Raw genomic sequence first — 54,857 nt, forward strand, 5'->3', positions numbered from 1 at the left:
AGTGCTTCGACATCCACCGTGTGATCGACACCATTAACCAGCTCAGCACGCGTGCGCGTGAGGCGGGTGTGCCGGTAGTGCTGATTCAGCATGAGGAAAAGGACAGCCCGCTGGCCCATGGGGCCGAAGGCTGGCAACTCGCCGAAGGCCTGCTGACGACAACGCAAGACCTGCGCGTACGCAAAACCACCCCTGATTCGTTCTACCAGACTGACTTGGGCAAACTGCTGGCCAGCGAAGACTTCGAGCGCCTGATCATCTGCGGGCTGCAGACCGACTACTGCGTCAACGCCACCGTGCGCAGGGCGCACGAACTGGGCTACGACGTGGTGCTCGTCGCGGACGCTCACTCCACCGTCGACAACGGCAACATGAGCGCCGAAGACATCATCGCCGAACACAACAAGGATCTGGCGCACCTGACCGGCGCGACGGCCCGGGTCGACGTCAAACCCGCAGCCGAGATCACTTTCTAAAACCAGCGCATACCCCTGTGGGAGCGAGCTTGCTCGCGAAAGCGGTGGGCCTGTGACGCATGTGTTGGCTGACCCGACGCCTTCGCGAGCAAGCCCGCTCCCACAATGATTGAGGGTGTTCACCAATTCCCACGCCCAGCACAAATCCCCTGTGGGAGCGGGCTTGCTCGCGAAAGCGGTGAGTCTGTGACGCATGTGTTGGCTGACCCGACGCCTTCGCGGGCAAGCCCGCTCCCACAATGATTGATGGTGTTCACAGATTCCCTTGCCCAGCACAAATCCCCTGTGGAGCGGGCTTGCTCGCGAAAGCGGTGGGCCTGTGAAGCATGTGTGGGCTGACCCGACGCCTTCGCGAGCAAGCCTGCTCCCACAATGATTGGTGGTGTTCACAGATTCCCTTGCCCAGCACAAACCCCCTGTGGGAGCGGGCTTGCTCGCGAAAGCGGTGAGCCTGTGACGCATGTGTGGGCTGACCCGACGCCTTCGCGAGCAAGCCCGCTCCCACAATGATTGATGGTGTTCGCGGGCGATGCGGATGCGCGCGGCGATGTAGGCGCGCAGCCCGATCATGGGATCGTCGCTTTCGCGCAACGCCGCTGAGGCTTCCAGCAGCGGTTCGACAAACTCCAGCAGAACCTTGGAATAGAGGTTTTCCTTGGTCTGGAAGTAGTAATACAGGTTGGCCTTGGGCACGCCGGCGCGGGCGGCGATGTCGCGGGTCTGGGTGGCGTCGAAGCCGTTGGCGGCAAATTCTTCGCTGGCGGCGGCGAGGATCAGTTGCTCGTTGCGTACGCGGATGGCGCTCATGGGAACACGGTGTGAATAGAAGGCATGGGCAGATACGGGCAATTTCGGTTTCGCAATATACAAAACTATATAGCGACGAAGCCAGCAACTGTTCCACTTGCGACAGGGCTGAGCGGATATTTTTGTGTAAATTTTCTGATTCAGTCTTTCCTCACGCGAGCGCTCTCTCTAGAATCCGCCCCGCCTCCGCAATGGAGGCTCATTGCTATCATTTGGCTCGGTTCACATAGGGAAGACAACATGCAATTCGGGAAAATCCTGGCGCTGGGCCTGGTGCTTGCGCTCGGTGGCTGTGCCAGTTTCACCAAAGACGAAGTGGCGCCGGTCAAACTGCCATCGATGGCCAGCTACGCCAACAAACCCAATGTCTATGTGGACTTCGACTTCTATCAGGGCGAGCCGAAAAGCGCTTCGGCCGTAGAAGTGCCGCAGGCACGTGACCAGCTCAAGCCTGAGCTGCAAAAGATTCTGACCGATTCGGGCCTGTTCGGCCGTGTCACCCTGGACGAGTTCCAGAAGCAACCGGGCGACTACAGCCTGCGTCTGAAAATGTACAACCATCCGCCGAATGCCGGTTCGATGGTACTGGGCTTCATCAGTGGTTTCAGCCTGGGGGTGATCCCGGCATACGGTACCGATCAGTACACCATGAGCCTCGAAGCCGTGGACGGCACAGGTCAGGCCCTGACCACCGCGAGCAACCATGATGCGGTCGGAACCTGGATCGGTATCTGGTTCATTCCGCTGATGGGCAACACCCCGAAGGCGGCGGTCAACGACACCTTCACCCGTCAGGTCAATGCGCTGCTCAAGCAGATGATCGACAACAACAACCTGAAATACTCGGCACTCGAGCCCCGTACTCCACGGGCCTGATGGCAAAAAAAAAGAGCCGCAATCGCGGCTCTTTTTTCGCCCTTACTTCAGGGCCTGGATGAACTGAGGATCGCTGTACAGTTCTTTCAGCAAGTCACGCAGCATCGGGTTGTAGGCGTTGACCGCGTTCGGAATCGCAATGAAACCAAAGAAGCTGCTGCTCCACTGGCTGCTGACATGCTTGGTCGCGTCGTATACCACGTTCTGCCCATTAAGCAGGGTGAAGCGTGCAGCGAGTTCGCCATCGCCCGTGCCCATGCCGGCCGACAGGTTGTTCTTCACCACCAGCACTTTCAACTGACGCTGAGCCTGCGGATCAAGCAGACCGGCCTTGCGCAGTTCTTCGGTGATCGCGTCCTGGATATGCGCCGGGATGCTGCCGGATGGCGAGCGCACCGGGTTGGCCCGCACAGTCAGCGAACCTTTGCCAGACTCGGCAGTTACCTGAGGATTGCTGATCGCTTGCAGGGGCGGGGTCTGCTTGAGCTTCTGAACGTTTTCGAAGCTCGGCTCATAGCGGGTCATGGTCATGCCACAACCTTGCAGCAGCACTGCCAGCATCGGGATCAACAACAGAGACTTTTTCACGGCGTTTCCTTGCGTGAGGAATAAGGGGGGGCGAATTATGGGCAGAGTGCCATCATTGAGCAACCGACTTCACCGGGAAGCGCTCAGAGCTTCAACAGATTCTCGATCTGCGCCAGTTCCCAGGTACTGAGCAGATTCACCGGGTCGGTGCCGTAACGGCTGTTGAATTGCCATTCGCGGCCATCCGGGCAGCGGCACTGTTCACAGTGATGCAAGTGCCCACCCTCAAAATCAAGCAACAGGCGCCAGCCCTCGACATCGACCGTAACCAGTCCGCTATCAGCGGGCGTCTCGGATCTGTTGAACATCAGCACGCCCAGCGCAGCCTCGCGCAAGCGCTGGCAAACGTCGCGGGCGGTCAGCAGTGCAGTCATGGTCGTACTCGATGGGGGCAGAAGCGCGTCAGGATAAATCGCGCGTCGACGGGTGTCAGCGATCACTGGCCCGATTCCGAACTATTCCGTAACATTCGCACCCCTCATTTTCGCGAACATCCGCGGCCACCCTCGTTGGCCGCTCAGTCAGGTAAGCCATGAAACCGAAACGTCTGCGCGCCGATGTCCTGGCCGGACTCACCACCTCGTTTGCCCTGTTGCCCGAATGCATTGCGTTCGCGCTGGTGGCGCATCTCAATCCGCTGATGGGCCTGTACGGCGCCTTCATCATTTGTACGCTGACCGCGTTGTTCGGTGGCCGGCCGGGAATGGTCTCCGGGGCGGCGGGTTCGATGGCGGTGGTGATCATCGCGCTGGTGGTGCAGCACGGCGTGCAGTACTTGCTGGCGACGGTGTTGCTCGGCGGTTTGATCATGATGGCGTTCGGCTTGTTGCGCCTGGGCAAACTGGTGCGCATGGTGCCGCATCCGGTGATGCTCGGTTTCGTCAACGGCCTGGCGATCATCATTGCACTGGCGCAACTGGAGCATTTCAAGAGCGGTGAACATTGGCTCAGCGGCACGCCGCTGTACCTGATGACCGGGCTGGTGCTGCTGACCATGGCCATCGTCTACATCCTGCCGCGCCTGACCCGCGCGGTGCCGCCAGCATTGGTGGCGATCCTCGGCGTGGGCCTGCTGGTCTACCTGTTCGGTCTGCCGACGCGCACCCTTGGCGACATGGCGCACATCGCCGGCGGTCTGCCGAGCTTCGCGCTGCCGGACATCCCGTGGACGCTGGAAACCCTGCGCATCATCGCCCCGTACGCGATTCTGATGGCGCTGGTCGGTCTGCTGGAAACCCTGCTGACCCTGAACCTTACCGACGAAATCACCGAAACCCGCGGCTACCCGGATCGCGAGTGCGTGGCGCTGGGCGCGGCGAACGTGGTCTCCGGCGCATTCGGTGGCATGGGCGGTTGCGCGATGATCGGCCAGACCGTGATCAACCTCAGCTCCGGCGGCCGCGGGCGTTTGTCCGGGGTGGTGGCGGGGGTGCTGATTCTGCTGTTCATCCTGTTTCTGTCGCCGCTGATCGAGCGTATTCCGCTGGCGGCGCTGGTAGGGGTGATGTTCGTGGTCTCGCAGCAGACCTTCGCCTGGGCTTCGTTGCGGGTGTTGAACAAAGTACCGCTCAACGATGTACTGGTGATCATCGCCGTGACCACTATCACCGTGTTCACCGACCTGGCCACTGCCGTGCTCTGCGGGATCATCATCGCCGCGCTGAATTTCGCCTGGCAGCAGGCCCGCGAGTTGTACGCCGATGAGCATCTGGAAGCCGACGGCAGCAAACTCTACCGCCTGCACGGCACGCTGTTTTTCGCCTCGACCACGCCGTTCCTCAACCAGTTCGACCCGGCCAATGACCCAGTACGAGTGACCCTCGATTGCCGGCATTTGAGCTTCGTCGATTACTCGGCGATTGCCGCGTTGAAGACCCTGCGCGAGCGTTACGAAAAGGCGGGCAAGGAGCTGCAGGTGTTTCATCTCTCCGAGCGCTGCAAGAAGCTGTTGAAACGCGCCGGCGTCGAACACCACTGAGTGCAGTTGTGGGCGCGGCTTGCTCGCGAAGGCGATATGTCGATGAAACGGTATCGACTGCCATTACGCCTTCGCGAGCAAGCCCGCTCCCACAGCGGCGATGCCAAAGATCACTATCGGGAAAATTTCTTCGCCCCGGCCACACAAAGAATCACGCCCACCGTCACCACCAGCATGCCGATGCTGACTTGCTCATGCAGCAACGTCGCTGCCAGCGCCAGGCCGAAAAACGGTTGCAGCAACTGCAGTTGACCAACCGCGGCAATCCCGCCCTGGGCCAGACCGCGATACCAGAACACGAACGCGATCAGCATGCTGAACAGCGAAACGTAGCCCAGACAGACCCATGCCGACACGCTGATGCCGCTGAAGGATGGTGGGGCCAGCCACAGGCTCGCAATTGCCATCGGGGGCAGCGACAAGACCAGCGCCCAACAGATCACCTGCCAGCCACCCAGGGTGCGCGACAGTTTTGCGCCTTCGGCATAACCCAGACCACAGACCAGAATCGAGGCCAGCATCAGCAGGTCACCGGTGGGCGAGGCGGACAATCCCTGTGACAAGGCGAACCCCACCACCAGAGCACTGCCGAGGATCGAGAAGAACCAGAATACCGGGCGCGGACGCTCGCCACCGCGCAAGACGCCAAACAGCGCAGTGGCCAATGGCAGCAAGCCGACAAAGACGATCGAATGCGCCGATGTCACGTGCTGCAATGCCAACGCCGTCAGCAGCGGGAAACCGAGTACGACGCCCAATGCCACGATCAACAACGAAAACCACTGATCCCTGGACGGTCGCCGCTCACGGAACAACCACAACAGGGCAACGGCCAGGACGCCGGCAATGGCGGCGCGCGCGACGGTGAGAAACACCGGGTCAAACTCCAGCACGGCCAGGCGCGTCGCCGGCAGCGAGCCGCTGAAGCACACCACGCCAATAAAGCCGTTGATCCAGCCGCTGGTTTTTTCCAGTGCCGGGTTGCTCACGTTTGAAGTCCGTTCCATACGATTCACACTCATTGTGGGTTGCTTTGAGAGAATCCTATGATTGAGAATCAGGACAATCAAAAAATTGTCATGGATACATCCCGACATGTCCCGCTCTCGCTACAAGACCCTCGTCGACACTTACGCCGCCGACATTCGCACCGGACGTCTGGCGCCCGGCACCCGTCTGCCGACGCACCGGCAACTGGCCACGCAGGAAGGCCTGGCGCTGGTCACGGCCTCGCGGGTGTACGCCGAACTCGAAGCCATGGGGCTGGTCAGCGGCGAAACCGGGCGCGGCACCTTCGTGCGCGAAACCTCGTTGTCGCCGGGGCAGGGCATCGACCAGAAAGACGTGGCCGTCGGCATGATCGACCTGAATTTCAACTACCCGTCCTTGCCCGGTCAGACGCAATTGTTGCGCACCGCACTGCGCCAGTTGGCGTTGTCGGGAGATCTGGAAGCGTTGTTGCGCTATCAGCCACATGCCGGCCGGGCCCACGAACGGGCTTCGGTCGCGCGCCATTTGCTCAGTCGCGGTGTCAGCGTCGACGCCGAACAAGTACTGCTGGTCAACGGCGCCCAGCAGGGGCTGGCGGTGACGCTGATGGCGTTGCTCAAGCCCGGCGATGTGATCGCCGCCGATGCGTTGACCTATTCCGGGTTCAAAGTGCTGGCCGAGGCGTTGCATCTGGAAGTGGTGGCGATCCCGGTCAACGAGCAGGGGCCGGATCTGGCCGCGCTGGAAAAACTCTGCCGCAGTCGCTCGGTGCGTGCGGTGTACAGCATGCCGACCCTGCATAACCCGCTTGGTTGGGTGATGCCAATCGAGCAGCGCGAAGAATTGGCTGCCATCGCGCGGCGGCATGATCTGACCCTTATCGAAGACGCGGCCTACGCTTTTCTGGTGGAAGACCCGCCGCGTCCTCTGATCGACCTGGCGCCTGAGCGCACGGTCTACGTTTCGGGCCTTTCGAAGAACATCGCCACCGGCCTGCGCGTCGGTTTCATTGCTGCGCCTGCGGCCCACGTTCCGGCACTGGAGCGGGTGATTCGCGCAACCACCTGGAACACCCCGGGACTGATGACCGCGATCGTCTGCGGCTGGCTCGACGACGGCACCGTGATCGAACTGGAAGCGCAAAAACGCCACGATGCTCAGGCGCGCCAGGCACTGGCTGCCGAGTTGCTCAAAGGGTTGCCATGCGTCGCCCATCCGAACTCGTATTTCCTGTGGCTGCCCTTGCCGGAAGACGTGCGTGCCGATCAGATTGTGGTGGAGCTGATGCAGAAGCAGATTTCGGTCACCACGGCCGAGCCGTTCGCCGTATCGGCCCATGTGCCGCATGCGATTCGACTGGCCCTGGGTTCAGTGGAAATGGATGTGTTGCGGCAGGCCTTGACCACCGTCAGGAAGGTCATTGCCGCTTACCTGTAAAACGAGGCCCGGGGGACAGATGTTACCCTTGCGCAGCCAGATTCAAGCCGTTCCGGAACCTTCGATGAAAAACACTGTTGCACTCTTGCTTGCCTTGACCGCCACCGCCGTACTGTTCAGCTCGACCACCCGCGCCGCAGGCGATCCGCAAGCCGGCGAAAAGATCTTCCCGCGCCTGTGCGGCGGCTGCCACCAGGTTGGTCCGGATGCGCGCCCGGGGTTCGGCCCGCAACTCAACGGCATCATCGGTCGAGCGGCCGGCACCTCGGCCAATTACGTGTATTCCGAGGCGATGAAAAACTCGGGCAAGACCTGGGACCGCGAAACGCTGACCGCGTATCTGAAAGATCCAAAGGGCGTGGTGCCGGGCACACGAATGATTTTCTGGGGGCTGAGTGACGAGGAGAAGATCGATAATTTGCTGGCGTATCTGCAGCAGTTCCCCAATTAAAGATTTTGCTCGGCCGGCCCGGCAAACCAGGCCAACGGCATTTGCGAAGTCAAAGAGGGCTGATCAAGCCACCTGATTACGGCCCGCCGCTTTCGCCTGATACAGCTGCTGGTCGGCACGTTTGATCAGCATCGTGTGGCTGTTGTCCGCCGGGTCGGCCAGCGCGACGCCAATGCTCACCGTGACCTGTCCGATCTCGGGAAAGTGCGCCTGGGCCACGGCGACACGGATCTTTTCGGCGACCACCTCTGGAGTATCAGGCTGGGCGACTTCCGGCAGCAGTACGGCGAATTCCTCGCCGCCGTAACGGGCGACGAAATCGGTGGCGCGCACGCTGACCTGAATGAGCTGCGCCAATTGCTGCAACACGTCGTCGCCAATCGCGTGGCCGTAGGTGTCGTTGATACGCTTGAAGTGATCGGCGTCGATCAGCAGCAGGGCAAACGGTCGCCCGGTGCGGCGGAACAGCAGACTGTATTCGCTGAGTTTTTCATCGAAGCGGCGACGGTTGTAGACGCCGGTCAGGGCGTCGTGGGTCGCCAGGTTCAACAGGTCGGCATTGGCCTGCATCAGTGCCGCGGTGCGCTGGGCGACGGTGGCTTCCAGCGAGGCGTTGGCTTCCTGCAGTTCGCGCTCCTTGGCCAGCAGCGACCGGGTCATGGCGTCGATCGACTGCCCAAGCTGGGCGATTTCCCGCACCGGGTGCTGCAGCGGGAAGTGTGCGCCGGGCTGTTGGTTCTGCACCTGTTTGGCCGAGTGCGCGAGTTGCTCGATCGGCCGGCTCAGATACTGCGCCAGATAGTACGCCACCAGCCCGAATGCCACGGCGGCGGCCACACCCAGCAGCAACAATTTATAGAGCAGCAGGCGCGCCGGCTCCAGAGCGGTGTCCAGTGGCTGGCGCACGGCAATCGACCAGGACAACGCCGTACTCGAAGGCGTCGGTACGGTGACCATGCTGGTCAGGTAACCGTTGCCGACCGACCAGCCCGGCGACTTCGAATCATTCACCGCCAGTTGCTGGCCCATCAGGGCTTCCGGGTACAGCACCTTGCCGTCGTGATCGATGATCAGCGCTTCGATATCCGGCGACGCATTTTTATGCGAGAACGCTGCCGATTCGACGATACGCGTCACCCAGCTCCAGTGCGCGTGCGCGCCCAGCACGCCAATCACCTGGCCGTCGGCGTTGCGGATCGGGGCGGCGAAGTCGATGAAACGCAGCGGTTCGCCGTTGGGCGTTCCCGGCAGCAGTTTGGCCAGCAACACCGCTTCGTGCGGGTCACCGGTGTACTCACCCCGCAGGCCAGCCTGGAACCATGGCCGTTGCTGCACCGATTGCCCGACCAGCAAATTATTGACCGCTTGATGCACATGGCCCTCGGCATCGGTCACGCCCATCCACGCATACTCGGCCCGGGCCTGGGTGCGCAGTTGCATCGATTTGAGAATCGCCGGGTTGTCGAGGTCGCCGCGTTCCAGATGCGGCGCACGGCTGAGCAGGTAGACCTCCAGCTGGCGCTCGCGTAATTGGTCACCGAGCAACGTTGCCGCAGAACGCGCGGTATTGAGCAGTGAATTGCCGCTGACCTGTTTCATCTGTTCGGTGGCGATATGCCCGACATAGAAGCCGACGATCGCCAGGGTCAGCAGGGACAAACCGGCGAACCAGAGGGTCAGGTGACTTCGCAGACTGGCTTTGAGCATGGGCAGGCAAATTCTGTTTGGACGTTGTGGCCGCATGGTATGCGCATTAAGCGTCGGGCTGCCAGTCGGTCGCTTCGGATAAGCACCGTCGGAAGTTTCGCCAATGCCCTACAAGGCAAGATCCTTTCTGGCGCGGGTTGTTGAAAAGAACCACGCCAGCAAACGACGAAATGTAAAAGCCCGGCTGATCAGGCCGGGCTTCTTTGACTGCTTTAGAGCCGTTGTTTTATGCATTGCGGCTTTCGATCAGACGATCCGAACCACCTTCAGCGACGCGGCGTTCCTGCAGACGATCCGAGCCACCTTCAGCGACACGGCGTTCCTGCAGACGATCCGAACCACCTTCAGCGACGCGGCGTTCCTGCAGACGATCCGAACCACCTTCAGCGACACGGCGTTCTTGCAGACGATCCGAACCACCTTCAGCGACGCGGCGTTCTTGCAGACGATCCGAACCACCTTCAGCGACGCGGCGCTCCAGCAGACGATCCGAACCACCTTCAGCGACACGGCGCTCCAGCAGACGATCAAAACCACCTTCAGCCAGACGGCTTTCAATCAACTTGTCCGAGCCGCCTTCAGCGACCAAGGTGTGAACGGGTGTTGCTGCAAAAGCGTTGACTGCAAGAACCGAGAAAGCGATGCCGAGGATGGTTTGGCGTTTCATGATCGTGTGCTCCGGGGTGTATTGGGTTGGTATGGAGCTGATGTTACGCCGCGGATTTTTTATGAGAACTTCATTGGCGTGATGGTGACTATCGACGCCAGCGATGTATGCCGCAAGTCCGGATTCAGAGCTTCTGCGCCCGAATGCATAGTTCTCCGGTGGCGCGGGTCAGGGCCAGATCATGCAGTGCGTCGTGTGTCAGGCCCTGCCGGGCCTTGGCCAGCCAGACCGGGCAATTCGGGTCGCGGCGATGCGGCGCGAAGTCGGCGTACTGGCGCAGCAGGCGGGTTTGCAGCTCGTCGAGGCGCGGACGAATCTGCTTCGCCAGATCCGGTCGCGGGGTGTCCGGCGCCGCACCAGCCGCTTGCCATTGCGCGAGCAATCCGTACTGCACCAGTTTGTTTGCCTCCATTTGTGCAGCGATCAACTGGGCGACTTCTTCGGGGTCGAGCTGGTGTTCGGTCGCCAGGGTGCGGGCATTGGCGATGACCTGGGCTTCGCGCGGGCTGTCCTGAATCGGCTTGCCACTGTCCCATTTGGTCAGCGCCACCAGGTCGCCGATGTTCAGGCGTTCGTTCAAGGTTGTCAGCAACGGACGCAACGATTCGGAGGAAACAGGGGGCTCGGCGGCGCCGGCAGTGTGGCTGAACAGAACCAGCAGGGAACAGGTCAGAGCATTTCGCAGCGGAGTCATGGGCAGGCGCGTTCCACAAAAAATAGTGCCGACATTTAAGCCTTGAGCAGAGGCGATGTCGACCGACTTTATCCCGCCCATCTAGCGTAATATCCCTCGCATCTCCCACCCCGAGAACGATCCTCAATGCAAACCCCCAGCACCATCAAACCGCTCTGGCAAACCTACCTGCTGTTCCTTGCGCCGATGGTGTTGTCCAACTTCCTGCAATCGATGTCGGGCACGGTCAACAGCATTTACATTGGGCAGATGCTCGGTACGCAAGCGCTGGCGGCGGTGTCGGGGATGTTTCCGGTGATCTTTTTCTTTATCGCGCTGGTGATCGGCCTGGGCGCGGGCGCCGGGGTGTTGATCGGCCAGGCGTGGGGGGCGCGCGAGGCACACATGGTCAAGGCGATCGCCGGGGCAACGCTGTTGCTGGGGGTGTTGATCGGCTTGCTGGCGGCGGTGCTGGGCAGTGTGTTTGCGCGGCAGGCCTTGCAGGGGCTGGGGACGCCGGCGGATGTGCTGGACGATGCGGTGGCGTATGCGCACGTGATGATGTGGATTCTGCCGTCGATGCTGGTGTTTGTGCTGTTCACGCAATTGCTGCGCGGAGTCAGCGACACCGTGTCGCCACTGTTGGCGCTGATTGTGTCGACCTCGGTCGGGCTGGCGCTGACCCCGGCGTTGATTCGCGGCTGGTTCGGTCTGCCACAGTTGGGCATTCAGAGTGCCGCCTTCGCCGGACTGGCCGGTAACCTGTCGGCCATGACGTGGCTGGCGTGGCGGCTGATTCGCAAGGACCATCCGCTGGCGCCGGACCGCGAGTTCTTCGCGGCACTGCGCCTGGACGCGGCGATTCTCGGCAAGGTGCTGCGCATCGGCCTGCCGACCGGGGTGCAGATGATCGTGTTGTCGCTGTCGGAGCTGGTGATTCTGGCGCTGGTCAACCAGCACGGCTCGCAGGCGACAGCGGCCTATGGCGCGGTGACGCAGATCGTCAACTACGTACAGTTTCCGGCGCTGTCGATTGCCATCACCGCCTCGATCCTTGGCGCCCAGGCCATTGGTGCCGGGCAACTGCAACGCCTGGCAGCGATCCTGCGCACCGGGCTGTTGATCAACGTGTGCCTCACCGGCGGTTTGATCGTGCTCGGTTACCTGTTGTCGCACTGGTTGCTGGGATTGTTCCTGACCGAAGATTCGACCCGGGCGATGGCTGAGCACTTGCTGCACATCATGTTGTGGAGCCTGTTGGTGTTCGGCTTCCAGGCGATCATCGGCGGCATCATGCGCGCCAGCGGAACGGTGCTGGTGCCGGTGATTATTGCGATTGTCTGTGTGGTCGGCGTGCAGTTGCCGGCGGCTTACTGGCTGGACGGTCAGTACGGTTTGCAGGGCGTTTGGATGGCGTTCCCGGTGGCGTATCTGGGCATGCTGGTGTTGCAGACGCTGTATTACAAACTGGTCTGGCAGCATCAGAAGATCGAGCGGCTGGTCTGAGCCCGAGCGACACCGGCAGACAAATGACATGGCGCATTCGCCGGTTGTTTGCTTAAGTCAGTCGAGGCCTCGAAGGTTTGCCCTGTCCGGAGAATCCCATGCGTGCCCGATTCACCGCTGTGGCACTGTTTGCCTGCCTGTGCGTCACGAGCGCGGCGCAGGCCGCTGAATACAACCGCGTCAACACCACCGCCAGCCAGATCAGCTTTACCTACAACCAGATGGGCTCGCTGATGTACGGCACCTTCGGCAAGTTCGACGCGACACTGCAGTTCGACAGCGACAACCTCGCCGGCGCCCACACCACATTGCACATCGACCTCAACAGCATCGACGCCGGCAGCACCGACGCCAACACCGAACTGGTGAAACCGGCGTGGTTCGATACCCAGCGCTTTCCCGTGGCGGTGTTCGAGTCCAGCCGTTTTACCCGGGTCACGGGCAATCATTATCTGATCGCCGGCCAGCTCACCCTCAAGGGCATCACCCGCGAGGTGCAGGTGCCGGTCGAGCTGAAACCGGACAGTTCGATCGGCATTTTCGACGGTGAACTGGTGCTCAAGCGTGACCAGTTCGGACTCGGGGCGGGGGAGTGGGCGGACACTGTGGTGTCCAACGACATCGCGATCAAGTTCAAGGTGGTGGCGCCACAGCAGTGACGCCAGCCGCTCAGGTCAATAGGCGCGCCAGTGTCCCGGTGCCCAGCGCCACTCACGTCCATCCCAACGATAGTGACCGGCGACCCAGTGATAACCGGGCGCTGGCATGACCGGCACGACTTCCACCGGCGGCGGTGGCCGATGCGGCCGTACCGGTTCGACAATGCAGCCCGACAGGGTGATCGCGACCAGTGAGGCGGCGAGCAGGGTTTTCAGGTTTCGCGACATGGTGGTCTTCCCGGTAGATAAGTTGTTGTTGCCGAGCGGGTTCACCGGGCCCAGTGGCCTTCGACCCAGTACCAGTTAGGACCGCGCGCCTGCCAGTGGCCTGGTCGCCAGTGCGCGCCGTACCTCACCGGTTGCCAATGACCGGGCATCCACACGTAGCCGCGTCCTTCCCAGCGCCAATGGCCCTGATCCCAGACATAACCGGGGCGCGGGCCGGGCATCACTTCCATGCGCATCGGCGGCGGGGCTTGCTGAACGATCACCACCTGCTGGGCAAACGCTGGCGCACTGGCCAGCGCCTCCAGTGTCACAGGCACCAGCAACAGGGTTTTTCGCCATTTGAACAGTGAACGCAAAACGCTCATGACAACTCCTCAAGGCCTGCGTGAAAAAAGTGAACGCAGCTGAAGAATTGGACGCCAAATCGACGAAAGATCCGAGCCTTGGCAGATGAAATTTTCTTCAGGTCAACCGTCAGCTTGCTTCGGTATTTCCTGCGACGGTGGCAGGCGTCGGGACACGGTATGATGTCGCGGTTTTTCGTCGGAGTTCAGCTGTCATGCCACGCATCACCCACTACAAATCCCCATGCCCCGAAAGCGTCAACAGCCAGATTCTGCAACTGGTGGTCGATTACCTGACCGACATCAGCGCGGTCGGTCTTGGCCCGAGCAATCTGCTGTACAACGTCTATCAGTACGCGGTCGGCTATGAGGTGCATCTGTATCTGGAAGCGCTGAATGGCGAGAAGGGCACCGAGGTGGAATTGCTGGTGGCGACGGCCGAGGACGACCCGGAGCGGGTCATAGGTTTCCTCTTGTACCTGCCGGTGCAAGGCGATTGGGAAGCGTGCAGCGTCGCCTACATGGCCGTGCGCGAAGGTTATCGGCGCCAGGGCGTGGCGCGGGCAATGATCGGCGAGATGATCGGCCGTTATCCGCACGCCGAGCTGACCTGCAGTGTCGGCAAAGTGCCGTACTTCGAGGCGCTGGGTTTCGAGGTGATCGGCGCGCGCGAAACCCAAGTGTTGATGAGCACCCGGCATTACCGCAGCAATGGCCTGCGCGGTTTCATCGACACCACACCGATCTATCGCTCGCTGGAAGTGCAGCAGATCCACACCTACCTGCTGCAGAAAAACGGCAAGCGCGCGATGCTCGATGCCGAAAAACAGCGCGACCGGCATCTGGATCAAACTACCCGTCACGTCGAAGAATTTGTCCGTCAGCGCCTGACGTTGCACTGAGTCCTGAGTCCGGCGCAAAAAACGGACAAAAAAAGAGCCTCAAGGCTCTTTGATGGGGAGAAGTAGAGCCCATGAGGCTCAAGCTGCGCATGAAACAGGGAACAGGCTTGATTTGGGGTTCAGAACACCCGTTCCCTACGCAGTCGCTCAGGAGTCAAGCGCCTGCGTACCTTCATCATGGGAACGCGCGGGGGCTGACTCAAGTACCGCTAGTCGCACGGGCGGCGGCCCGTTCCACCATTGCGATGATGGTGGCGAACAATTCGTCCTTCGCTTGCCCGGCACTGATTTCAGCACTGGCGGCAGCATTCGACAACGCCTCGGCGGCACCGAGCATCGCGCGCAAACCGGCCTGGGTGATTTGCCCGCCAGCGGCCAGCGGTTGCAGCACACTGCGGCACTTTTCGAGGAAGATTGCCTCGTAGTCGCGCTTGATCTTTTCCAGCTCCGGCGTGCTGCCCAGCGCGGCAATCACCCCCGGAATCTCATTGCCCTGCAATAACACGCAATCGACGTACGCCGTGGCGATCACCGTCGCGGTGTCGATGAGCGTTGGCGGGCACTGGTCGATCGCTGCATCCATCACCGCAGTCTGGCGAGTATCGAAGTCGCGATACAGCGCCGCGAGCAAGCCCGAGCGAGTGGTGAAGTGGTCGTAGACCACCGGTTTGGTCACCCCGGCCTTGTCCGCCAGATAACCCAGGGTCAGGGCATCGGTGCCCTCGGCCCGAATGATCTGCCAGGCGACGTCGAGCAACTGGCGGTTGCGATCTTCGCGCGACAGGCGACGTCGCGGTTGGGCAGGGGAATCGGCTTCGGTCATTTCTGTGGTTGACATTGTTTATATACCAAACGTAACTTACTGTTCGTAACTTACCAAGAGTATATAGCCCTTGGTCAGCGCAAACTTACAGGAGAATGACCATGCACGCATTGATTGTTGTGGCGCATCACGAACCGCGTTCGCTGACCCACAGCGTGGCAACGCAGATTGCCGAGGGCCTGACAAGCGCCAACCCTGCCAATACCCGGGAATTCGCCGATCTGTACGCCGAGGGATTTCAGCCGGTGTTCGGCGCAGCGGATTTCGCCGTGCATCACCGCGAGGCGCAGCCGCCAGCCGACGTATTGGCGGAACAGGCACGGATTGATCGGGCCGACGCTCTGGTGCTGGTATTCCCGGTGTACTGGTGGTCGATGCCGGCGTTGCTCAAGGGTTGGATTGATCGGGTGTTCAGCAATGGCTGGGCGTTTGATTTCGCTGGCGACCTCAAGCATGTGAAGAAGCTGCAGCGCTTGCGCGTGCATCTGGTCGGCCTTGCAGGGGCCGATGAACGCGCCTACGAACGCCACGGTTATGGCCCGGCGATGAAGGCGCAGATCGAACACGGGATTTTCGATTACAGCGGGGCGACGGTGGTCAGCTCGACGCTGATGGTGGAGTCGGAGGTGCGTGATCCGCAGGAGCATCTGCAAACGGCGCGACATATCGGCGCCCAGATGTTCACCTGAGTCGCACCTCCTGTAAGAGCTACCGAAGGCTGCGATCTTTTGATTTATGAAAGCAAGGTCAAAAGATCGCAGCGTGCCGCAGCTCCAACAGGTCAGCGGGCGCCGGGCCAGCCGGCCTTGGCGAGGGCGGCGAGCAGAGTTTCCTTATCCAGCCCAGGCACTGCATGCCCGTTGCCCGCGGTGCTCTCGCTGGCGAGCAGGGCGTTGATGATCGCTTCTTCGACTGCTTCGGTGGCGGCCAGGAACAGCTCGCTGATGTGGTCATTGTTGACCATGCGCAAACCGTCGCAGGTCGGCGCACCTTTGCCCTCGTAGGCGGCGGGCGGCACGTGATCGTTGCCGGTGGCGAAGGCGATGAAAATGTCGCCGCTGTGGTCTTCGTTACCGCCGCCGCTGCGCGCCAGACCGAGGCTGGCGCGTTGCGCGAGACGCGTGCATTGATGCGGCAGCAGCGGTGCGTCGGTGGCCAGGCAGACCACGATCGAACCCATGCCAGGATGCGGCAGCGAAGCCCGCAGGAACGGCGAATCCACCTGCTCCATGTAGCGACCCACCGGATAACCGTCGACCCGCAACTCGCTGCGAATGCCGTGGTTGGCCTGGACGATCGCGCCCACCGTCCAGCCGCCCTGAGCGCTGCTCAAACGGCGTGACGCGCTGCCGATGCCGCCCTTGAATTCATGGCAGATCATGCCGCTGCCGCCGCCAACGGCGCCTTCTTCTACTGCGCCGTCATGCGCGGAACTCAGCGCCTCGGCAACATGCTCGGGTTTGACGTGAAAACCGTTGATGTCGTTGAGCAAGCCATCGAAAGTTTCCAGCACCACCGGCATGTTCCAGTAGAGGCGCCCGTCGTCCGGTTGCTGTTGGCGATCCAGCGCAATCAACGCATCGCGCACGACGCCGAGGCTGTGGGTGTTGGTGAAGGCGATGGGACTGGTCAGCAGCCCGGCCTCGCGAATCCACTCAAGGCCGGTGGCATCGCCATTGCCATTGAGCACATGCACCCCGGCGAAGCACGGTTGCTGGTTGGTCGAGCCGCGGCGCGGTTCGATCACTGTGACGCCAGTGCAGATGTCACGTCCGCTGTCGCTGCGGCCACGCACGTTACTGTGGCCGACGCGCACGCCGGGGACGTCGGTGATGGCGTTGAGCGGACCGGGTTGCAGTTGGCCGATGCGGATGTTGAGGTCACGGGCACGAGGTTTCATGTTTTGTCTCTCTGTAAAAATCTGAAGGACTCACGGACTTTGTAGGAGTGAGCCTGCTCGCGATTGCGGTGAGCCAATCAACAAAGATGTTGAATTCAAAGACGCCATCGCGAGCAGGCTCACTCCTACAGGGGAAATGTGTTGGGGTTACTGGCCGTTCTTGACCTTGCTCCACACCCGCGTACGCACGCGTTCGGTGGCTTTGGGCAGCGGTTCCAGGGTGTACAACGTGGCCATCGCCGCGGCCGACGGATACACCGCCGGGTTATCCCGGGTGGCCGCAGCCACCAGTGGCGTCGCGGCGCGGTTGCCGTTGGGGTACGACAGGTGATCACTGACCGGCGCGATCACTTCCGGGCGCAGCAGGTAGTCGATGAACGCCAGACCCTGAGCGCGGTTCGGCGCATCCTTGAGCAGCACCAGCGTGTCGAACCACACCGGCGCGCCTTCCTTGGGCAGGCTGTAGGCGATCTTCACGCCGTTGTGCGCCTGCTCGGCGTTGGTCTTGGCTTCGAGCATCGCCCCGGACCAGCCCACCGCCACACAAATGTTGCCGTTGGACAGGTCACTGATGAATTTCGACGAGTTGAAGTAGGCAATGTGCGGGCGCAATTTGAGCAGCAGCGCTTCGGCTTTCTGATAGTCCTCGGGGTTGGTGCTGTTGGGCGGCAAGCCCAGGTAGTGCAGGGCCACCGGGAGCATCTCCGACGGCGAGTCGAGCATCGCCACCCCGCACTGGCCGAGCTTGGCGAGGTTCTCTTCCTTGAACACCAGATCCCACGAATCCAGCGGCGCGTTGTCGCCGAGCGCGGCGCGCACTTTGTCGACGTTGTAGCCGATGCCGTTGGTGCCCCACAGATAAGGCACGGCGTATTGATTGCCGGGATCGTTGTTGGCCAGTTTGCTCAGCAGATCGCTGTCCAGATTGTTCCAGCCCGGCAGTTGATCGCGAGGCAGCTGGGCGAGGGCGCCGGCCTTGATCAGCGTCGGCAGGCTGAAGTTGCTCGCCACCACCACGTCGTAACCGCTGCGGCTGGTCAGCAGTTTGCCTTCGAGCACTTCGGCGCTGTCGAAGGTGTCGTAAACCGGCTGAATGCCGCTGTCGCGCTTGAAGTCAGCCAGGGTCGTGGGGCCGATGTAGTCGTACCAGTTGTAGACGTGCACGCTCGGTGCGTCGGCGGCACTGGCGACGGATGCGACGCCAAAACAGGCGAGCAGGCCAAGGTTGATGCCCCGGTTGATATAGCCACGACGACAACGCATGATGCGGCACTCCTGGCCTGCGGCAGGCCGGTAATTGACAGGAGTGCTCAGCCTATCGGGGCGGGCACGCCTGACCCATTCCCATCATGGGTTACTCAAAAGGGGTAGAGCGTGGACGCGTTGTTGCAGGAGTTGCCGGTGCACCAAAGTCTGGCGCGGGTGTTTGCCGCCGTCGGCCAGGACGCTTTCTGGCGCGCGCTGGTCGACACGCTGCGCCTGCTGGTGCCGCTGGACAACGCGCTGGTGGCACTGATGAAAGCGGGGCAGGCACCGCAATTGCTGATCGACTTCGACAGCAAGGGCCGCGCCGACGAGCAGGAAGAACTGGCCGGCTACACCGCTGGCATGTACCTGCTCGATCCGTTCTACCAAACCGCCTCGACCGGCATCGCCGACGGCCTGCACAGCCTGGCCTCGGTGGCGCCGGACCAGTTTCTGCACAGCGAGTATTACCAGAGCTACTTTCGCTCGGTGGTCGGTGAGGACGAGTTGCAGTTCATGATCAACATCGAGGGCGGCGTGCTTGGCCTGTCACTCGGACGCTCGACGGCTTTCGATCTGGCGGAGCAGGGCCGTCTGCTGTGTGTGCGCGACTGGGTGTTGGCGGCGATGCGCCGACACGTGCAGCTGTTGCCGCCACAAGGGACCGGCACCGAGCCGGTGGCGGGGGATCTGGCAACGCTGCTCGATCGCTTCGATGCGCGCCTGACCACCCGCGAAGTCGACACCGCGCGGCTGATTCTGCAGGGCTTTTCCAGCAAGGCCATCGCCCAGCAGATGGGCATCTCGCCGGAGACGGTGAAGGTGCATCGGCGCAATCTCTATCACAAGCTCAATGTGAACGGGCATGGCGAACTGTTTGCGCTGGTGTTGCGCCCCCCCACTGCCTGAATCTGTGGGAACTGGCTTGCCAGCAATGACGCCCTTAGAGCCAACCAATCCCCAAATGAATGCACGCATTCCAACTGTGGGAGCGGGCTTGCTCGCGAAAGCGGCCTCACAGTCGACCAGTCCCTGACTGAATGCACTCGATCAAATGGTGGAAGCTGGCTTGCCAGCGATGGCGGCCTGCCAACCGACCAACCTCCCACCTGAATGCACTCATTCCAACTGTGGGAGCGGCGGTGCGACGATTCGACTTGCTCGCGAAAGCGGCCTGCCAGACAACATCAAAACAACAGGGTAACTCTCGATACTCCCGCGCATATAAACCTAACCCCGCAACCACGTTTAAAGTACATGAACCGTTACGCCATACCGGCTACAACGCCTTGCGCCGTTACCTACGCGTACGCCAGAATCCGCCGGCTTACACGGCTATGCGACGGGCTTATCGTTTCCCTGTCACTGAAAATCAGTGATCGGGTTTGGTAGCCCGTCTGTAATAGCTGTATGGCAACACCTTTGCAGTCCCTTTGCGGGGCTCGGTTTTATGGTGGTCATGCGTGGGGCTCACTCGTGAGCGCCGGGTTCCTATTGCAGCCGGTCTACCAACCCGCGTATGGCCACCACCCCTCGTTTGGTAGCGAGAGTGATGGCTCCTGAATAACTGCAATAGGAGTACATCCATGTTCAAAGCCACACCCAACCCCCCAGACACCTCGATCCCGTACGACCCAGCCCTCGACCCGCAGAAGATAAAAGCGGCAACCGACCGCGCCATCAACTTCTACCTCAACCCCGGCGCACTGAAGATCTCGATCCCTTCAACCTCGTCATGCAAGGCGAACAGAATCTTCCTCATCGACCCCACCGTGGACGAGGAAACCTTGCTCGTCGAAGCCTGCGAATCGTTAGCCGCCGCCAGCGACATGGCCCGCGATATTGGCGATGTCGTCGACAACTCACAGCGCCGGGCCATGCTGATGCTGCATCAGGTGATCATGCTCAGTGAACTGATGGTCAACCGGGTACTGGACGGCCGCCGCGTGCCGAACTAATCACCCGGTCCCCTGTAGGAGCTGCCGCAGGCTGCGATCTTTTGATTTTGCTTCTAAAAACAAGATCAAAAGATCGCAGCCTTCGGCAGCTCCTACACGAAGTCATTCTTCCAAAGTACCTTGATCGGAGTTCCTGCTGATGTCCGAAACCCCACCCAATCCGCCGGCCACAGACTCGGTATCACCCTACGAATCCCTCAACTCCAGAAAACTCCACGAAGCCGCCGAACGCGCCCTCGACCACTACCTCGCGCCCGCAAACATCATGGCAACGCCGTACACCCCCAGCAGCATGTTCTTGGTCAACCCGCAAACCGACACCGAATCCCTGCTGGCCAACGCCTGCGAATCCCTGGCCTCTGCCACGGTCATGCTCGGCGATTTCGCCGGCACGCTGGAAGGGCCGAGCCGTAATATGGTGTTGGGCATTGCCCAAGTGGTGATGCTGGGCGAGTTGGCGGTGAATCAGGCGCTGGATAATGTTGTGCCCAAGGAATAGGCGCTGACAGTTCTGGCCTCTTCGCGAGCAAGCCCGCTCCCACAGTTTTAACCGGGTGTTGCTGTAACCATCGGCTCAGCGCATACCGATGTGGGAGCGGGCTTGCTCGCGAATGCGGTGTGCCTGCCAACACCTTAAGTGCCTGACACGGCCTCTTCGCGAGCAAGCCCGCTCCCACAGTTTTAGCCGGGTGTTGCTGTAACCATCGGCTCAGCGCATTTCGATGTGGGAGCGGGCTTGCTCGCAGCGGCAGTTCCTGCAGATCGGGCACCATCAAGCGGCGTGGGGTGAACCGGGCAGGGTGGCGGTATGTTCAGGCGAATACATCCAGCGCATCAACGAATGCCGGCCGCTGATCCCCAGTTTGATTGCGGCGCGCTTGAGGTAGCTTTCCACCGTGTTGACCTTCAACTGCAACTGCTCGGCAAGCTCCGGCGCAGTTCGCCCGGCGAGCAGGCCAATGCACACTTCGGTTTCGCGATTGGACAGGCTCAGGCCCAGTTGCTGCAAACGCTCGTTGAAGCGCAGCCGCAGGTTTTCCAGGCCCTGTTGCGCGCCGTCAGCGCTGGGCGACGGGTCTTCGGTGTTGGCCTGCTGGGGTTGCAGGGCGTGAATGTGTTTTTCCAGCATCGGCAACAGCACCGGAGAAATGTCCTGCAACAAACTCTGCTCCTGAGCCGAGAACCGTTGCGACTGGTCGTTGCGATACACCGAAATCACGTAGCGGTAGCCGTCCTTGCGCCGGGTCAGGTGCAATTGTGAGGCGTCGGCGCTGGCCCCGGCTGGCGGCTCCATTGGCTCGCTCGAGCGTGCGGCAATCTGTTCGCAGAATACCGTTTCAGCCTGCTGGGCCGAGTCTTGGCCGGTTTCCGGCGGGTGGCGATGGGCGGGGCGGCCCACCGGCTCGACGCGCATCTGGCGAATGTGTGTGGCGTCGACCGCCAGTTGTGTCTGGATCAGGTCATGCAGCATCCGCGGAAAGTGCCGGCTGCCGGTGCTCGCAATGACTTTACCGATGTGGGGAAACAGGTGTGAATTCATAAACATCATCCATGAGTTGCAGGTGAAACAGTCCCATTCCTGACCTGCGTCGAGCATGTTCCCTGGTCGGCGCAAATGTCAGGAAGTGGATCCTATCCTAGTACAACGTTTGAAAGACGGTTTAATGAAGGCGTTATTAGCTCATAACTTCATCCACAGGATTGTGAGGTGAACCCAGGAATGGCGGCCTGTCGAGATCATCGTGGGAGCGGGCTTGCTCGCGAAAGCGGTGCGTCAGTCATTTGAGATGTTGCCCGGAATGACCCCTTCGCGAGCAAGCCCGCTCCCACAGGGTTATGCGGTGAACTCAGGAATGGCGGCCTGCCGAGATCCAGTGTGGGAGCGGGCTTGCTCGCGAAAGCGGTGTGTCAGCCATTTGAGATGTTGCCTGGAATGAACCCTTCGCGGGCAAGCCCGCTCCCACAGGGTTATGGGGCACCGCCTACCCGCAAGGCCTCAACTTGATTGGCGCAACGGTGGAGAGGGTCCTGAACCGGGCACCGTACAGTTTGATGATCGCCAAACCAATTCCCGAGGCGGATTGAGTTGGAGGCTGGCAAGCCTGTGTTGTGTCGCCAGGATTGTCCGTTATGAGTTGACAGTGAAACACTTTTCAACCGATTTATCGGTTCCGGTCGTGTCAGTAATCTGTGCCCATGTTCAACGCAACGCCAACTACCTCAACCAAGAAAAGGGATTCAAACATGAGCACTGCAACCTACAACCGCCTGAACAAAGACGACGCCGTAGTCCTGCTGGTCGACCACCAGACCGGTCTGATTTCTCTGGTTCAGGACTTCTCGCCGAACGAGTTCAAGAACAACGTCCTGGCGCTGGCCGACCTGGCGAAATTCTTCAACCTGCCGACCATTCTCACCACCAGTTTCGAACAAGGCCCCAACGGCCCGCTGGTCCCGGAACTGAAGGAAATGTTCCCGGACGCGCCATACATCGCCCGTCCAGGCCAGATCAACGCCTGGGACAACGAAGACTTCGTGAAGGCGATCAAGGCCACCGGCCGCAAGCAGATCATCATCGCCGGTGTCGTGACCGACGTCTGCGTCGCGTTCCCGACCCTGTCGGCACTGGCCGAAGGCTTCGATGTATTCGTCGTCACCGACGCCTCCGGCACCTTCAACACCACCGTCCAGCAAGCCGCCTGGAGCCGCATGACCCAGGCCGGCGCACAAATGATGAACTGGTTCTCGGTCGCCTGTGAGCTGCACCGCGACTGGCGCAACGACATCGAAGGGCTGGGCAATCTGCTGTCGCAGCGGATTCCGAACTACCGGAACCTGATGAACAGTTACTCGGCGTTGACCGCTCAGCAGAAGTGATTGCAGCGTTGTGAACGTGAAAGCCTGCCCTGAAAAGCAGGCTTTCTCTGTTTGCGCCGCTGCATCAGCGTTACTACCCGGCGCGATGAACCGAGCGTTGGCGTCTGCGTTTTTTTGATCAGACTCAGCTGGGTATTCCCTGACGTTTACGGCTAATCTGCGCATTCGCTGACGACAACAAGACAAAAACAGGAGTCATTGATGCAACCGATCCGTCTCGGTCTGGTGGGCTACGGCAAGATTGCCCAGGATCAACATGTTCCGGCGATCAACGCGAATCCCGGATTTCGTCTGGTGGCGGTCGCCACGCAAGGTAAATCCTGCGCCGGGGTGGAGAACTTTCACTCGTTGAGCGAGTTGCTGGAGAACGGCCCCGAGGTGGATGCGATCGCGTTTTGTACGCCGCCGCAAGGTCGATTCGCTCTGGTACAGCAGGCGCTGGCCGCCGGCAAACATGTGTTGGTGGAAAAACCGCCGTGCGCCACGCTGGGCGAGGCGATGACCCTGGTCAGTCAAGCGCAGCAGCAGGGTGTCAGTGCGTTGTTCGCCTGGCATTCGCGCTACGCCCCAGGTATCGAAGCCGCCCGCGACTGGCTCGCCAGCCGCACACTGCAAAGCGTGCAGATCGACTGGAAGGAAGACGTGCGCAAGTGGCATCCCGGGCAGACGTGGATCTGGCAACCCGGTGGTCTGGGCGTTTTCGATCCGGGCATCAATGCCTTATCGATAGTCACCCGTTTGCTGGCGCAGCCATTGTTTGTCGAAGCCGCCGAACTGCGCGTACCGGAAAACTGCCAGTCGCCGATTGCCGCGTCGATCAAGATGTCCGACGCGAACCGACTCGACGTGCAGGCCGAGTTCGATTTCGACCACGGTCACGACGAACTCTGGAGCATCGAGATTCGCTGCGCCGAAGGGGTGCTGCGCCTGGACAACGGCGGGGCGCTGCTGAGCATCGACGGCGTGCGCCAAGTGGTGTCGGAAGAGGGCGAGTACACCGCGGTGTATCGACACTTCCGGCAACTGATTGGCGATCGGGCCAGCGACGTCGATCTGCAGCCACTGCGGCTGGTGGCTGACAGTTTCTTTGTCGGCAGCCGGGTGGCGGTCGAACCGTTTTATGACCCGGCACGTTGATCAGTTGAAGCGGGAGAGCTGTCGCGTGATGACAGCGAACTTGAGCGTCAGGCCTAAGCTAATGCAAAAAGGGTATTTGTTCGTGGTTTTTAAGATCGTTTAGTTTTGTCTCACGACGAATCAAACGCATCAAACCGATAGACCCCCGATTGCCATGACGGCACACGCTGAATCGATCAAAGGCTCTTCAGGTTTGGTTCACACGGGAGTGAATCATGCCGCATACCCTCGATATCACCACGCTGCCGACGCTGGACCTTTCGTTGTTCGAAGGCACCGCGCAGCAGCGTTATGAATTTCTTGAAAACCTGCGTCACGCCGCGCGTGACGTCGGCTTTTTCTATCTCACCGGCCATGGCATCGACAGCCACCTGCTCAAGCAGGTGCAGGATCACGCCCGGCAGTTCTTCGCCTTGTCCGAGCACGAAAAAAACGCCGTCGGCATGATCAATTCGCCGCATTTTCGCGGGTACAACCGTGCCGCTTCCGAGATCACCCGTGGTCAACCCGACTGGCGTGAGCAGTTCGATCTCGGCGCCGAGCGCGAAGCGTTGCCGCTGGACGCGGAAAGCCCGTTGTGGGCGCGCTTGCAGGGGCCCAACCAATGGCCGGCGGCGCTGCCAGAGCTCAAACCGCTGCTGCTCGAATGGCAACAGGCGATGACGCGCATGGCGTTGCGCCTGCTGCGTGCCTTCGCCCAGGCGCTGTCGCTGCGGGCGGACGCGTTCGATCAGTTATACGGCGACAAGCCCAACGAACACATCAAGTTGATGCGCTATCCAGGCCAGGCCGCCAGCGCGAGTCAGCAGGGCGTCGGCGCGCACAAGGATTCCGGGTTCCTCAGCTTTCTGCTGCAAGACCAGCAGACCGGTCTGCAAGTGGAGGTCGAGGAAGGGCGCTGGATCGATGCGCTGCCCCGCGACAACACGCTGGTTGTGAACATCGGCGAACTGCTGGAGCTGGCCACCAACGGCTATCTGCGCGCCACGGTGCATCGGGTGGTGTCGCCGCCCGCAGGCAGCGAACGCTTGTCCATCGCCTTCTTCCTCGGCGCGCAACTCGATGCCGTGGTGCCGCTGTATCCGTTGCCCACCGCGCTGCTGCGCGAAGCGCGTGGCCCGGCGAGTGATCCGCTCAATCCGTTGTTTCGCGATGTCGGCTGGAACTACCTCAAGGGTCGGTTGCGTTCGCACCCCGACGTCGCCCGGCGCTTCTATGCCGACGCGCTGATGCCCGCCGCACCGGCTCGTAAAACCGCCAACGCCTGATTCATCACTCGCTCAAGGACTCCGCACATGTTGAAAAAAGCAGGTTTGACCCTGGCCGTGCTCGGCGCGCTGGTGACTTCGTTCGGCGCGCAGGCACTGGAGCCGTTGCGCGTGGCTGCCGACCCGGTGCCCCACGCGCAGATTCTCGCGTACATCCAGACAATCGATCCGCAACTCAAGCTCAAGGTCATCGAGATTCCCAACGGCGTGAACTCCAACGAGCTGTTGGTGCATGGCGATGTCGATGCCAATTACTTCCAGCATCTGCCGTATCTGAAATCCCAGGAACAAGCGCTGGGGCAGAAACTCGCGGTGGCCGCCACGGTGCATATCGAGCCGCTGGGCATCTATTCGCGCCGGCACAAAAGCTTCGCCGAGGTGCCGGAAAAAGGCACCGTCGCCGTGCCCAACAACGTCACCAACCTGAGCCGTGCGCTGTACCTGTTGCAGGACAACGGCCTGATCAAACTCAAGCCCGGCTTCAAGGATCCGGCAGCCGATCAGGCCACACCCAAGGACATCGCCGAGAACCCGAAACAGCTGAAGATCCTGGAAATCGAATCGCCGCAAATCCCTCGGGCGCTGGACGACGTCGACCTTGCGGTGATCAACGGCAACTACGCGCTGGAAGCCGGACTGGTGCCGGCCCAGGATGCGCTGGGGCTGGAGAAGGCCGAGCACAATCCGTACGCCAACATTCTGGTGACCACGCCGACACTGCAGAACGATCCGCGCATTGCGCAACTGGCCAAAGACCTGACCTCGCCGCAAGTGGCGAAGTACATCAGCGATAACTTCAAGGGCTCGGTGATTCCGGTGGAGGATGGCAAGCCATGATCGTCGTCGAGCAGTTGCGCAAGACCTACCCGTCGGCGCCGGCACCAGCACTGGATCAGGTGTCGCTGAGTATTCCCGACGGCGCGATCTACGGCATTCTCGGGCGCAGCGGCGCAGGCAAGTCGACCCTGTTGCGTTGTCTCAATCTGCTCGAACGCCCGGACAGCGGGCGGATCCTGATCGACGGCGTGGACCTGCTGACGCTGTCTGCCAGCGACCTGCGCCGCCAGCGTCAGCGCATCGGCATGATCTTCCAGGGCTTCAATCTGCTGCACTCGCGCACCGTGTTCGACAACATCGCCGTGCCGCTGGAAATCGCCAACGTCGGCAAACCGTGGCGCCATGTGCGGGTGCGCGAACTGCTGGAACTGGTCGGTTTGACTGACAAGGCGCAAGCCTTTCCCTCGCAGTTGTCCGGTGGGCAAAAACAACGGGTGGGGATCGCCCGCGCGCTGGCTGCCGAGCCTGCGTATCTGCTGTCGGACGAAGCCACCAGTGCGCTGGACCCGGAAACCACCACGTCGATTCTTGACTTGCTGCGCGACATCAACCGGCAATTGGGCGTGACCATTGTGCTGATCACCCATGAGCTGGACGTGGTCAAGTCGATCTGCGATCACGCGGCGTACATGGCGGACGGTCGCCTGGTCGAGTCCGGCCCGGTGCCGCGATTGCTCGCCGATGCGCAATCGAGTCTCGGCACTTCGTTGCGTCCGACCTGCGGCCTGCCGCTCGGCCACGACATCCCCGGGCTCAGCTTCCTCAAGCAATACGGCGTGCGGGCGGCCCAGTCATGAACCGCGCGATCAACTGGGATGAAATCCTGCAACTGGTGTTCAACGCCACCGGCGAAACCCTGTACATGGTCTTGCTTGCCGGGCTGTTCACGCTGCTGATCGGTTTGCCGCTCGGGGTGTTGCTGTTTGTCAGTCGCCGCGACGGACTGTGGCCGCTGCCACGGCTCAATGCCGCGCTGGGTTCGCTGGTCAATCTGGGGCGCTCGCTGCCGTTTGTGGTGATGTTGATTGCACTGATTCCGCTGACCCGACTGGTGGTCGGCACCACCCTCGGCAGCACCGCTGCGGTAGTGCCGATCACCATCGGCGCGTTTCCGTTTTTTGCGCGGATCGTCGAGAACGCCCTGGATGAAGTCGACAAGGGCCGAATCGAAGCGATCCTCGCCATGGGTGGCGATATCCGTCATGTGATTTGCAAAGTGCTGTTGCCCGAAGCGCTGCCCGCGTTGCTGGCGGGGATCACTCTGACGCTGGTGATGCTGATCGGTTTTTCATCCATGGCCGGGGTGATTGGCGGTGGCGGCCTCGGTGATCTGGCGATCCGTTACGGCTATCAGCGTTTCAACAATGAAGTGATGGTCGCCACCGTGGTGGTGCTGGTCATTCTGGTGCAGGGTGTGCAGAGCCTGGGCGACCGGCTGGTGCGTTCGCTGGCCCATCGGCGTTAAGGAATTTTATGAGTGTCGTCGTGGCCCGCGCGCCTCTGATTCAGGTGCGTGAACTAAGCAAAACCTTCGGCTCGAACCGCGCACTGGATCGCGTCAGCCTGCAGATTCATCCCGCCGAAGTGGTGGCCTTGCTCGGTGCCAACGGTGCCGGCAAATCGACGCTGGTGAAAATTCTCGCCGGCAGCCAGCGCGCCGATGGCGGCGAGATTTACATCGACGGCCAGCCCCGGCAATTCAGCTCGCCGCTGTCGGCACGCCGGGTCGGGATTGTCGCGGTGCATCAGCAGATCAACGAGGGCATTGCGCCGGGTTTGAGCGTGGCGGAAAACCTGCTGCTCGATGAGCTGTGCAAACCCGACGCGGACTTCTGGCTCAATCGCAAACGCCTGCTCGAGCGCGCCGCGAGTATCGCCGCCGGGTTGGGGCTGGTGTTGCCGCTGGAGCAAACCATTGAACAGCTGGGCTTGGCTGAACGGCAGTTGGTGGTGCTGGCGCGGGCCTTTGCTTTGCAGCCGCGTCTGCTGATTCTCGATGAGCCAACGGCGGCGTTGTCGGATGCCGAAGCGCAGCGTCTGTTTGATCTGATCGATATCTTGCGCAGCCGTGGCGTGGCGATTGTTTACATCTCCCATCGCTTGTCCGATCTGCAACGGGTGGCGGATCGCGCCATTGTCCTGCGCGACGGGCGACTGGCCGGAGAGTTCAGTGCGCGGCAGTTGCCGGAAGCGGTGCACGCCATGCTCGGGCAGGCGCTGGACGGGCATGTCTACACGCCCGGTCGCGTGGGCCGAAAAGTCCTTGGTGTGCGCGGTTTGCAGGTTTTGCCGCGCTCCAGGCGCTTCGATTTCGACCTGCACCAAGGCGAAGTGGTGGTACTGACCGGGCTGCTCGGCGCTGGCAAAAGCGAGATCGCCGAAGTGCTGTTCGGCTTGCGCAAAGCGGTGGCCGGCAGCCTGCAACTGGATGGCGTGGACTGGCTGCCGGGTTCGCCAAGGGCGGCGATTCGCAGCGGTGTGTTTCTCGCGGCGGAGGATCGTGCCAGTCAGTCGCTGGTGCCGGATTTCTCCCTGCGCCGCACCCTGACGCTGCCGTTTCTGGAGCGCTTCACCCGTGCCGGGTTCATTCGCAACCGCGCCGAAGCTGCAGCGGTCGAGGCGCAAGTCGCGGCGCTGGGGATCAAGACCGCCGGCATCGAGGTGCCGATGAGCGCGCTGTCCGGCGGCAATCAACAGAAGGTCGTGCTTGGCCGCTGGCTGCTCGGAGAAGGGCGGGTGTTGATCCTCGACGAGCCGTTTCAGGGCGTCGACGTGCGCGCCCGCCGCGAGATCGGCCAACTGTTGCGCGACAGTGCCGGCGGCCGCGCGACCCTGGTGATTTGCGCCGATGTCGACGAAGCCCTGGAAATCGCCGACCGCATTCTGTTGGTGCTCGATCACGCCGTGGTCGCCGAATACCCGCGTGCCGGTCTTGAGCGCGCGACCCTGGTCGCTGCGCTGGCCGGCAGCGACGCTAGCGAAAATCCCTTTCATGCCACGCCAAGGAGCAGAGCGAGTGCCTGATTCGAGTTCACTGTTGTCGTCCGCTACGGCACCCACCGAGCGCCTGCTGCAAGCGCTGATCCGCTACGGCCTGTTGTGGCTGCTGGCGCTGATCGTGGTGTTTTTCAGTGTCGCGGAGCCGGCGTTTTTGCGCGTCGGCAATCTGTTCAGCATCTTGCAGTCGGTGTCGATCGTCGCGCTGCTGGCCCTTGGCGTGACGCTGACCATGGCCGTCGGCGGACTTGATCTGTCGATTGGTGCGGTGGCGGCGATGAGCCTGATGATCGCCAGTTACGTGATGGTGGTGCTCGGTTGGGGCGCGGTGCCGGCGGTGCTGATCAGTCTGGCCGGTGGCGCACTGGTCGGGCTGCTCAATGGCTGGCTGATCGTCAAGCTGCGGGTGCCGGACATTCTCGCGACGCTGGGCAGCATGTTTCTGGTGATCGGCGTGCAACTGATTCCCACGGGCGGACGCTCGATTGCGGTGGGCATGACCTTGCCCAGTGGAGTGGAAACCGAAGGCACGTTCAGTACGGCGTTTCTCGCCCTCGGCCGCGGACGCTTGTGGGACATGGTGCCGGTGCCGGTGTTGATCACGGCGCTGGTGGCGCTGGCGGTGTGGCTGTTTCTCGAGCGTACGCGCATCGGCCGGTTGTTTTATGCGATTGGCGGCAACGAGCAGGCGGCGCGATTGGCGGGCGCGCCGGTACAGCGCTTGAAGTTGCTCGCGTACGTGCTCTCGGCGTTGCTCGCCTCGCTCGGCGGGTTGCTGTTGGCGGCGCGCCTGGGTCGGGGTGATGTCAGCTCCGGCAACGGTCTGGTGCTCGACGCCCTCGGCGCGGCGCTGATCGGTTTTGCCGTGTTCGGGGCGAAGAAGCCCAATGCGTTCGGCACGTTGGTCGGCGCACTGCTGGTGGCGTCGCTGCTCAATGGCCTGACCATGCTCAACGCGCCGTATTACGCGCAGGATTTCGTCAAGGGACTGGTGCTGGTGCTGGCCCTGATGTTCACCTTCGGCCTCGCGCATCGGGCGCGCTGAGCCGGTTCATTTGTCGCTGCAAGGAAGATGTATGCACGGTTCAATCAAGCAGTTCGCACGCCATTGCCTCGCCGGCGCGGTGCTCTCGGCATTGGCTTTGAGTGCTCACGCCAAGGCATTGCCAGGTGCTCCGGCGCCGTTCGATAAAGGTCAGGTGCAGATCGCGCTGGTCGGCTATCTGTTTTCCGGGGACTTTCCCGAGGCGTATCTGCGCGGCGTGGAGAAACAGACCGAGGCGCTGGGGGCCAATCTGCGGGTGTTCGATGCGCGGCAGCAGGCGGCGAGTCAGGGCGAGATGATCGATCAGGCGATCGACCTCGGCGTCGACGGGATCATCGTGCAACTGGGCCTGGCGGAAACCCTCAAGGGACCGATTGACCGGGCGATCGCCAAAGGCATCAAGGTGGTGGCGTTCGACGTTGACCTGAACAGCCCGCAAGTGACTCAGGTCGAGCAGGATCACCATGCACTGGCGCGACTGGCGCTGGATCAGGCGATGAAGGACAACGGCACGCGGTTCGATGCCGGTTACGTGTACATCAGCGGCTTCACCCCGATGGAGCGCCGCGACGAGATCTGGAGTCAGGTGAAACAGGCCAATCCGGGCATCATCGAGAAGGCGCGTTTCGGCACGCTCAACCCGCCGATTGCCAACTCGGTGGCGGATCAGGCCAGCGCGGTGTTGCGCGCCAATCCGGATATCAGCGTGATCTTCGCGCCGTTCGACGAGTTCGCCAAAGGCGCGAAAATCGCCGTCGATGAGGCCGGTCTGGGGCGCAAGGTGAAGATCTACAGCGCCGACATCTCCACCGCCGACATCCAGATCATGAAAGAACCTGACAGCGCCTGGGCGGCGACCGCAGCGGTCAATCCGCAAGTGGCGGGAGCGATCAGCGTGCGCAGTCTGGCGATGTTAATTGCCGGCGAAAATCCGGGACATCAGGTGTTGGTGCCACCGACCCTGATCACCCGTCAGCAGTTGCTCGATCTGGACGTGAAAAACGTCCGCGACCTGGCGCAGAAGCTGCCGGCGTTCGGTGATACCGCCAATGTGGCGCGGGCCGAGTGGATTCCTGTGGCGAACTGAATGCAGCCGTTATCACCGGGTGAGGCGCTTTATGCGCGGCAGGCATCCTGACGCGCTTGGGAGTGAATATGCACAACAAAGCCATGCGCTTGCGCAACAGCCGCGCACCCAAGGCTGACCCGGCGTTCGGTCAACGTTTGCCGCCGGGGCAGGTGTTGACCGAGCGGTTCCCGATTCTCCACGAAGGCACGGTGCCGGAGTATGAATTGGCAACCTGGTCACTGCGCCTGTTCGGCAAGGTCGGGCGTGGCGTCGAGTTGAGTTTTGCCGACCTGCAAAGGTTGCCGCAGCGCGAGTTGCAATGTGACATTCATTGCGTGACACGCTGGTCGAAGTTCGACACGCAGTGGAGCGGGGTACATCTGCAGGATTTGCTGAGCGAGCTCGATATCCAGCCCGCTTCAGGTTTTGTCATGGCCCACGCCGATCACGATTACCAGACCAACCTGTTGCTGGACGACCTGCTGCACCCGGACAGCCTGCTCGCCACCCATTACGCCGGCCAACCCTTGACCGCCCAGCACGGCTGGCCGCTGCGGCTGGTGGTCGCCGGGCGCTACTTCTGGAAAAGCGCCAAATGGCTGCGCGGCCTGGAGTTTGTCGACGAAGAACAACCCGGTTTCTGGGAACGCAACGGCTTTCACCTGCACGCCGATCCGTTTGCGGAGCAACGCTTCAGTGCGCAGGCCCTGGACATTGCCGCGGATGCCTGGCTGGAAAAGGAATTCGACTAAAGGTTTGCGCATGTTTGCAGTCAACATCTCGGGTGACTGATCGACCGCTTTCGCGAGCAGGCTCGCTCCCACACTGGATTTCAGTCGGGAGTAAAAAGTCAGCTCGCTCCAATAAAAACTGTGGGAGCGAGCTTGCTCGCGAAGAGGCCAGCCCGGTCGATATTTTCGGTGACTGAACGACAGCTTTCGCGAGCAAGCCCGCTCCCACATTGGATCTGCGGTGGATGAAAGCAATGTGTTCACCCCGATCAACCTGTAGGAGTGAGCCTGCTCGCGATGAGGGTAGAACATTCAACTTCTTCAGTGGCTGATACACCGCTATCGCGAGCAGGCTCACTCCTACAAAAGATCTTTGGCTGATCTTGAATTAGTGGGTGTTAGTTAGGGTTTAAGTGTTTGCCGAGCAACACTTGTGTTGCTCTAAAAACAAATAATCCGCCCGATCTAACCTAAGTGTTATTGGTTCTTTTACGGCAAGCCTCCGCCCATCTAGCATCGGCGTTCAAGGGGAAACAACTAACTTTGGGGATTCTGCGCTTAACCAACTCAATACGTTTAACCAGCCTTCACCGCCTTCCTGATTTCTACAACTACAGCAGACATTGCCGCGCATTGATTGCCGACCCTTTATTGTCGGCAACGGCCGGGTATTAGCTGCGATAAAGGAGCTGTCCCATGTATCAGCGTTCCCGTTCATTACTGGCCATCGCGGTGGTCGGTGCGATCTGGCAAGTTCCGGCGCAAGCCGAAGACACTTCCACCCGCGTTGACGATGACACACGGCTGGGTACCGTGCTGGTCACCGGCACCCGTGGCACCGCGCGTACGGTGCTCGACTCTCCAGTGCCGGTGGACGTGTTGACCGCCGCCGATCTCAAGTCCACCGGCGCGGCCGACGGTGAACTGGGCCAGGCGCTGCAAACGTTGCTGCCATCGTTCAGCATGCCGCGTCAGTCCAACTCCGGTGGCGCCGACCACGTGCGCGCCGCACAGCTGCGCGGCATGAGCCCGGATCAGGTGCTGGTGCTGGTCAACGGCAAGCGCCGTCACACCTCGGCGGTGGTCAACGACTCGTCGAAAATCGGTCGTGGCACGGCGCCGGTGGACTTCAACTCGATCCCCATCAGCGCGATCAAACGCATCGAAGTGCTGCGCGACGGCGCCGGTGCGCAGTACGGTTCCGATGCGATTGCCGGGGTGATCAACATCATCCTCGACGACGCCCCCGAAGGCGGTGAAGTGTCCACCAGCTACGGCGCGTTTCACACCCATCAGAACGCTATCGGCAGAACCACCACCGACGGCCAGAACAGCGTGACCACCGCGAAGATCGGCACGCGCCTGGGCGAAGAGGGCGGGTTCATTCGTGGCGGCACCGAGTACAAAAATCGCAACCCGACCAACCGCGCCGGTTTCGATGGCTTTGCCGATACCCCCGACCAGCGCAATTACGTGATGGGCGACGGCCTGGCGCGGGACGTCAACCTGTGGTTCAACAGCGAGCTGCCGCTGGCCGGCGGCAAGGCTTACAGCTTTGGCACCTACAATCAGCGCCATACCACCGGCGCCGAATTCTATCGCTACCCCTACGAGCAGCCGCAGTTCTACCCCAACGGCTACCTGCCGCAGTCGCTGGGCGACAACAAGGATGTTTCAGCCACCGCCGGCTTCAAGGGCTTGATCGGCGAAGACTGGGACTTCGACAGCAGCGTCACCCATGGCCGCAACCGCTTCGACGGCTCCACCCGTCGCACGCTCAACGTCAGCCTCGGCGAGGACTCGCCGACGAAATTCGACACCGGCGATTACGAGCTGCGCCAGACCACCACCAACCTCGATTTCAGCCGCGAACTGCGCCTCGGCGGACGCTCGTTCGTGCTGGCGCTGGGCGGCGAATATCGCTACGAAAGCTACCTGACCTACGCCGGTGACGAGGCCTCCTACATTGGCTCCGGCGCTGATGGCGCCAACGGCCTGCGCCCCAGCGAAGAGTCGGACCTGGACCGCAACGTGTTTGCCACCTACGCGGAAATTTCGGGCGATCTGACTGACCGATTTTTCGTCGACGCCGCCACCCGCTGGGAACATTACGATGATGCTGGCAGCAAACTCACCGGCAAGCTCAGTGGTCGCTACAAATTGACCGAACAGTGGGCGTTGCGCGGTGCGGTGTCGAACAACTTCCGCGCGCCGTCGCTGGCGCAGAGCGGTTTCCAGAACACCACCAGCAACTTTGGCGAAGGCGGCACACTCACCGACATCCGTGTGCTTTCGGTCAACGATCCGATCGCCCGCGCGCTGGGAGCCGAGAAGCTCGATCCGGAGACCTCGAAGAACTTCAGCCTCGGTCTGACCTTCCAGCTCAACGAACGCTTCGACGCTTCGCTCGATGTGTTCCGCATCGACGTCAAGGACCGCATCACCCTGTCGCAGCGCATCGGCAGCGACGCCATGGAGCAATACATCAACGACAACTTCGGCGTGGCCGGGGTGCATGACGTCAACTTTTTCACCAACGCCGCCGACACCAGCACCCACGGTGCCGAGCTGGTGCTCAACTACCATCAGCCGCTGTATGAAGGGCAACTGGGCTTGACCACCGCGTACACCTACAACCACACCAAAGTCACCAGCACCAAAGGCACGCCTTCGCAACTGACGGCGTTGGGGATCGGCAACGATGCACTGGTCGGCGTTGAAGAAACCAACACCCTGACCGACGCTGCGCCCAAGGATCGTTTCGTGTTTTCCGCCAACTGGGCCAGCGAACACTGGGGCCTGCTCGGGCGTCTGACCCGTCAGGGCGAGACCACTCGCGTGTTCGATTTCGGCGACTCGCAACCGGAGCAGACCTACGGCGCGGTGTGGCAACTGGACGCCGAGGTGACCTACAAATTCACCCCGAAATTCAGCGTCGCCCTGGGCGGCAACAACCTCACCGACAACTACCCGGAGCGCTCCGGCTCGGCGATCAATTACGGCGGCAACCTGCCGTATGACGTGCTGTCGCCGATCGGCACCAACGGCGCTTACTACTACGCCAGCGCCACCTACGGCTTCTGAGCCGAACCGCCATGGACGGCGGATCTTCTGCGGGACACTCAATGAATCACTCCAACGGCCCCAAGCGTCACCTGCCGGTGCTGCAGGCGTTGCTGATCACGCTGGGCATGGTGATCACCACCGACACCCTGAAAACCGCGCCGACCGTGGCGCTGAACGTCGGGCCGGCCTGGTTCTACTGGGTCTGGGTGCTCGGCGGCCTGGCGTCGATGGCTGGGGCGTTGTGCTTTGCCGAAATGGCCACGGCATTTCCACATCCTGGCGGCGACTATCACTTTCTGCGCACGGCCTATGGCGAGCGCATGGGTTTCCTGTTCGCCTGGTCGCGCTTTTCGGTGATGCACACCGGCTGGATCGCCTTGTCGGCGTTCATGTTTGCCGATTACGTCAATGCCGTAGTGCCGCTCGGTCGGTACGGCTCGGGGCTGTTTGCTGGCGGGTTGATCGCCGCGTTGGTGCTGCTCCATCTCACTGGCAAGCACATCGGTTTCATCACCCAGACCTTGTTGGTCGGCTTGTTGGCGCTGGGCTTTCTGAGCATCGCCAGCGCCGGTGTGTGGCTGGCGTGGCAGGGGATTGAAGCAGCGCCAGCGAGCGTTTCGGTTGCGCCGGAAAACACCGAAATGGCCGGGTTTTCCGCAGCGATGATTTTCGTGTTTCTGGCGTTTGGTGGCTGGAGCGATGCGGCGACCTTGTCGGCGGAAGTGCGCGATGGCCGACGCGGAATCTTCATCGCCATGCTCGGTGCGCTGACGCTGCTGATGGCGATTTATCTGGCGCTGAACTGGGCGTTTGTGCGAGGCCTGGGTTTCGCCGGGCTGGCGGCGAGCAATGCACCGGCGGTGGAGCTGTTGAACCGTGCATTCGGTGCGCCGGGGGTGCTGCTGATTCTGCTGATGGTGGGCATCGCGGCCATCGCCAGCATCAACTCGACCTTGCTGGTCGGCGCCCGCACCACCTATGCCGCGGCCCGCGATGTGCCGCAGTTGCGTCGCTTCGGCGAGTGGCACGAACGCGACGGCGTGCCGCGCAAAGCCTTGCTGGCGGAGGGCGCGGTGGCATTGTTGCTGGTGCTGTTCGGCAGTTTCACCCAGAGCGGCTTCAACACCATGGTCGAGTACCTGACCCCGGTGTACTGGCTGTTTCTGAGCTTTAGCAGCCTGGCGTTGATCATCCTGCGCCGGCGTTTCCCTGAGGTGCCGAGGCCGGTGAGGGTGCCGTGGTATCCGCTGTTGCCGCTGCTGTTTTTCGGGCTGTGCCTGTACATGCTCTATTCGAGCGTGACCGTGGTCGGGTGGGGTGCGTTTCTGGGGATTGGTGTGTTGCTGATGGGGGCGCTGCTGCTGTCGGGATTGAGCCACCTGGCGTCGACGCCTCGGCAAGCTCTCGGCCAGATCAGCGATTAGAACGATACTTCGGCAGGTTGCGACAGCCGCAGTACCGACAAGTCCCCGGTAATGCGTTTGTACGCCAGTCGAATTGCCTCGATGTTGCCGGCGTTCTGCGGATTGTTCTCGTGCAGGATCACGATCACCTTGGTGCTCAGCCGCTCTGGCTCCTTCGCCCCATGATCACGCCACTGCCCATAGGCATCGAACACGGTGAAACCGTCGGGAAACCGCGACGTCACTTCCTTGTCGAGAAACTCGCGCCAGCGCGCCGGAATGACCGCGCCTTCCTTGCCATCCACGGTGCCCACCGAGAAGTACAGCTCGGTGCGGATCCATTGCGCCTGTGCCGGACGCGTGGCGTCGCCTTGCAGGGTTGAACTGGTGGGGTCATGGGTGTGAACGGCGGCAGGCGGCGAGCTGGCACAACCGGCGACAGTGACGAACAGTGCGGCCAGTAACAGGCGTCTTTGCATGAAGCATCCCTTTTTATGAGTTGAGTACAGGGGCGCAATTATAGAGGGCGAGGTTAATAGCGATAAAAGATTAAAAAATGGTTTTGTGGTTGATTAGTGGAATAAGGAACGAACCAAGCCAGGATGCCAAATGTACCGCCGCCTTCGCGGGCAAGCCCGGCTCCCACAGGTCTCGTGGCGTGCACAAATCCCGTGATCCACACATCTCCCCTGTGGGAGCCGGGCTTGCCCGCGAAAGCGCTGGTTCAGTCAATAAAAGATGTTGGATGCACCAACGCCATCGCTGGCAAGCCAGCTCCCACAGGTTTTGTGGCGTGCACAAATCCCGTAATCAACACATCTCCCCAGTGGGAGCGGGCTTGCTCGCGAAAGCGCCGGTTCAGTCAATAAAGATGTTGGATGTACCGCCGCCTTCGCGAGCAAGCCCGCTCCCACAGGTTCTCGGTGCTTTCCAGCAGCGACGGCATATTAACGCGTCGCTCAGCGCCCCTCATGCTGCTTGCGATAAGCCCCCGGTTGCACCCCCACCGACTTGGCGAACGCCCGGGTAAATGCGGCGATCGACTGATAGCCCACGGCCGCGCACACCTGTTCCACCGTGTGATTGGCCCGCAGCAACTGGCGGGCATGCCGAATGCGCAACGCCAGCAATACCTGCCCCGGCGATTGCCCGGCCAGTTCGTTGAAGCGTTTGAAAAACGCCGAGCGCGACAGGCCGATACTCGCCGCCATGCTCTCCAGCGACCACGGCAATTGCGGTTGTTCGATCAACTGGTCCAGCAACGGCGCGAACTGCGGATTGCGCGCCAAAGCCACGAGGCCGCCGAGGCTCTGGTTGTCGGCCATCTGTTGGCGCAACACATACAAAAACAGCAGATGACTCAAGCGTTCGAGCAGCGCCGAGGAGGGCGCCGGCAAGCGTTCGCACTCTTGCAGGATCAACTCGAACAAGGCTCGCGCCGCGCTCGAAGAAGGATCGCCCGCGCGCAGGATGATCCAGTCCGGCAGGCCTTCGATGATCAGCGACGACAGCCCGGACTTGAAATGAAAGAACCCGCAGACCAGCCCGACGCCATCCTGTGCCTGACTGTCGAGCGCGGTCATGGCCCTGCGCGGCAGTGTTTGGGCGAGGGCCGGCTCTTCGGCGCTGGAGAGGCGGTAGTTCAGATCGCGCAGCAGAAATACCGCATCTCCCGCGTTCAACACTATCGACTGCTCCTGCCCGTCAATGTGCAGCCAGCAGCGGCCCTGCACGATCAAGTGAAAACTGGCGCGCGCCAGTCCGTGCGTACTTGCATGCCAGCCACCGCAATAGCGCCCGACGTGAAACAGGCTGGCATCGAGTTCGAGGCTTTCTAATAACCAATCAACCAGGGGGCTGGACGAAATCATCTAATGGAAACACTCAGGAGCAAGTAATCGCTACTTTAGAATATGGATCGAAATTTTTATAACCAACAGACTGGCCGGACACTCAACAGCAGGAGTCCACTCCATGTCGCGCGTCACTCTTCACACCGTGCAAAGCGCTCCCGAAGCCGCCAGACCGTTTCTGGAAAACGCTCAGAAGAACTCCGGATTCATTCCGAACCTGCTGGCCGTGCTGGCCAATGCCCCGGCCGCGCTGGAAACCTACGTTACGGTATCGGCGCTCAATGGCAAGTCCGAACTCAGCCTTGCCGAGCGCGAAGTGGTGCAACTGATTGCGGCCACCAACCATGGTTGCGATTTCTGTGTCGCAGGTCATACCGCCGTGGCGCTGAATAAGGCCAAACTGCCGCCGGAAGTGGTCAGTGCGCTGCGTGAGAAAGCCACCGTGCCCGTGGAAAAACTGGAAACCCTGGCCGCGTTTGCCCGCGAAGTGATTGCCACCCGGGGCAAGGTCAGCGACCAGACCTTCAACCAATTCAAGGCTGCCGGCTACACCGAAGGCAATGCGCTGGAAGTGATCCTCGGCATCAGCCTGGCGACCCTGTGCAACTTCGCCAACGTGTTCGCCGACACGCCGCTCAACCCCGAGCTGGCGCCGTATCGCGCGTAATCGGCCAGCGCTTCAGGCCGCATCGTCTATGGTTGATGCGGCTGCGTACAAGGAGAGAAACGACATGCTCAATCAGGCATTGACGCAATGGCTGGAACACAACGCCCAGGCCCTGGATGCGGGCGACGGCGATCCACAACAGGTGCTGACGCAACTGGCGCAGGCCGGCGTGCTACGGGTCGGCATCAGCCCGGCGCTGGGCGGCAGCGGTGGTCACGTAAGTGATGCCGTGGAAACCCTGGCTGCCGTCGCCAGCCATTCATTGGCGGCGGCGTTTGTGTTCTGGGGCCAACGGGCCTTCATCGAATATCTGTTGCACAGCCCCAACGCGGCGCTGAGGGAAAAACTGCTGCCGGCGTTGCTCCGCGGAGAGCTGGCCGGGGCTACCGGTTTGTCCAACGCGATGAAATACCTGTCGGGCATCGAGGCACTGCAAGTGCGGGCCGCCAATACCGCAGACGGCTGGACCTTGAACGGGCGTCTGCACTGGGTGACCAATCTGCGCCAAAGCGGTTTCGTGGTGGCGGCGGCAATCGAGCACGAGGAGGGCGGTTCGCCGTTCGTGCTGGCGATCGCCGATGACGCTGCCGGCGTAAAACGTTCCGCCGATCTGCAACTGATGGGGCTGCAATCGAGCAACACGGCTGCGATCGATTTCGCGCAAGTGGCGGTCGGACGCGAATGGCTGCTGCATGACGATGCGCGCAAGTTTCTGCCAGCGGTGCGCCCGGCGTTTCTCGGCTTGCAATGCGGCATGGCGATTGGTCTGGCGCGACGGGCGCTGGCCGAGGTCGAAGGACATTTGCAGGACGGCCGTTCGATTCTGCTGGAGCCGTTGCAGGAACAACGCGAGCAACTGGCGCAGAGCGTCGATGCGCTCAAGCAGGGTCTGCACGACGGACGTTTCCTGACCCAGCCGGGCGCCTTGTTCCAGATCCGCATCGCGCTGGCCGAATCCGCTGCCAATGCGGTGCAACTGGAACTGCAATCGAGCGGCGGCAAGGCTTATCTGACCGAGCACGGCAGCGGTTTCGCCCGGCGCTGGCGCGAGTCGGCGTTCGTGCCGATTGTCACCCCGAGCCTGGTGCAATTGCGCGCTGAATTGCAGCGGCAGAAACGAGAAGCGACGGCATGATTGCGCCGGTGCTGGAAGCGCAGGGCATCAGCCTCGGCTACCCACGGGAGCAGGGCTGGCACACCGTGCTGGAACACTTCGACCTGCAATTGCAGCCCGGTGAAGTGGTGACCATTCTCGGCCCCAGCGGTGTCGGCAAATCCAGTCTGCTGCGAGTGCTGGCGGGTCTGCAGGCGCCACAACAGGGTCGGGTGAGCCTGCTTGGCGAGCCACTGACCGGCGCACATCCACGGGTGGCGGTGGCGTTTCAGGACCCGAGCCTGTTGCCATGGCTGACTTTGGAAAAGAACGTCGCCTTCGGTCTCGATTTCGCTCGCCAGCCGCACCTCACGGCCGAGCAGCGCAAGGCGCGGATCGACCACGCCATCGCGGCGGTCGGCCTCGAACATGCGCGGTTGCAGCACCCGGCGCAGCTGTCCGGCGGCATGGCCCAGCGCACCGCGTTGGCGCGGTGTCTGGCGCGGCAGCCGCAGGTGCTGTTGCTCGATGAACCGTTCGGCGCGCTGGATGAAATCACCCGCGCCGACATGCAGCAGTTGCTCCTGCAACTGATTGCCGAGCACCACACCGCCGCCGTGTTGATCACCCACGACATCGACGAAGCCCTGCTGCTTTCCGAGCGGATTCTGCTACTGGGTAACAGCCCGGCGCACATCCTCGGCGAGTGGCGCATCGACCTGCCTCAGCCGCGTGCCGAGCTGGTCGAGGAACTGGGCGCGCTGCGCATCGACATCCTCAAAACCCTTCGGCGGGCGAGCCGCAACCCCCTCATTCAACCTGTGCCCGCTACGTCGGAGATTGACCATGTGCCTGGACGACTTCACTCACACACGTCGTGACTTCCTCAAACTCAGCGCGTTGCTGACCGCTGGCGGCGCGTTGCCGTTGCTCAACAGCCTGAACGCCCGCGCCGCGTCCGAGCCGAACGCGCCGGTGCGCATCGGTTATCTGCCGATCACCGATGCCACGCCGCTGCTGGTCGCGCACAACAACGGCCTGTTCGAGGCCGAAGGCATTCAGGCCGAGCGCCCGGTGCTGCTGCGCAGTTGGGCACAGGTGATCGAGGCGTTCATTTCCGGGCAGGTCAACGTGATTCACCTGCTTTCGCCGATGACCGTGTGGGCGCGTTACGGCAGCAAGGTGCCGGCCAAGGTCGTGGCGTGGAACCACGTCGGCGGCTCGGGCCTGACCGTGGCGCCGGGCATCACCGAGGTCAAGCAACTTGGCGGGCAGTCGGTGGCGATTCCGTTCTGGTATTCGATTCATAACGTGGTGGTGCAGCAGTTGTTCCGCGACCACGGTCTGGTGCCGGTGAGCAAATCGGCGAGCGCCGCGCTGGCGCCGAACGAGGTCAATCTGCTGGTGCTGCCGCCGTCGGACATGCCGCCAGCCCTGGCGAGCAAACGCATTGCCGGCTACATCGTCGCCGAGCCGTTCAACGCCCTGGCCGAGGAACTCAAGGTTGGCCGCGTGCAGCGCTTTACCGGCGACGTCTGGCGCAATCACGCCTGCTGCGTGGTGTTCATGCACGAGCAGGATCTGAACAACCGCCCCGAGTGGTCGCAGAAAGTGGTCAACGCCATCGTCAAGGCGCAGGTCTGGACCCGCGACAACCGCGCCGAGGCGGCGAAACTGCTGTCCAAGGACGGCGAAAATCGCTACACGCCGCACGCGCAACCGGTGCTCGACCGGGTGCTGTCGCCGGCCACCAGCGACCGCGAGCAGTATCTGGCCAGCGGCGCGATCCAGCACAGCAATTGGGACGAGCAGCGCATCGACTTTCAGCCGTACCCGTTCCCCAGCTACACCGAAGAACTGGTCAAACGTCTGAAGGACACGCTGATCGAGGGCGACAAGGGTTTCCTCGCCGGCCTTGATCCGCAGCAGACCGCCAAGGATCTGGTGGATGATCGCTTCGTGCGCAATGCCATCGCGGCCGTTGGCGGCATGCAGACCTTTGGCCTGCCGGAAAGCTTCGAACGCAGCGAGGAGTTCAGCCTCTGATGCGTCAGCGATCTTCTTCGACCGTACACGGTTTGTTGGGTGTGGCGGGGCTGTTGTGCCTGTTGCTGCTGTGGTGGCTGGGCGTACACGTGTTCGGCGGCAACGACAGCCTGGCGCTGCGCTTTTCACCCGAGGCAACCCTGGCCAGCCTTGGCGAACTGTTGCTGCGCCCGGAGCTGTACGAGCATGTGCTGGTCAGCCTGAAGCGGATTCTGGTCGGTCTGCTGCTGGCGCTGCTGATCGGCGTGCCGCTGGGCTTGATGATCGGCAGCTACCGGCATCTGGAAGCAGCGACCACGCCGGCGTTTCAGTTTCTGCGGATGATTTCGCCGCTGTCGTGGATGCCGGTAGTGGTGATGCTGATGGGCGTTGGCGATCAGCCGATCTACTTTCTGCTGACCTTCGCTGCGGTGTGGCCGATCCTGCTCAACACCGTGGCCGGTGTGCGCCAGCTCGACCCGCGCTGGCTGCAACTCAGCCGCAGCCTCAGCGCCACCCGCTGGGAAACCCTGCGCAAGGTGATCCTGCCCGGCGTGCTCGGCCATGTGCTGACCGGGGTGCGGCTGTCGATCGGCATTCTGTGGATCGTGCTGGTGCCGTGCGAGATGCTCGGGGTCAGCGCCGGGTTGGGCTACTTCATCCTCGATACGCGTGATCGACTGGCGTATTCGGAACTGATGGCGATGGTGCTGCTGATCGGTGTGCTGGGCTTTGCGCTGGATGCGTTTGCGCGCTGGCTGCATCGGCGTTGGGCGCCGGCCTGAGCCTCTTCGCGAGCAGGCTTGCTCCCACAATGGATCAATGACAGGCATGCATTCCGTGTTCAGCGCAGAGCCCCTGTGGGAGCGGGCTTGCTCGCGAAAGCGGAGTGTCAGTCGCCGGAGGTTTTGCCTGTGCCGGCGTCTTCGCGAGCAAGCCCGCTCCCACAACGGATCAATGATAAGCATGCATTCCGTGTTTAGCGCAGAGCCCGCTCCCACAGGGGGGCTGTTACGGGGCGGAGGCTGGTTTCGCCAGCGCAATCCCCGCATCCCCCAGCCGCTTGAGTATCTCGAACAGCAGGTCACTCTTGGTCCCGCCGACAATCCGTGGGCTGCCGACGTAGCCGGTCACCGTCAAGGTGATGCCATCGGGCGACAGCTTGCTGAAGCGCACGTACGACGCCGGTTTGTCGAGGATGTTTTCGTTTTCGCGGTAGGTGTTCAGCAACAGTTCCTTGACCTGCTCGGGGTCGATGTCCAGCGGAAACATCAGCTCCAGGCTTGCCACCCCCTGGGCGCTGCCGCCGAGGGTGACGTTGCGCAGGTTCTGCGAGATCAGTTGCGAGTTGGGCACGATCACGATGGAACGGTCGCTGAGCTGGATTTCCGTGGCGCGCACGTTGATCCGGCGGATGTCGCCCTCGACGCCGCTGATGCTGATCAGGTCGCCGACCTTCACCGGGCGTTCGGTGAGCAGGATCAGCCCGGAGACGAAGTTCTTGACGATCTCCTGCAAACCGAAACCGATCCCCACCGAGAGCGCACTGACGATCCACGCCAGATTGGTCCAGCGCACGCCCAGCGACGACAGCGTCAGGAGGATGACCGTGGCATAACCGATGTTGGAAAACAGCGTGCTCAGCGACGCGCACATGCCCGGATCCATATCGGTCTTGGGCAGGAATTCGTTGTCGAGCCAGCGGCGCAAAGCGCGGATCAGGTAGATGCCGATCAGCAACGCCAGCACGGCATTGATCAGATGCGCGGGAACGATGTTCAGCTTGCGCAATCCTGCGCCGCCGAGAATGCCCATGACATTGGTGGTCAGTTGCCCGAACGTGGTGCCGATGCCACCGACGAACAGGGTAATCACCGCCAGCAACAGCAGCCCGGCGCGGCTGGCACCGGACAGCACAATCGAAATCTGCTCCAGCCGCCGGTCGCCCATGCCCAGAGTCTGCTTGATGGTCTTGCCGGCCGAGTAGCGCGGCGAGAACAGGTATTCGCAGGCATCCTTGACCACCTGCACCAGCAAATAGAACCCGGCCAGCACGATATAGGCCCAGACCAATTCATAGGTGACGAAGCGGGCCAGCGACACATAGCCGGTGAGCAGAGCCAGCGCCGACACGCACATGCACACCGTGGCAATGCTGTAGATCGCCCCGGCGAACGTGCTGCCGGCCTCCGGGTCATTGGCGGTGAGCAACGCTTTGCGCACTTTGCCGACGCGCAACAGCAGCGGCACCAGAATCACGATCACCACGATGGCAATCACCCCACGCTGGGCGATCACGATCTGGCTGCTCATGCCGGTGGCGTTGCTGACCTGCACCAGCGTCACCAGCACCAGCAGAGTGGCAGCGAGAATCCTTGGATAGGGCCGCAACGCCAGCGCCACCGAGTCGGCAATCGCCGGCAGCCGCCACGAGGGATGCTGGGTCGACAGCAGCGCGCGGCTCAGCGCGGTGATCAGGACGCAGGCGTAAACGGCTTTTTCGAACTCCTCGGAAAAAGTCTGCAGCATGGGCGTCAGTGGTTCGTGGCGGGTGCAGGCGTAGAACAGCAGATGCAGGGCGATGGCCGTGGTGCCAAGGGTCGCCAGCGCCGAGGCGAATGCCAGCGCGCTGCGGCGCAGACGCCCCTCCGGCATGCGATGGATGCACAACCAGGTCAGCCCGCGCTCGGCGAGTCGGCGGCCGAGCGTCCAGAAAGCCAGCGCCAGCAGCACCAGCACACAGGTGAAAAAGCGCTGGCCGGGCGCCCAGACCGTGGCCCAGGTGAGTTTCACCTGATTGATGAAAAAATTCAGGCGCTGACGATCATCCGGCTCTGGCGACACCAATGGCGACCAGAAGTCCGGGCTCAGGATGCTGTCGGTGCGCAGCGTCAGTTCGCTTTCGAGCAGTGTGCGGCGGATGCCGGCGATTTGCGTGATCAGCTCGGCGGCGCTTTGTTTGAGCGCGGCAAGGCTTTTGAGCGTGGCATCGACCTTGTTTTTCTGCTCGTTGAGCTGCGCCCGTTGCGCGGCGATTTCCGCCTGTTCGGCGGCAATCTGCGTATCCGGTGCTGCGCCGAGCACCCCCAGTTGCACCGCCAGTTGTGCCTGCTGCGGCAACAACGACGCCGACAACCGATCGACATCCAGAATGAACGTCTGCACCCGGTCTTGCGGGCCTTCGAGCTGGTTGTAGTTGTTGGCGGCGGAAATCTGCTGCTTCAACCCGTCGAGGCGCAGTTGCAAGGCTTGCAGATCACTTTGCGAGACCTCCACCAGCGGCGCCGCAGCGGTCGCCGAGGGCGCCGGCAAATCCGCCGCCCACACCACCGAACTGCCCGGGGCGAGCAGGAGCAGCGCGACAAAAAACAATGACTTCAATGTGTTGCGCATGAGAGGGGCCGGTTCTCGTTGATCACACAATCTATGAGGTTAGGTGATCGAACCGGGCACGGCGGAAAATTTCGGGGGAGCAGGGCATGCGTTTCAAAAAAAATCGGCGACAGGCATGCTATGGCTCACGCCAATGTTCGGACGTCAGGGATAGTCAGCTCCATGTGGAAAGTTTTGTTGCAAAGACTCACCGGAAAAACATCCACCACTGCAAAAACCGAACGCTCAGTAGATCCAGTGGATCCACCAGAAGTATTGCCAGTGCGTGACTGGAAGTGGCTGGTCACGTCCTGGGATGGATTCGACCGGGAGGCCGGTCTACGGCAAATCCGCTCGTCGCAGTCGATCGAGCGGCTGGCGTCCATTATCGTGCGGCTCAACGACTGGGTGCCGCAGGTACGCGCGGCGGCCAGAGACGCTTTCGCAGACTACCTGACCCCCGAGTATGGCCCTTGGCTGATCGCCAAGACTCCCGCCATCCTTGCCCTTGAGCAGCGCCGACGCGAAGACCATGGCGTTACCATCCAAAAGCTTGAAGCGCTGCTGGCAACACCTGAGTGCCTCGCGCAAACCACGGCGGCCTTCGAAACCAGCCGTGGCGCCTGTACGCGGTTATTTTTCAGGGTACTCGCTCAGACAAAGCGCGCAGATGAGCTGGAGGCGTTTCTTGTCGCGAGCCTTCATCATGCAGATTTCAGTGTGCGTCGGGCTGCGCTCGGCAGGGCAATGGCGCTGCCTCTGGCATCGGCTCAGAAGGCCATCGCCTATGGACTCGCCAGCAACAGCAGCATTCTCCGGCGCCTGTCGTTTCTGCAAGCCATTGAGTTGCAAACGGATCGCACACGACTGATCGAAGACTTTCTGACCGACCCATCGTCTGCAGCAAGATCGACTGCACTCTGGGCCGCCAGAAAGTATGGCGTCGACCCGTTGCAGGTACTTCAAGCGCAACTGGCAGGCGAGATTCCCGCCACCAAAGCCCGTTGGCTTGGCGTACTCGGGTTGGCGCAGTCGCTTGGCATGGCGATCCCGCAAGGGTGGATGAACGCTGCCCTCAGCCAAAACAGTGGCGAGGTTCGGTCACTGGTCCTGAGCCTCGAAGGAGAGGGCAGGCCTGATTTACTGATCGCGGCGATCGCGGATCCGTCACGCCCGGTGTTCGAGGCCGGGGTACGCGGCCTGCGCCCGCAGCCGTGGAAAGTCATCGAGTCCGCATTCAGCGCTCAGCTCGAGACCCTCTGGCCAGCGCTGTCCGCCTCTCGACGTCAGGCACTGCTTGAACTGATGCCCAAATGGACACAAGCCGGGTATCTGTTGCAGCAGCTGTCTCGCACACCTGCTGAACCTTCCGTGCTTGAGCAGTTGCGTGCATGGGTCTATGGCCAGACTTACTCGATTAACGACCGAGAAACTTCGGTAAGCGAGCGTGCCCGAGTTGTCGCGAAACTGACTGCGCTTGAGAAGGACGGGGTATTGCCGACAGGGTCGGTTGCCAGGCTGACATGAAGTTGATGTCAGGCAGGCATGAGTGCCCGAACCCGGATAGGTTGAATCGGGGAAGGTCTGCTACGCGGTTGGATCCGGATCACGGCTGCTGGCTGTCAGGGCCTGTCCACGACATTTCGATATGCGTGTCTGTCGCGCCAGTCTGGCGAAAACCCAGTCGCTCATAGAGCTTCTGCGCCAGAGTGTTCGTGCGAAAAGCGCCCAATTGCAACGGCACCTTGCGGGCAGCGGCTTGCAGCTGGAGGTTCTTCAGAATGCGCGAGCCAATGCCCTTGCCTTGGTACTCGGGCGAAATAGCGATGTTCTGAATATGGATTCGATCTTCCTTGTCCAGAATCTGCACATAGCCAACAATCCGGCCGTCTTGTTCAATAACCGAAGTGGCCGCGCAGGCGAATTCCGTTGCGAAATTTGCGCGTTGCCAACTCTCATCCCAGCCCCATATTTTCTCGATGTGTTCGCGGAAGACTGCTCGATGCAAGTCGAAGAGGGCTGGCTGGTCGCTATCGGTGGCGGGGCGTCGCGTCATGCGGGTCTCTGATTTGTGCTTTTGACCTGTTGAGGCTAGTGGCTGCAACAAAAAACGGCAATTCGGATCGATATGCCGCGCAGCATCTGACTGGCCCAAATACACTCAAAGCGCCACCCGCTGCAGAAACTTCCTGACCTCCAGCGAATACGCCCCCGGATGCGAAAACCTGAACATATGCCCGGTCCTCGGCATGACGATTTCCTGCGCGCCTTTTATGCCATTCAGCAGAATCCCTGCAGCCTCTTTGCCGATCAGCCTGTCTTCCTCGGGCGTGAGGATCAGCGTCGGCACGTCGATCTTTGCCAGCAGGGCGGTGTAGTCGACGGTCTCGATCGAGCGCACGCGGTTGACGTAGGCCTTGTGTGGGGTTTGCTCGATGAAGAAGGCGCGGCTCCTGGCGGTTGACCAAGGGATTTCGCCTTCCTTGTCGAACGACGAAGCCAGTTGTGCGGCGTGGAGGCGCAGGGTGGTCTGTCGATAAAACGGCCCGGGGAAGAACGGCGCCAGCGCGGCCAGCGTTTTCAGCAGGGGCGAGGTGATCGGGTTTTTGGCGAAACCGCCGGACAGCACCAGGCCCTTGAGGCCTTTTGGCTGGCGCGTTGCAACCGCGATCGAGGCGACCGCGCCGTAGGAGTCGCCCACCAGCACGTAGCATTCGAGATCTTTCACTTGATCAACGATGAAGTTGGCGAGCGTTTCCAGATCAGCGACGTCGTCCGGTAAGCGCAACGTACGCATGGCGCGGTGCTGCAAGTGGCTGAGTTGGTTGAGCTGCCACGGCGCACCGGCGAAGCAAGGGACCATGACCAGCGTGGGCTCGGTTTGCATGAGAATTCCAGGGATGTTGAACGGATGTCCGCACTCTAGGAGTACCGAGGCGCGCGATCCAATGGCATTGGTGCAGCCTCTCGATGCACGAGATCGATCATCAGTCGTCGATCAGCATTCTGGTCAACCATTCAACCGCAGGCTCGTTGGCGCGCCCGCGTGCGCGGACGACGAAGACCTCCCAGGTCGGTAGCGGCAAAGGCAATTCAAAAATGCTCAGTTGTGCTGTTTCCTGCAGCTGTAAAGCGATGCGTTCGGCGACCACGGCAATCGATTCCGATGCGCCAACCATGAATGGCACTGCGAGAAAACTCGGGCAGGTGACGCTGACCTTGCGGCTGCGACCGAGCTGTTCCAGCGCGTCATCGACAGCGCCCCGCGCGTCGCCCCGGGGCGAAATCAGAACGTGCGGCAGACGCGTGAAGTCATCCAGTTCCATATGCAAATGTTTGCCGCGCTTGACCAATGCCGGGTGCCCTTTGCGGGCGATGCCGACGAATCGCTCCTTGTGCGCGAGCTGGCAATCAAAGCGTTGCGGCACTTGCGCAAACGAACCCGAACCCAACACCAGGTCGATCTCGCCGGCGTCCAGTTGGCGCATCGCCGACTCGCCATCCACCGGCCCGAGTTTCAGCACCACCTCCGGCGCCGCAACCTGAATTTTCGCCAGCGCCGGGGCGATGACGGTCAGCACGGCGTGATCGGTGGCCGCTATCCGCAGTGTCGCCTGCAGACGCGCCGGATCGAACGGCCCCCGTGGGCTGGCGACCAGCCGCACCGATTCGAGCACCGCCGCCACTCTGGGCATCAGCTCGATGGCCAGCGGCGTCGGTGCCATGCCGCGAGGGTTGCGAATGAACAACTGATCATCAAACGCCGTGCGCAAACGCGACAGGGCATGGCTGGTGGCTGACTGCGACAAATGCAGGCGCTGCGCCGCACGACCGACGTGCCTTTCCGCCCAAAGCGCCTCTAGAACCACCAGAAGATTGAGGTCGAAACGCGTCAGATCCAGCGGCTTCATGGGGTGTTGGCCTTTTCATCATTCGATGTTCGCCACTTTCCTACAGCCACTGGCTGAAAGCTACAGCCCGATCTGTCCTTGCAGGCATGCAGGCGTGGTCGCCTGAGAAGGTATAGGGCGAGACGACGCGGTTGTTCAGCCGTCCTTTCCGTGGCGCGTAGCCGGTGTATCAAATGCCCGTCGATGTCGCCTGCAATGTACCCATGACAATTTTTTGATTGTGATAAGCGGCAGATTTTACGATGAGTCATCGCCCATTTAGAGACTCACCATGCACATCGCCATCCTGACCTTTGAAGGCTTCAACGAACTGGATTCGCTTATCGCGTTCAGCATTCTCAACCGGGTCAAACAGCCCGATTGGCGCGTGTCGATCGCCAGCCCGACGGAAAAAGTGCGTTCGATGAATGGCCTGGTAATCGAGGCTCAGGTGTCATTGGAGGAGGCGAGCGACGCGGACGCGGTGTTGGTGGGCAGCGGAAGTCTGACCCGGGATATCGTGGCGGATACCGAGCTGATGGCGCGGCTACGGCTCGATCCGCAGCGCCAGCTCTTGGGCGCCCAGTGTTCGGGCACGCTGATCCTGGCAAAGCTCGGCCTGCTCAATGACGTCCCAGCCTGTACCGATCTGATCACCAAGCCCTGGGTGGAGGAGGCCGGTGTGGCGGTGCTCAATCAGCCGTTCATGGCCAAGGGCAATGTCGCCACCGCTGGCGGTTGCCTGTCCTCACAATATATGGCGGCCTGGTTCATCGCCCGTCTGGCCGGTGTGGAGGCCACCCGCAACGCGTTTCATTATGTGACGCCCGTTGGCGAGAAAGAGCTCTACATCGATCGGGCAATCGCGAACATCGAGGCGTATCTGTAAAGCACGTTTAATCGACGCCTGAAGCAGCGAATCAACTCTCACGGGTTTCAACCGGTTCGGCCGCCGCTTCGGCAGCCAGTTTCGCGCGGTCGGCCTTGCTGATGTACTTGGGCTTTTTCGGCGCCAGTTTGGCGCTGGCCTTTTTGGCCTTTTCCTTGAACAACTGCTGCAGTTTCTTTTGGCGGTTCATGTTTCTACTCAATTTGAAAGTACGGTGATGAGGATGGCAGCCTGAGCACTAAGCCCGAGGCTCGAGATAAGGCTTCACGGCGTCCTCAAGAATATCCACCAGCTCGGGATCCATGAAGCGATAGTCATCTGGAATATCCAGCGTGTGGATCGGCTTGTGCTCAAGTAATCGGGTGTATTCGGCTTGCAGGCGATTGAGGTGCTTGCGTTCCATGACAAAGATGACATCGGCCCAGCGGATATCCGCCGGGCCGATCGGTTTGCGGGCGTTGGGGCTGGTGCCTGCCGAGCGGGCTTCGAACCCGGGCCGACGGCGCCAGATCGCTTCCGCCGTCGGACTGCGCCATTGGTTGCGGCTGCAAACGAACAGGAGATTGGTCACACTTGATCCAGCAATTGGCGGGTGGTGCGGATGGGATAGCTCATGCCCAGTTGGCGCGCCCTGGCCAGTTTGTCAGCAGCCGCGGTAATACGAGTTGTGGGTATGGTAAGCGTGAATCGACGCAGTGGCTAGGTGGTTGAGCCGTTGCAGCCTTGCCCCTGCAGCCACTGGTCACACCGACGCAGTAAGGCGCTGCCCGGATTTGAAATACCCACCATTGCCCGCTAGAGTCGCGCCCCTTGTCCGGCCAGCAGCGCCGGCGATGGCTGGGGAAGAGGGCGGCAGTTGAACGAACACACATTGTCCATGCGACTGGAGCGGGTGGCGGCGCATGTACCGGCCGGCGCGCGCTTGGCGGATATCGGCTCGGATCACGGCTATCTGCCGGTGGCGCTGATGCGCCGTGGTGCTGTCGTTGCGGCGGTGGCCGGCGAGGTGGCGCTGACGCCGTTCCATGCCGCGGTGCGCACGGTGTGCGACAACGAACTGCAGCAGCACATCCGCGTGCGTCTGGCCAGTGGCCTGGCGGCGATCGAACCTGATGACGGGATTACCGCGATCAGCCTCTGCGGCATGGGCGGCGAGACGATTCGCGACATTCTCGACAGCGGCAAGGCGCGCCTGCGCGGGCACGAGCGGCTGATCCTGCAACCCAACGGCGGCGAGCAACCCCTGCGCCAATGGCTGATGGACAACGGCTACCGCATTCTCGAAGAAGAAGTGCTGCAGGAAAACCGTTTCTTCTACGAAATCATCGTCGCCGAGCGCGGCGCACCGCTGAGCTACAGCGCCGAACAGTTGTACTTCGGCCCATTGCTGATGCAAGCACGCAGCCCGGCATTCCTCGGTAAATGGCAGCGTTCTTTAAGGCAGAAACAGAAAACCCTTAGCAGCTTCAAACAGGCACGCCAGGCTGTGCCCGAGGAGAGGCTGGAAGAGGTTGCGCGACAGGTGCAGTGGATGACTGAGTTGCTGGCGTGATCTGTCGTGTTGGCTCTTGCACTCCTTCAGGTTTAAAGTCAGCTTCAAGGTTAACGTGCTGCGGAGTCGGACATGAGAATTGGTGAACTGGCAAAAATCAGCGGACTGGCGCCATCACGTATCCGCTTCTACGAAGCGAGCGGGTTGATCACTTCGGTCGCGCGCAAAGCCAATGGCTATCGCGATTACGCCCCCGACACACAGTGGGTGTTGCATATCATCACCGGCGCGCAGGCGGCAGGTTTCTCCCTGGAGGAAATTCGTCAGTTGATGCCGATGAACGCGAGTGGCTGGCAGCACGACCAGTTGCTCAGTGGCTTGAGGCAAAAGGTCGAAGAAATCGAAGTCCTGCAGCAACGGCTGGCGCAGAACAAGGAGCAACTGCTGCTGGTCATCAAGGGGATCGAGAGCAAGCCTGCGGGGATGGCGTGTGCGGACAATGCGCAGAGGCTGATCCAACGGCTGTGCGAAGAAGGCGTGGTTTCTGCGCCCGACAAGCAGCCAGCAGCTGCGGCAAGAAAAGCAAACGCCCGTCAGACATCCAGAGCCTGACGGGCGTTACCGCTTTCAGCGATTGCCAACCAGCGTGGCAAGCGGTTTTGGCGCATAGAGCGCACTCTGGAACTCAGGGACATATTCGTACTTGAGCATTTTCCCCAGCTTCAAGTCGCGCAAGTAGTTCGACAGGCTGCCATCGCCCAGTGTCAGCGTGGCGGCATCCGCGTCCCGGCTGGAACCGTGGCTGAGTTGGCGCGACACCGCGTAGCCATAGGCCAGTTGGCCCTGGTGATCGAGGTTGGTAAAGCTGCTGGTGACGATATCCTCATCGCGCGACAGTTTGTCGAGCTTCTTCGCAGTGAAGGACACGTCCGGTTTGCCGGTCTGGCTGTCACTGATCTCATAGATCACGGATTGCCCGTTTTCTTTGCGATCAATGCCGGTCAGCCACTTCGGCAGGTTGTAACCGACCACTCCGCGCACCCGCGCCAGCTCGGTATTGACCGGCAACTTGAGCACATAACCCCAGAAATCTTCTGACATCGACTGGCCAATCAACGTGAGCGGGCCCAGGTTGGCTTTGCCGGGTTTGTTGGTGATGATCGACACGGCAACTTCGTTATAGGCGTCGTTATCGCAATGCTCGTAGGTGTACGCAGTGAATGCGATCAAGCCACGTCCTGGCCAGACTTGCAGCGGTTGCACGGTGGCCAGTATTTCGGGCGGCATCAACGCCCGGAGCCGGTCGAGGTCGGCGGTATAGATCGCCGTGACACGACTGTTCTGGTAGTAGAAGTTTGGGGAATAGGACTCGAAGCCAATGTCGACCTTGTGCTTTTCCAGTCCTTTGAACCAGCTTAAATCAACGCCCGGGACTTCGGCGGCAATCACCGACAACGGCGGATTGGAGCGAAAGCGGTCATAGAGGCCACCCTTGACGACGGGCACCGGGTGGCCGGCAATGTCGATGGTGGTGGTCTCGGTCAGGTCGGACATTTCAGGTGTCTCCGCCAACGCAGCGTTGGCAAAAGTGGTGATCAGCAATCCTGTTAAAACGGCGCTTGCGAGTTTCAATCGGACTTTCTCCGGTGGGTAGGCACTACAAAAAGATTTAGCGCGTTCGTTCGTCGGCGTTGAGCACCGCCATCACGGCTTCAGCCACGGCTTTGGGCGATTGAGGGTTCTGGCCGGTCACCAGTCTTCCATCGGTAATGGCAAATGAAGTGAACGGCAGCCAGCCCTTGCGGTAGTGCGCGCCCTGGCTCACCAAGCGGTCCTCAAGAAAGAATGGCACCTGATTTTTCATGCCCGAGAGCAGCTCTTCGCGGTCAGAGAAACCGGTGATGTTTCGGTTCTTGATGATCAATTGGCCTTGGCTGTCCTTCAGATCCAGCAGACCCGCTACGCCATGGCACACGGCCGACACGATGCCGCCCTGGTTGTAGATGGTTTCGGCGACACGGCGCAGGTCAGGGTTGTCGGGAAAGTCCCACATGACGCCATGGCCCCCGGTGAAGTAGATGACGCCGAAGCGGGACGGATCGACCTCGGCGATCGGCAGCGTATTGGCCAGGCGCGCGCGGAACGCAGGGGACTGCAAGTGCTCCCGCGCAGCCTTGTCCATGTACAACCAGCCCAGACTGCGTTCGTCCAGAGGCACCGCGCCACCCTTGGGGCTGGCAAACACAGTGGTGTAGCCGGCGGCTTCCACCACATCGGTGAAGTGGGTCAGTTCGGTCAGCCACAACCCGGTGGTATCGGTTCGAGAGGGATAGCTGGCGTGATTGGTCATGATCACCAGGATCTGGCGATCCTTGATAGCCGCCGACTCAGCATTTGCAAACGTCATGAAAGCACCACCTATCAATAACAGGGCAGAGGAAACAAGGGTCTTGAGCATCATCCGGGCTCCATCGAGCAAGCAGGTCGGCGCATGCTCACCTTAAACCTCACTTCAAGGTCAACCCCGCTGCTGCGAATAATTTGCGTCGATGCCATCGGACTTTTGCTTGACCCTCAACCTGACTTTAACGCTAGCGTCTGACGCTGATTGGGCAAGGCAATAACGCCGGTCATCAATCCACTCAGGAGCCACGCATGAGTCAGCAAGACCTACCGGATACACCGATGAAATGGATGATTTATGGCGCCAACGGCTATACCGGCGAACTGATCGCTCGCGATGCCGTCAGGCGTGGACTCAGGCCGGTGTTGGCCGGACGTAGCCGCGACAAGGTCGAAGCGTTGGCCCGGGAACTGGGTCTCGAAGCCCGGGTGTTCGGTCTGGACGACCCTGCGCGGTTGCTGGCGCAGATCAAGGGCCACGGTTTGATTCTGCATTGCGCGGGGCCGTTTTCCGCGACCGCCGCGCCG

The 54,857-nt window shown here is 61.4% G+C and carries 56 protein-coding genes and 1 pseudogene (2 of these 57 running past the window's edge); 34 read left to right on the forward strand and 23 right to left on the reverse strand.

The genetic code is table 11. The features are described from left to right. Positions 1 to 476, forward strand: the 3' portion of a protein-coding gene (locus LVD08_RS16170) for a cysteine hydrolase family protein (protein ID WP_247268629.1). The gene continues 58 nt to the left of window position 1, outside the view; the window shows 476 of its 534 coding nt (coding positions 59-534); its start codon lies off the left edge, out of view; the stop codon is at positions 474 to 476. A gap of 516 nt (positions 477 to 992) precedes the next feature. Here LVD08_RS16170 and LVD08_RS16175 read toward each other — a convergent pair. Next, positions 993 to 1,283 (reverse strand): annotated as a pseudogene (locus tag LVD08_RS16175) (TetR/AcrR family transcriptional regulator); the annotation flags it as partial. Positions 1,284 to 1,523: 240 nt separating this feature from the next. Between LVD08_RS16175 and LVD08_RS16180 the strand changes: the two are divergent. Then, positions 1,524 to 2,159, forward strand: coding sequence for a hypothetical protein (locus LVD08_RS16180; protein WP_247268630.1), 636 nt, complete (start codon positions 1,524 to 1,526; stop codon positions 2,157 to 2,159). A gap of 42 nt (positions 2,160 to 2,201) precedes the next feature. Here the strand turns inward: LVD08_RS16180 and LVD08_RS16185 are convergent, their stop codons facing one another. Together LVD08_RS16185 and LVD08_RS16190 are read right to left on the reverse strand one after the other, a co-directional pair. Beyond that, a complete protein-coding gene (locus LVD08_RS16185; RefSeq protein WP_247268631.1) occupies positions 2,202 to 2,747 on the reverse strand; it encodes a hypothetical protein in 546 nt (181 codons plus the stop codon). 83 nt (positions 2,748 to 2,830) lie between these two features. Beyond that, on the reverse strand, positions 2,831 to 3,121 hold the full coding sequence (locus LVD08_RS16190; RefSeq protein ID WP_247268632.1) for a DUF7693 family protein: 291 nt from the start codon (positions 3,119 to 3,121) through the stop codon (positions 2,831 to 2,833). Between the two features lie 158 nt (positions 3,122 to 3,279). On the opposite strand from LVD08_RS16190, the gene LVD08_RS16195 reads away from it, so the two are divergent. Next, entirely contained in the window at positions 3,280 to 4,725 is a 1,446-nt protein-coding gene (locus tag LVD08_RS16195) for a SulP family inorganic anion transporter (RefSeq protein WP_247268633.1), read from the forward strand. Positions 4,726 to 4,838: 113 nt separating this feature from the next. Here LVD08_RS16195 and LVD08_RS16200 read toward each other — a convergent pair whose 3' ends face one another. After that, positions 4,839 to 5,732, reverse strand: a complete 894-nt coding sequence (locus tag LVD08_RS16200) for a DMT family transporter (protein WP_096795618.1) — start codon at positions 5,730 to 5,732, stop codon at positions 4,839 to 4,841. Between the two features lie 88 nt (positions 5,733 to 5,820). On the opposite strand from LVD08_RS16200, the gene LVD08_RS16205 reads away from it, so the two are divergent. Both LVD08_RS16205 and LVD08_RS16210 read left to right on the forward strand, forming a co-directional pair. Further along, positions 5,821 to 7,152 carry an aminotransferase-like domain-containing protein gene (locus tag LVD08_RS16205; RefSeq protein ID WP_098968180.1) on the forward strand — a complete coding sequence of 444 codons (1,332 nt, stop codon included), beginning with the start codon at positions 5,821 to 5,823 and terminating at the stop codon, positions 7,150 to 7,152. Between the two features lie 64 nt (positions 7,153 to 7,216). Further along, the gene (locus LVD08_RS16210; RefSeq protein WP_247268634.1) at positions 7,217 to 7,603 is read left to right on the forward strand and encodes a c-type cytochrome; all 387 of its coding nucleotides are present in this window, start codon (positions 7,217 to 7,219) and stop codon (positions 7,601 to 7,603) included. Between the two features lie 63 nt (positions 7,604 to 7,666). Here LVD08_RS16210 and LVD08_RS16215 read toward each other — a convergent pair whose 3' ends face one another. The 3 genes from LVD08_RS16215 to LVD08_RS16225 all read right to left on the reverse strand — a co-directional run bounded on the left by LVD08_RS16215 (position 7,667) and on the right by LVD08_RS16225 (position 10,671). After that, on the reverse strand, positions 7,667 to 9,310 hold the full coding sequence (locus tag LVD08_RS16215; protein WP_210557711.1) for a sensor domain-containing diguanylate cyclase: 1,644 nt from the start codon (positions 9,308 to 9,310) through the stop codon (positions 7,667 to 7,669). 226 nt (positions 9,311 to 9,536) lie between these two features. Then, complete coding sequence (locus LVD08_RS16220) at positions 9,537 to 9,977, reverse strand: phage infection protein (RefSeq protein WP_247268635.1); 441 nt, start codon at positions 9,975 to 9,977, stop codon at positions 9,537 to 9,539. A 124-nt stretch (positions 9,978 to 10,101) separates the two neighbouring features. After that, on the reverse strand, positions 10,102 to 10,671 hold the full coding sequence (locus LVD08_RS16225) for a chorismate mutase (protein WP_247268636.1): 570 nt from the start codon (positions 10,669 to 10,671) through the stop codon (positions 10,102 to 10,104). 126 nt (positions 10,672 to 10,797) lie between these two features. Between LVD08_RS16225 and LVD08_RS16230 the strand changes: the two genes are divergently transcribed. Then, on the forward strand, positions 10,798 to 12,156 hold the full coding sequence (locus tag LVD08_RS16230; RefSeq protein ID WP_027614711.1) for an MATE family efflux transporter: 1,359 nt from the start codon (positions 10,798 to 10,800) through the stop codon (positions 12,154 to 12,156). Positions 12,157 to 12,254: 98 nt separating this feature from the next. Further along, on the forward strand, positions 12,255 to 12,815 hold the full coding sequence (locus LVD08_RS16235) for a YceI family protein (protein WP_096795612.1): 561 nt from the start codon (positions 12,255 to 12,257) through the stop codon (positions 12,813 to 12,815). A 15-nt stretch (positions 12,816 to 12,830) separates the two neighbouring features. Here the strand turns inward: LVD08_RS16235 and LVD08_RS16240 are convergent, their stop codons facing one another. Both LVD08_RS16240 and LVD08_RS16245 read right to left on the reverse strand, forming a co-directional pair. Beyond that, positions 12,831 to 13,043, reverse strand: coding sequence for a YXWGXW repeat-containing protein (locus tag LVD08_RS16240; RefSeq protein WP_027614713.1), 213 nt, complete (start codon positions 13,041 to 13,043; stop codon positions 12,831 to 12,833). 41 nt (positions 13,044 to 13,084) lie between these two features. After that, complete coding sequence (locus LVD08_RS16245) at positions 13,085 to 13,408, reverse strand: YXWGXW repeat-containing protein (protein WP_247268637.1); 324 nt, start codon at positions 13,406 to 13,408, stop codon at positions 13,085 to 13,087. 194 nt (positions 13,409 to 13,602) lie between these two features. On the opposite strand from LVD08_RS16245, the gene LVD08_RS16250 reads away from it, so the two are divergent. Next, on the forward strand, positions 13,603 to 14,289 hold the full coding sequence (locus LVD08_RS16250; protein WP_115990153.1) for a GNAT family N-acetyltransferase: 687 nt from the start codon (positions 13,603 to 13,605) through the stop codon (positions 14,287 to 14,289). A 199-nt stretch (positions 14,290 to 14,488) separates the two neighbouring features. Here the strand turns inward: LVD08_RS16250 and LVD08_RS16255 are convergent, their stop codons facing one another. Further along, on the reverse strand, positions 14,489 to 15,127 hold the full coding sequence (locus LVD08_RS16255; protein WP_247268638.1) for a TetR/AcrR family transcriptional regulator: 639 nt from the start codon (positions 15,125 to 15,127) through the stop codon (positions 14,489 to 14,491). Positions 15,128 to 15,213: 86 nt separating this feature from the next. Here LVD08_RS16255 and LVD08_RS16260 point away from each other — a divergent pair, with 86 nt between their 5' ends. After that, on the forward strand, positions 15,214 to 15,801 hold the full coding sequence (locus LVD08_RS16260) for an NAD(P)H-dependent oxidoreductase (protein ID WP_247268639.1): 588 nt from the start codon (positions 15,214 to 15,216) through the stop codon (positions 15,799 to 15,801). A gap of 92 nt (positions 15,802 to 15,893) precedes the next feature. On the opposite strand, the gene LVD08_RS16265 is transcribed toward LVD08_RS16260, so the two are convergent. Both LVD08_RS16265 and LVD08_RS16270 read right to left on the reverse strand, forming a co-directional pair. After that, positions 15,894 to 17,012, reverse strand: coding sequence for a DmpA family aminopeptidase (locus tag LVD08_RS16265; RefSeq protein ID WP_247268640.1), 1,119 nt, complete (start codon positions 17,010 to 17,012; stop codon positions 15,894 to 15,896). A gap of 147 nt (positions 17,013 to 17,159) precedes the next feature. Beyond that, positions 17,160 to 18,275, reverse strand: a complete 1,116-nt coding sequence (locus tag LVD08_RS16270) for a polyamine ABC transporter substrate-binding protein (RefSeq protein WP_247268641.1) — start codon at positions 18,273 to 18,275, stop codon at positions 17,160 to 17,162. 111 nt (positions 18,276 to 18,386) lie between these two features. On the opposite strand from LVD08_RS16270, the gene LVD08_RS16275 reads away from it, so the two are divergent. The 3 genes from LVD08_RS16275 to LVD08_RS16285 all read left to right on the forward strand — a co-directional run bounded on the left by LVD08_RS16275 (position 18,387) and on the right by LVD08_RS16285 (position 20,714). Then, entirely contained in the window at positions 18,387 to 19,166 is a 780-nt protein-coding gene (locus LVD08_RS16275; protein ID WP_247268642.1) for a helix-turn-helix transcriptional regulator, read from the forward strand. Positions 19,167 to 19,843: 677 nt separating this feature from the next. Beyond that, positions 19,844 to 20,215, forward strand: coding sequence for a DUF6124 family protein (locus tag LVD08_RS16280; protein ID WP_247268643.1), 372 nt, complete (start codon positions 19,844 to 19,846; stop codon positions 20,213 to 20,215). A 139-nt stretch (positions 20,216 to 20,354) separates the two neighbouring features. Further along, the gene (locus tag LVD08_RS16285; RefSeq protein WP_247268644.1) at positions 20,355 to 20,714 is read left to right on the forward strand and encodes a DUF6124 family protein; all 360 of its coding nucleotides are present in this window, start codon (positions 20,355 to 20,357) and stop codon (positions 20,712 to 20,714) included. Between the two features lie 273 nt (positions 20,715 to 20,987). Here LVD08_RS16285 and LVD08_RS16290 read toward each other — a convergent pair whose 3' ends face one another. After that, positions 20,988 to 21,755 (reverse strand): helix-turn-helix transcriptional regulator, encoded by a 768-nt coding sequence (locus LVD08_RS16290; protein WP_247268645.1) that lies wholly within the window; start codon positions 21,753 to 21,755, stop codon positions 20,988 to 20,990. Between the two features lie 704 nt (positions 21,756 to 22,459). Between LVD08_RS16290 and ycaC the strand changes: the two genes are divergently transcribed. From ycaC to LVD08_RS16350, 12 genes are all read left to right on the forward strand, one after another. After that, entirely contained in the window at positions 22,460 to 23,092 is a 633-nt protein-coding gene (ycaC, locus tag LVD08_RS16295) for an isochorismate family cysteine hydrolase YcaC (RefSeq protein WP_007966399.1), read from the forward strand. Positions 23,093 to 23,293: 201 nt separating this feature from the next. Further along, positions 23,294 to 24,229 (forward strand): Gfo/Idh/MocA family protein, encoded by a 936-nt coding sequence (locus LVD08_RS16300; RefSeq protein WP_247268646.1) that lies wholly within the window; start codon positions 23,294 to 23,296, stop codon positions 24,227 to 24,229. Positions 24,230 to 24,444: 215 nt separating this feature from the next. Beyond that, positions 24,445 to 25,497, forward strand: a complete 1,053-nt coding sequence (locus LVD08_RS16305; RefSeq protein ID WP_027614159.1) for an isopenicillin N synthase family dioxygenase — start codon at positions 24,445 to 24,447, stop codon at positions 25,495 to 25,497. Between the two features lie 27 nt (positions 25,498 to 25,524). Further along, positions 25,525 to 26,334 (forward strand): MetQ/NlpA family ABC transporter substrate-binding protein, encoded by an 810-nt coding sequence (locus LVD08_RS16310; protein ID WP_247268647.1) that lies wholly within the window; start codon positions 25,525 to 25,527, stop codon positions 26,332 to 26,334. Continuing rightward, positions 26,331 to 27,131, forward strand: a complete 801-nt coding sequence (locus LVD08_RS16315; protein ID WP_247268648.1) for a methionine ABC transporter ATP-binding protein — start codon at positions 26,331 to 26,333, stop codon at positions 27,129 to 27,131. Before LVD08_RS16310 ends, LVD08_RS16315 begins: the two co-directional genes overlap by 4 nt. Beyond that, positions 27,128 to 27,799, forward strand: a complete 672-nt coding sequence (locus LVD08_RS16320; protein ID WP_247268649.1) for a methionine ABC transporter permease — start codon at positions 27,128 to 27,130, stop codon at positions 27,797 to 27,799. The genes LVD08_RS16315 and LVD08_RS16320 overlap by 4 nt, the downstream gene beginning before the upstream one ends. Positions 27,800 to 27,807: 8 nt before the next feature. Continuing rightward, positions 27,808 to 29,358 carry a sugar ABC transporter ATP-binding protein gene (locus LVD08_RS16325; protein ID WP_247268650.1) on the forward strand — a complete coding sequence of 517 codons (1,551 nt, stop codon included), beginning with the start codon at positions 27,808 to 27,810 and terminating at the stop codon, positions 29,356 to 29,358. Beyond that, positions 29,351 to 30,376, forward strand: coding sequence for an ABC transporter permease (locus tag LVD08_RS16330; protein ID WP_247268651.1), 1,026 nt, complete (start codon positions 29,351 to 29,353; stop codon positions 30,374 to 30,376). Before LVD08_RS16325 ends, LVD08_RS16330 begins: the two co-directional genes overlap by 8 nt. 31 nt (positions 30,377 to 30,407) lie before the next feature. Then, positions 30,408 to 31,463, forward strand: coding sequence for a substrate-binding domain-containing protein (locus tag LVD08_RS16335; protein WP_247268652.1), 1,056 nt, complete (start codon positions 30,408 to 30,410; stop codon positions 31,461 to 31,463). Positions 31,464 to 31,531: 68 nt separating this feature from the next. Beyond that, positions 31,532 to 32,197 carry a sulfite oxidase-like oxidoreductase gene (locus LVD08_RS16340; RefSeq protein WP_247268653.1) on the forward strand — a complete coding sequence of 222 codons (666 nt, stop codon included), beginning with the start codon at positions 31,532 to 31,534 and terminating at the stop codon, positions 32,195 to 32,197. Between the two features lie 675 nt (positions 32,198 to 32,872). After that, entirely contained in the window at positions 32,873 to 35,260 is a 2,388-nt protein-coding gene (locus LVD08_RS16345) for a TonB-dependent receptor plug domain-containing protein (protein WP_247268654.1), read from the forward strand. 41 nt (positions 35,261 to 35,301) lie between these two features. Next, a complete protein-coding gene (locus LVD08_RS16350; protein WP_247268655.1) occupies positions 35,302 to 36,666 on the forward strand; it encodes an APC family permease in 1,365 nt (454 codons plus the stop codon). Here the strand turns inward: LVD08_RS16350 and LVD08_RS16355 are convergent. Further along, on the reverse strand, positions 36,663 to 37,124 hold the full coding sequence (locus tag LVD08_RS16355; RefSeq protein ID WP_247268656.1) for a DUF3574 domain-containing protein: 462 nt from the start codon (positions 37,122 to 37,124) through the stop codon (positions 36,663 to 36,665). The two genes, LVD08_RS16350 and LVD08_RS16355, sit on opposite strands and share 4 nt — an antisense overlap. 480 nt (positions 37,125 to 37,604) lie before the next feature. Continuing rightward, complete coding sequence (locus LVD08_RS16360) at positions 37,605 to 38,516, reverse strand: AraC family transcriptional regulator (RefSeq protein WP_247268657.1); 912 nt, start codon at positions 38,514 to 38,516, stop codon at positions 37,605 to 37,607. Between the two features lie 103 nt (positions 38,517 to 38,619). On the opposite strand from LVD08_RS16360, the gene LVD08_RS16365 reads away from it, so the two are divergent. The 5 genes from LVD08_RS16365 to LVD08_RS16385 all read left to right on the forward strand — a co-directional run bounded on the left by LVD08_RS16365 (position 38,620) and on the right by LVD08_RS16385 (position 43,068). Further along, complete coding sequence (locus tag LVD08_RS16365) at positions 38,620 to 39,165, forward strand: carboxymuconolactone decarboxylase family protein (RefSeq protein ID WP_047599763.1); 546 nt, start codon at positions 38,620 to 38,622, stop codon at positions 39,163 to 39,165. A 64-nt stretch (positions 39,166 to 39,229) separates the two neighbouring features. Then, positions 39,230 to 40,300 carry an acyl-CoA dehydrogenase family protein gene (locus LVD08_RS16370; protein WP_247268658.1) on the forward strand — a complete coding sequence of 357 codons (1,071 nt, stop codon included), beginning with the start codon at positions 39,230 to 39,232 and terminating at the stop codon, positions 40,298 to 40,300. Beyond that, positions 40,297 to 41,139 (forward strand): ABC transporter ATP-binding protein, encoded by an 843-nt coding sequence (locus tag LVD08_RS16375; protein WP_247268659.1) that lies wholly within the window; start codon positions 40,297 to 40,299, stop codon positions 41,137 to 41,139. Before LVD08_RS16370 ends, LVD08_RS16375 begins: the two co-directional genes overlap by 4 nt. Next, positions 41,105 to 42,304, forward strand: a complete 1,200-nt coding sequence (locus LVD08_RS16380; RefSeq protein WP_247268660.1) for an ABC transporter substrate-binding protein — start codon at positions 41,105 to 41,107, stop codon at positions 42,302 to 42,304. The genes LVD08_RS16375 and LVD08_RS16380 overlap by 35 nt, the downstream gene beginning before the upstream one ends. Continuing rightward, a complete protein-coding gene (locus LVD08_RS16385) occupies positions 42,304 to 43,068 on the forward strand; it encodes an ABC transporter permease (RefSeq protein WP_247268661.1) in 765 nt (254 codons plus the stop codon). Before LVD08_RS16380 ends, LVD08_RS16385 begins: the two co-directional genes overlap by 1 nt. Before the next feature lie 226 nt (positions 43,069 to 43,294). On the opposite strand, the gene LVD08_RS16390 is transcribed toward LVD08_RS16385, so the two are convergent. Further along, positions 43,295 to 45,676, reverse strand: coding sequence for a DUF3772 domain-containing protein (locus tag LVD08_RS16390; RefSeq protein ID WP_247268662.1), 2,382 nt, complete (start codon positions 45,674 to 45,676; stop codon positions 43,295 to 43,297). Positions 45,677 to 45,838: 162 nt separating this feature from the next. On the opposite strand from LVD08_RS16390, the gene LVD08_RS16395 reads away from it, so the two are divergent. After that, positions 45,839 to 47,182: a hypothetical protein gene (locus tag LVD08_RS16395; RefSeq protein ID WP_247268663.1), complete on the forward strand. Its 1,344-nt coding sequence runs from the start codon at positions 45,839 to 45,841 to the stop codon at positions 47,180 to 47,182. A gap of 79 nt (positions 47,183 to 47,261) precedes the next feature. On the opposite strand, the gene LVD08_RS16400 is transcribed toward LVD08_RS16395, so the two are convergent. The 3 genes from LVD08_RS16400 to LVD08_RS16410 all read right to left on the reverse strand — a co-directional run bounded on the left by LVD08_RS16400 (position 47,262) and on the right by LVD08_RS16410 (position 49,566). After that, positions 47,262 to 47,711 (reverse strand): GNAT family N-acetyltransferase, encoded by a 450-nt coding sequence (locus tag LVD08_RS16400; protein WP_247268664.1) that lies wholly within the window; start codon positions 47,709 to 47,711, stop codon positions 47,262 to 47,264. A gap of 105 nt (positions 47,712 to 47,816) precedes the next feature. Then, on the reverse strand, positions 47,817 to 48,542 hold the full coding sequence (locus LVD08_RS16405; protein WP_247268665.1) for an alpha/beta fold hydrolase: 726 nt from the start codon (positions 48,540 to 48,542) through the stop codon (positions 47,817 to 47,819). Between the two features lie 100 nt (positions 48,543 to 48,642). Beyond that, complete coding sequence (locus LVD08_RS16410; protein ID WP_247268666.1) at positions 48,643 to 49,566, reverse strand: LysR family transcriptional regulator; 924 nt, start codon at positions 49,564 to 49,566, stop codon at positions 48,643 to 48,645. A gap of 271 nt (positions 49,567 to 49,837) precedes the next feature. On the opposite strand from LVD08_RS16410, the gene LVD08_RS16415 reads away from it, so the two are divergent. After that, a complete protein-coding gene (locus LVD08_RS16415) occupies positions 49,838 to 50,434 on the forward strand; it encodes a DJ-1/PfpI family protein (RefSeq protein WP_096797689.1) in 597 nt (198 codons plus the stop codon). Between the two features lie 31 nt (positions 50,435 to 50,465). On the opposite strand, the gene LVD08_RS16420 is transcribed toward LVD08_RS16415, so the two are convergent. Both LVD08_RS16420 and LVD08_RS16425 read right to left on the reverse strand, forming a co-directional pair. Continuing rightward, positions 50,466 to 50,624 (reverse strand): DUF2986 domain-containing protein, encoded by a 159-nt coding sequence (locus LVD08_RS16420; protein ID WP_081730283.1) that lies wholly within the window; start codon positions 50,622 to 50,624, stop codon positions 50,466 to 50,468. Between the two features lie 48 nt (positions 50,625 to 50,672). Then, on the reverse strand, positions 50,673 to 51,005 hold the full coding sequence (locus tag LVD08_RS16425) for a low molecular weight protein tyrosine phosphatase family protein (protein WP_247268667.1): 333 nt from the start codon (positions 51,003 to 51,005) through the stop codon (positions 50,673 to 50,675). Between the two features lie 285 nt (positions 51,006 to 51,290). On the opposite strand from LVD08_RS16425, the gene LVD08_RS16430 reads away from it, so the two are divergent. Together LVD08_RS16430 and LVD08_RS16435 are read left to right on the forward strand one after the other, a co-directional pair. Beyond that, entirely contained in the window at positions 51,291 to 51,986 is a 696-nt protein-coding gene (locus LVD08_RS16430) for a tRNA (adenine(22)-N(1))-methyltransferase (RefSeq protein ID WP_342453907.1), read from the forward strand. 72 nt (positions 51,987 to 52,058) lie between these two features. Then, on the forward strand, positions 52,059 to 52,538 hold the full coding sequence (locus LVD08_RS16435) for a MerR family transcriptional regulator (RefSeq protein WP_247268668.1): 480 nt from the start codon (positions 52,059 to 52,061) through the stop codon (positions 52,536 to 52,538). A 15-nt stretch (positions 52,539 to 52,553) separates the two neighbouring features. Here the strand turns inward: LVD08_RS16435 and LVD08_RS16440 are convergent, their stop codons facing one another. Both LVD08_RS16440 and LVD08_RS16445 read right to left on the reverse strand, forming a co-directional pair. Beyond that, the gene (locus tag LVD08_RS16440; RefSeq protein ID WP_431061417.1) at positions 52,554 to 53,558 is read right to left on the reverse strand and encodes an acetoacetate decarboxylase (ADC); all 1,005 of its coding nucleotides are present in this window, start codon (positions 53,556 to 53,558) and stop codon (positions 52,554 to 52,556) included. Positions 53,559 to 53,595: 37 nt separating this feature from the next. Further along, a complete protein-coding gene (locus LVD08_RS16445) occupies positions 53,596 to 54,387 on the reverse strand; it encodes a type 1 glutamine amidotransferase domain-containing protein (protein WP_097087841.1) in 792 nt (263 codons plus the stop codon). A 194-nt stretch (positions 54,388 to 54,581) separates the two neighbouring features. Here LVD08_RS16445 and LVD08_RS16450 point away from each other — a divergent pair, with 194 nt between their 5' ends. Further along, positions 54,582 to 54,857: the start of a saccharopine dehydrogenase family protein gene (locus LVD08_RS16450; RefSeq protein WP_247268670.1), read on the forward strand. The gene runs 810 nt beyond the window's last position; only the first 276 of its 1,086 coding nucleotides appear in the window; its start codon is at positions 54,582 to 54,584; its stop codon lies off the right edge, out of view.

This window comes from Pseudomonas sp. YL2, assembly GCF_023063025.1.
GTDB classification, from domain to species: Bacteria; Pseudomonadota; Gammaproteobacteria; order Pseudomonadales; family Pseudomonadaceae; genus Aquipseudomonas; species Aquipseudomonas putida_A.

What these genes read in the sequence shown, in the direction of transcription:
- LVD08_RS16180 (WP_247268630.1), top strand. Translation starts at nt 1,524, where the DNA reads ATGCAATTCGGGAAAATCCTGGCGCTGGGCCTGGTGCTTGCGCTCGGT.
- LVD08_RS16380 (WP_247268660.1), top strand. Translation starts at nt 41,105, where the DNA reads ATGTGCCTGGACGACTTCACTCACACACGTCGTGACTTCCTCAAACTC.
- LVD08_RS16255 (WP_247268638.1), bottom strand. Translation starts at nt 15,127, where the DNA reads ATGTCAACCACAGAAATGACCGAAGCCGATTCCCCTGCCCAACCGCGA.
- LVD08_RS16360 (WP_247268657.1), bottom strand. Translation starts at nt 38,516, where the DNA reads ATGATTTCGTCCAGCCCCCTGGTTGATTGGTTATTAGAAAGCCTCGAA.
- LVD08_RS16385 (WP_247268661.1), top strand. Translation starts at nt 42,304, where the DNA reads ATGCGTCAGCGATCTTCTTCGACCGTACACGGTTTGTTGGGTGTGGCG.
- LVD08_RS16445 (WP_097087841.1), bottom strand. Translation starts at nt 54,387, where the DNA reads ATGATGCTCAAGACCCTTGTTTCCTCTGCCCTGTTATTGATAGGTGGT.
- LVD08_RS16280 (WP_247268643.1), top strand. Translation starts at nt 19,844, where the DNA reads ATGTTCAAAGCCACACCCAACCCCCCAGACACCTCGATCCCGTACGAC.
- LVD08_RS16260 (WP_247268639.1), top strand. Translation starts at nt 15,214, where the DNA reads ATGCACGCATTGATTGTTGTGGCGCATCACGAACCGCGTTCGCTGACC.
- LVD08_RS16285 (WP_247268644.1), top strand. Translation starts at nt 20,355, where the DNA reads ATGTCCGAAACCCCACCCAATCCGCCGGCCACAGACTCGGTATCACCC.
- LVD08_RS16310 (WP_247268647.1), top strand. Translation starts at nt 25,525, where the DNA reads ATGTTGAAAAAAGCAGGTTTGACCCTGGCCGTGCTCGGCGCGCTGGTG.
- LVD08_RS16250 (WP_115990153.1), top strand. Translation starts at nt 13,603, where the DNA reads ATGCCACGCATCACCCACTACAAATCCCCATGCCCCGAAAGCGTCAAC.
- LVD08_RS16350 (WP_247268655.1), top strand. Translation starts at nt 35,302, where the DNA reads ATGAATCACTCCAACGGCCCCAAGCGTCACCTGCCGGTGCTGCAGGCG.
- LVD08_RS16320 (WP_247268649.1), top strand. Translation starts at nt 27,128, where the DNA reads ATGAACCGCGCGATCAACTGGGATGAAATCCTGCAACTGGTGTTCAAC.
- LVD08_RS16305 (WP_027614159.1), top strand. Translation starts at nt 24,445, where the DNA reads ATGCCGCATACCCTCGATATCACCACGCTGCCGACGCTGGACCTTTCG.
- LVD08_RS16335 (WP_247268652.1), top strand. Translation starts at nt 30,408, where the DNA reads ATGCACGGTTCAATCAAGCAGTTCGCACGCCATTGCCTCGCCGGCGCG.
- LVD08_RS16195 (WP_247268633.1), top strand. Translation starts at nt 3,280, where the DNA reads ATGAAACCGAAACGTCTGCGCGCCGATGTCCTGGCCGGACTCACCACC.
- LVD08_RS16420 (WP_081730283.1), bottom strand. Translation starts at nt 50,624, where the DNA reads ATGAACCGCCAAAAGAAACTGCAGCAGTTGTTCAAGGAAAAGGCCAAA.
- LVD08_RS16415 (WP_096797689.1), top strand. Translation starts at nt 49,838, where the DNA reads ATGCACATCGCCATCCTGACCTTTGAAGGCTTCAACGAACTGGATTCG.
- LVD08_RS16340 (WP_247268653.1), top strand. Translation starts at nt 31,532, where the DNA reads ATGCACAACAAAGCCATGCGCTTGCGCAACAGCCGCGCACCCAAGGCT.
- LVD08_RS16345 (WP_247268654.1), top strand. Translation starts at nt 32,873, where the DNA reads ATGTATCAGCGTTCCCGTTCATTACTGGCCATCGCGGTGGTCGGTGCG.
- LVD08_RS16435 (WP_247268668.1), top strand. Translation starts at nt 52,059, where the DNA reads ATGAGAATTGGTGAACTGGCAAAAATCAGCGGACTGGCGCCATCACGT.
- LVD08_RS16245 (WP_247268637.1), bottom strand. Translation starts at nt 13,408, where the DNA reads ATGAGCGTTTTGCGTTCACTGTTCAAATGGCGAAAAACCCTGTTGCTG.
- LVD08_RS16325 (WP_247268650.1), top strand. Translation starts at nt 27,808, where the DNA reads ATGAGTGTCGTCGTGGCCCGCGCGCCTCTGATTCAGGTGCGTGAACTA.
- LVD08_RS16190 (WP_247268632.1), bottom strand. Translation starts at nt 3,121, where the DNA reads ATGACTGCACTGCTGACCGCCCGCGACGTTTGCCAGCGCTTGCGCGAG.
- LVD08_RS16410 (WP_247268666.1), bottom strand. Translation starts at nt 49,566, where the DNA reads ATGAAGCCGCTGGATCTGACGCGTTTCGACCTCAATCTTCTGGTGGTT.
- ycaC (WP_007966399.1), top strand. Translation starts at nt 22,460, where the DNA reads ATGAGCACTGCAACCTACAACCGCCTGAACAAAGACGACGCCGTAGTC.
- LVD08_RS16235 (WP_096795612.1), top strand. Translation starts at nt 12,255, where the DNA reads ATGCGTGCCCGATTCACCGCTGTGGCACTGTTTGCCTGCCTGTGCGTC.
- LVD08_RS16365 (WP_047599763.1), top strand. Translation starts at nt 38,620, where the DNA reads ATGTCGCGCGTCACTCTTCACACCGTGCAAAGCGCTCCCGAAGCCGCC.
- LVD08_RS16370 (WP_247268658.1), top strand. Translation starts at nt 39,230, where the DNA reads ATGCTCAATCAGGCATTGACGCAATGGCTGGAACACAACGCCCAGGCC.
- LVD08_RS16270 (WP_247268641.1), bottom strand. Translation starts at nt 18,275, where the DNA reads ATGCGTTGTCGTCGTGGCTATATCAACCGGGGCATCAACCTTGGCCTG.
- LVD08_RS16210 (WP_247268634.1), top strand. Translation starts at nt 7,217, where the DNA reads ATGAAAAACACTGTTGCACTCTTGCTTGCCTTGACCGCCACCGCCGTA.
- LVD08_RS16405 (WP_247268665.1), bottom strand. Translation starts at nt 48,542, where the DNA reads ATGCAAACCGAGCCCACGCTGGTCATGGTCCCTTGCTTCGCCGGTGCG.
- LVD08_RS16300 (WP_247268646.1), top strand. Translation starts at nt 23,294, where the DNA reads ATGCAACCGATCCGTCTCGGTCTGGTGGGCTACGGCAAGATTGCCCAG.
- LVD08_RS16205 (WP_098968180.1), top strand. Translation starts at nt 5,821, where the DNA reads ATGTCCCGCTCTCGCTACAAGACCCTCGTCGACACTTACGCCGCCGAC.
- LVD08_RS16200 (WP_096795618.1), bottom strand. Translation starts at nt 5,732, where the DNA reads ATGGAACGGACTTCAAACGTGAGCAACCCGGCACTGGAAAAAACCAGC.
- LVD08_RS16240 (WP_027614713.1), bottom strand. Translation starts at nt 13,043, where the DNA reads ATGTCGCGAAACCTGAAAACCCTGCTCGCCGCCTCACTGGTCGCGATC.
- LVD08_RS16230 (WP_027614711.1), top strand. Translation starts at nt 10,798, where the DNA reads ATGCAAACCCCCAGCACCATCAAACCGCTCTGGCAAACCTACCTGCTG.
- LVD08_RS16395 (WP_247268663.1), top strand. Translation starts at nt 45,839, where the DNA reads ATGTGGAAAGTTTTGTTGCAAAGACTCACCGGAAAAACATCCACCACT.
- LVD08_RS16215 (WP_210557711.1), bottom strand. Translation starts at nt 9,310, where the DNA reads ATGCTCAAAGCCAGTCTGCGAAGTCACCTGACCCTCTGGTTCGCCGGT.
- LVD08_RS16290 (WP_247268645.1), bottom strand. Translation starts at nt 21,755, where the DNA reads ATGAATTCACACCTGTTTCCCCACATCGGTAAAGTCATTGCGAGCACC.
- LVD08_RS16375 (WP_247268659.1), top strand. Translation starts at nt 40,297, where the DNA reads ATGATTGCGCCGGTGCTGGAAGCGCAGGGCATCAGCCTCGGCTACCCA.
- LVD08_RS16220 (WP_247268635.1), bottom strand. Translation starts at nt 9,977, where the DNA reads ATGAAACGCCAAACCATCCTCGGCATCGCTTTCTCGGTTCTTGCAGTC.
- LVD08_RS16355 (WP_247268656.1), bottom strand. Translation starts at nt 37,124, where the DNA reads ATGCAAAGACGCCTGTTACTGGCCGCACTGTTCGTCACTGTCGCCGGT.
- LVD08_RS16390 (WP_247268662.1), bottom strand. Translation starts at nt 45,676, where the DNA reads ATGCGCAACACATTGAAGTCATTGTTTTTTGTCGCGCTGCTCCTGCTC.
- LVD08_RS16225 (WP_247268636.1), bottom strand. Translation starts at nt 10,671, where the DNA reads ATGACTCCGCTGCGAAATGCTCTGACCTGTTCCCTGCTGGTTCTGTTC.
- LVD08_RS16400 (WP_247268664.1), bottom strand. Translation starts at nt 47,711, where the DNA reads ATGACGCGACGCCCCGCCACCGATAGCGACCAGCCAGCCCTCTTCGAC.
- LVD08_RS16265 (WP_247268640.1), bottom strand. Translation starts at nt 17,012, where the DNA reads ATGAAACCTCGTGCCCGTGACCTCAACATCCGCATCGGCCAACTGCAA.
- LVD08_RS16315 (WP_247268648.1), top strand. Translation starts at nt 26,331, where the DNA reads ATGATCGTCGTCGAGCAGTTGCGCAAGACCTACCCGTCGGCGCCGGCA.